Origin of the sequence: Pseudochrobactrum sp. B5 (assembly GCF_001939785.1) — a bacterium.
Taxonomy (GTDB): domain Bacteria; phylum Pseudomonadota; class Alphaproteobacteria; order Rhizobiales; family Rhizobiaceae; genus Pseudochrobactrum; species Pseudochrobactrum saccharolyticum.
On the sequence record NZ_MOYL01000005.1, the window covers coordinates 1 to 57,671 of the forward strand.

General features: G+C 51.3%; 50 protein-coding genes, 1 tRNA gene and 1 pseudogene (1 of these 52 running past the window's edge). 32 read left to right on the plus strand and 20 right to left on the minus strand.

Annotated features, from left to right (window positions below):
- Together BKD14_RS19450 and BKD14_RS14245 are read left to right on the plus strand one after the other, a co-directional pair.
- Positions 1 to 288 (plus strand): hypothetical protein (locus tag BKD14_RS19450; RefSeq protein ID WP_210215518.1); only part of this gene is annotated, 288 nt, incomplete at its 5' end.
- A gap of 29 nt (positions 289 to 317) precedes the next feature.
- Positions 318 to 731: an Rrf2 family transcriptional regulator gene (locus BKD14_RS14245; RefSeq protein WP_075656957.1), complete on the plus strand. Its 414-nt coding sequence runs from the start codon at positions 318 to 320 to the stop codon at positions 729 to 731.
- Positions 732 to 737: 6 nt separating this feature from the next.
- Here the strand turns inward: BKD14_RS14245 and BKD14_RS14250 are convergent, their stop codons facing one another.
- Positions 738 to 1,676: a zinc ABC transporter substrate-binding protein gene (locus BKD14_RS14250; protein WP_075656958.1), complete on the minus strand. Its 939-nt coding sequence runs from the start codon at positions 1,674 to 1,676 to the stop codon at positions 738 to 740.
- A 159-nt stretch (positions 1,677 to 1,835) separates the two neighbouring features.
- On the opposite strand from BKD14_RS14250, the gene BKD14_RS14255 reads away from it, so the two are divergent.
- Genes BKD14_RS14255 through BKD14_RS14265 form a run of 3 tightly spaced genes read left to right on the plus strand, consistent with a single transcriptional unit; the run spans position 1,836 to position 3,995 of the window.
- On the plus strand, positions 1,836 to 2,729 hold the full coding sequence (locus BKD14_RS14255) for a metal ABC transporter ATP-binding protein (RefSeq protein WP_022709613.1): 894 nt from the start codon (positions 1,836 to 1,838) through the stop codon (positions 2,727 to 2,729).
- Entirely contained in the window at positions 2,722 to 3,549 is an 828-nt protein-coding gene (locus tag BKD14_RS14260) for a metal ABC transporter permease (RefSeq protein ID WP_075656959.1), read from the plus strand. Before BKD14_RS14255 ends, BKD14_RS14260 begins: the two co-directional genes overlap by 8 nt.
- Entirely contained in the window at positions 3,549 to 3,995 is a 447-nt protein-coding gene (locus BKD14_RS14265; protein WP_075656960.1) for a Fur family transcriptional regulator, read from the plus strand. Before BKD14_RS14260 ends, BKD14_RS14265 begins: the two co-directional genes overlap by 1 nt.
- Before the next feature lie 49 nt (positions 3,996 to 4,044).
- On the opposite strand, the gene BKD14_RS14270 is transcribed toward BKD14_RS14265, so the two are convergent.
- On the minus strand, positions 4,045 to 4,854 hold the full coding sequence (locus BKD14_RS14270; RefSeq protein WP_075656961.1) for a LuxR family transcriptional regulator: 810 nt from the start codon (positions 4,852 to 4,854) through the stop codon (positions 4,045 to 4,047).
- A 704-nt stretch (positions 4,855 to 5,558) separates the two neighbouring features.
- On the opposite strand from BKD14_RS14270, the gene BKD14_RS14275 reads away from it, so the two are divergent.
- The 4 genes from BKD14_RS14275 (at position 5,559) to BKD14_RS14290 (ending at position 9,630) form a co-directional block, all read left to right on the plus strand.
- Complete coding sequence (locus BKD14_RS14275; protein ID WP_022709617.1) at positions 5,559 to 6,662, plus strand: ABC transporter substrate-binding protein; 1,104 nt, start codon at positions 5,559 to 5,561, stop codon at positions 6,660 to 6,662.
- Between the two features lie 200 nt (positions 6,663 to 6,862).
- Positions 6,863 to 7,765: an ABC transporter permease subunit gene (locus tag BKD14_RS14280; protein WP_075657139.1), complete on the plus strand. Its 903-nt coding sequence runs from the start codon at positions 6,863 to 6,865 to the stop codon at positions 7,763 to 7,765.
- Positions 7,762 to 8,565, plus strand: coding sequence for an ABC transporter permease (locus tag BKD14_RS14285; RefSeq protein ID WP_022709619.1), 804 nt, complete (start codon positions 7,762 to 7,764; stop codon positions 8,563 to 8,565). Before BKD14_RS14280 ends, BKD14_RS14285 begins: the two co-directional genes overlap by 4 nt.
- 3 nt (positions 8,566 to 8,568) lie before the next feature.
- Positions 8,569 to 9,630 carry an ABC transporter ATP-binding protein gene (locus tag BKD14_RS14290; RefSeq protein WP_075656962.1) on the plus strand — a complete coding sequence of 354 codons (1,062 nt, stop codon included), beginning with the start codon at positions 8,569 to 8,571 and terminating at the stop codon, positions 9,628 to 9,630.
- Positions 9,631 to 9,689: 59 nt separating this feature from the next.
- Here the strand turns inward: BKD14_RS14290 and gndA are convergent, their stop codons facing one another.
- From gndA to BKD14_RS14305, 3 genes are all read right to left on the minus strand, one after another.
- Positions 9,690 to 11,108 carry an NADP-dependent phosphogluconate dehydrogenase gene (gene gndA, locus BKD14_RS14295; protein ID WP_075656963.1) on the minus strand — a complete coding sequence of 473 codons (1,419 nt, stop codon included), beginning with the start codon at positions 11,106 to 11,108 and terminating at the stop codon, positions 9,690 to 9,692.
- A gap of 146 nt (positions 11,109 to 11,254) precedes the next feature.
- Positions 11,255 to 11,872: an N-acetyltransferase gene (locus tag BKD14_RS14300; protein ID WP_083647163.1), complete on the minus strand. Its 618-nt coding sequence runs from the start codon at positions 11,870 to 11,872 to the stop codon at positions 11,255 to 11,257.
- Positions 11,873 to 12,067: 195 nt separating this feature from the next.
- Entirely contained in the window at positions 12,068 to 13,198 is a 1,131-nt protein-coding gene (locus BKD14_RS14305) for a type III PLP-dependent enzyme (RefSeq protein WP_022709727.1), read from the minus strand.
- 772 nt (positions 13,199 to 13,970) lie between these two features.
- Between BKD14_RS14305 and BKD14_RS14315 the strand changes: the two genes are divergently transcribed.
- The 3 genes from BKD14_RS14315 (at position 13,971) to BKD14_RS14325 (ending at position 16,854) form a co-directional block, all read left to right on the plus strand.
- Positions 13,971 to 14,891: a LysR family transcriptional regulator gene (locus BKD14_RS14315; protein WP_022709725.1), complete on the plus strand. Its 921-nt coding sequence runs from the start codon at positions 13,971 to 13,973 to the stop codon at positions 14,889 to 14,891.
- 89 nt (positions 14,892 to 14,980) lie between these two features.
- Positions 14,981 to 15,658, plus strand: a complete 678-nt coding sequence (locus tag BKD14_RS14320) for a DUF1007 family protein (protein ID WP_075657141.1) — start codon at positions 14,981 to 14,983, stop codon at positions 15,656 to 15,658.
- Between the two features lie 161 nt (positions 15,659 to 15,819).
- Positions 15,820 to 16,854 carry a nickel/cobalt transporter gene (locus BKD14_RS14325; protein WP_245293654.1) on the plus strand — a complete coding sequence of 345 codons (1,035 nt, stop codon included), beginning with the start codon at positions 15,820 to 15,822 and terminating at the stop codon, positions 16,852 to 16,854.
- Here the strand turns inward: BKD14_RS14325 and BKD14_RS14330 are convergent.
- From BKD14_RS14330 to BKD14_RS14355, 6 genes are all read right to left on the minus strand, one after another.
- On the minus strand, positions 16,851 to 17,081 hold the full coding sequence (locus BKD14_RS14330; RefSeq protein WP_022709722.1) for a hypothetical protein: 231 nt from the start codon (positions 17,079 to 17,081) through the stop codon (positions 16,851 to 16,853). The two genes, BKD14_RS14325 and BKD14_RS14330, sit on opposite strands and share 4 nt — an antisense overlap.
- Positions 17,082 to 17,085: 4 nt before the next feature.
- Positions 17,086 to 17,772 (minus strand): GNAT family protein, encoded by a 687-nt coding sequence (locus BKD14_RS14335; RefSeq protein WP_075657142.1) that lies wholly within the window; start codon positions 17,770 to 17,772, stop codon positions 17,086 to 17,088.
- A gap of 38 nt (positions 17,773 to 17,810) precedes the next feature.
- On the minus strand, positions 17,811 to 18,935 hold the full coding sequence (modC, locus tag BKD14_RS14340; protein ID WP_022709720.1) for a molybdenum ABC transporter ATP-binding protein: 1,125 nt from the start codon (positions 18,933 to 18,935) through the stop codon (positions 17,811 to 17,813).
- Positions 18,932 to 19,612 (minus strand): molybdate ABC transporter permease subunit, encoded by a 681-nt coding sequence (modB, locus tag BKD14_RS14345; protein WP_022709719.1) that lies wholly within the window; start codon positions 19,610 to 19,612, stop codon positions 18,932 to 18,934. Before modB ends, modC begins: the two co-directional genes overlap by 4 nt.
- Before the next feature lie 16 nt (positions 19,613 to 19,628).
- Positions 19,629 to 20,372 (minus strand): molybdate ABC transporter substrate-binding protein, encoded by a 744-nt coding sequence (modA, locus tag BKD14_RS14350; protein ID WP_075656965.1) that lies wholly within the window; start codon positions 20,370 to 20,372, stop codon positions 19,629 to 19,631.
- 126 nt (positions 20,373 to 20,498) lie between these two features.
- The gene (locus tag BKD14_RS14355) at positions 20,499 to 21,422 is read right to left on the minus strand and encodes a rhodanese-related sulfurtransferase (RefSeq protein WP_022709717.1); all 924 of its coding nucleotides are present in this window, start codon (positions 21,420 to 21,422) and stop codon (positions 20,499 to 20,501) included.
- 236 nt (positions 21,423 to 21,658) lie between these two features.
- On the opposite strand from BKD14_RS14355, the gene BKD14_RS14360 reads away from it, so the two are divergent.
- Both BKD14_RS14360 and BKD14_RS14365 read left to right on the plus strand, forming a co-directional pair.
- Positions 21,659 to 22,282 carry an N-acetylmuramidase family protein gene (locus BKD14_RS14360; RefSeq protein ID WP_075656966.1) on the plus strand — a complete coding sequence of 208 codons (624 nt, stop codon included), beginning with the start codon at positions 21,659 to 21,661 and terminating at the stop codon, positions 22,280 to 22,282.
- A 53-nt stretch (positions 22,283 to 22,335) separates the two neighbouring features.
- Positions 22,336 to 22,974, plus strand: coding sequence for a 2-dehydro-3-deoxy-phosphogluconate aldolase (locus tag BKD14_RS14365; RefSeq protein WP_075656967.1), 639 nt, complete (start codon positions 22,336 to 22,338; stop codon positions 22,972 to 22,974).
- Positions 22,975 to 23,039: 65 nt separating this feature from the next.
- Here the strand turns inward: BKD14_RS14365 and BKD14_RS14370 are convergent, their stop codons facing one another.
- Positions 23,040 to 24,827, minus strand: coding sequence for a DUF882 domain-containing protein (locus BKD14_RS14370; protein ID WP_075657143.1), 1,788 nt, complete (start codon positions 24,825 to 24,827; stop codon positions 23,040 to 23,042).
- Between the two features lie 761 nt (positions 24,828 to 25,588).
- Here BKD14_RS14370 and BKD14_RS14375 point away from each other — a divergent pair.
- The 8 genes from BKD14_RS14375 (at position 25,589) to BKD14_RS14410 (ending at position 34,674) form a co-directional block, all read left to right on the plus strand.
- Positions 25,589 to 27,412 (plus strand): M3 family oligoendopeptidase, encoded by a 1,824-nt coding sequence (locus tag BKD14_RS14375; protein WP_075657144.1) that lies wholly within the window; start codon positions 25,589 to 25,591, stop codon positions 27,410 to 27,412.
- Positions 27,413 to 27,434: 22 nt separating this feature from the next.
- Complete coding sequence (locus BKD14_RS14380; RefSeq protein WP_075657145.1) at positions 27,435 to 28,610, plus strand: aminodeoxychorismate synthase component I; 1,176 nt, start codon at positions 27,435 to 27,437, stop codon at positions 28,608 to 28,610.
- Between the two features lie 3 nt (positions 28,611 to 28,613).
- The gene (locus tag BKD14_RS14385; RefSeq protein WP_075656968.1) at positions 28,614 to 29,255 is read left to right on the plus strand and encodes an aminotransferase class IV family protein; all 642 of its coding nucleotides are present in this window, start codon (positions 28,614 to 28,616) and stop codon (positions 29,253 to 29,255) included.
- A gap of 212 nt (positions 29,256 to 29,467) precedes the next feature.
- Positions 29,468 to 29,848, plus strand: a complete 381-nt coding sequence (omp10, locus tag BKD14_RS14390) for an outer membrane lipoprotein Omp10 (protein ID WP_075656969.1) — start codon at positions 29,468 to 29,470, stop codon at positions 29,846 to 29,848.
- Positions 29,849 to 30,096: 248 nt separating this feature from the next.
- Complete coding sequence (locus BKD14_RS14395; protein WP_075656970.1) at positions 30,097 to 31,860, plus strand: 5'-nucleotidase C-terminal domain-containing protein; 1,764 nt, start codon at positions 30,097 to 30,099, stop codon at positions 31,858 to 31,860.
- A gap of 184 nt (positions 31,861 to 32,044) precedes the next feature.
- Positions 32,045 to 33,076, plus strand: coding sequence for a ferrochelatase (gene hemH, locus BKD14_RS14400; RefSeq protein WP_075657146.1), 1,032 nt, complete (start codon positions 32,045 to 32,047; stop codon positions 33,074 to 33,076).
- 54 nt (positions 33,077 to 33,130) lie between these two features.
- The gene (locus BKD14_RS14405; RefSeq protein WP_083647170.1) at positions 33,131 to 34,219 is read left to right on the plus strand and encodes an SPFH domain-containing protein; all 1,089 of its coding nucleotides are present in this window, start codon (positions 33,131 to 33,133) and stop codon (positions 34,217 to 34,219) included.
- Positions 34,216 to 34,674 carry an NfeD family protein gene (locus tag BKD14_RS14410; protein WP_083647171.1) on the plus strand — a complete coding sequence of 153 codons (459 nt, stop codon included), beginning with the start codon at positions 34,216 to 34,218 and terminating at the stop codon, positions 34,672 to 34,674. Before BKD14_RS14405 ends, BKD14_RS14410 begins: the two co-directional genes overlap by 4 nt.
- Positions 34,675 to 34,723: 49 nt before the next feature.
- Here the strand turns inward: BKD14_RS14410 and BKD14_RS14415 are convergent, their stop codons facing one another.
- Complete coding sequence (locus BKD14_RS14415; protein WP_075656972.1) at positions 34,724 to 35,698, minus strand: KpsF/GutQ family sugar-phosphate isomerase; 975 nt, start codon at positions 35,696 to 35,698, stop codon at positions 34,724 to 34,726.
- 297 nt (positions 35,699 to 35,995) lie between these two features.
- On the opposite strand from BKD14_RS14415, the gene BKD14_RS14420 reads away from it, so the two are divergent.
- Complete coding sequence (locus BKD14_RS14420; protein WP_139316438.1) at positions 35,996 to 37,522, plus strand: outer membrane beta-barrel protein; 1,527 nt, start codon at positions 35,996 to 35,998, stop codon at positions 37,520 to 37,522.
- A gap of 53 nt (positions 37,523 to 37,575) precedes the next feature.
- Here BKD14_RS14420 and galU read toward each other — a convergent pair whose 3' ends face one another.
- The gene (galU, locus tag BKD14_RS14425; RefSeq protein ID WP_022709701.1) at positions 37,576 to 38,469 is read right to left on the minus strand and encodes a UTP--glucose-1-phosphate uridylyltransferase GalU; all 894 of its coding nucleotides are present in this window, start codon (positions 38,467 to 38,469) and stop codon (positions 37,576 to 37,578) included.
- 671 nt (positions 38,470 to 39,140) lie between these two features.
- Here galU and BKD14_RS14430 point away from each other — a divergent pair.
- Together BKD14_RS14430 and BKD14_RS14435 are read left to right on the plus strand one after the other, a co-directional pair.
- Positions 39,141 to 40,295: pseudogene (locus tag BKD14_RS14430) on the plus strand (lytic murein transglycosylase); the annotation flags it as partial.
- A 107-nt stretch (positions 40,296 to 40,402) separates the two neighbouring features.
- Positions 40,403 to 41,650: a DUF459 domain-containing protein gene (locus tag BKD14_RS14435; RefSeq protein ID WP_139316440.1), complete on the plus strand. Its 1,248-nt coding sequence runs from the start codon at positions 40,403 to 40,405 to the stop codon at positions 41,648 to 41,650.
- A 130-nt stretch (positions 41,651 to 41,780) separates the two neighbouring features.
- Here the strand turns inward: BKD14_RS14435 and BKD14_RS14440 are convergent, their stop codons facing one another.
- On the minus strand, positions 41,781 to 43,250 hold the full coding sequence (locus BKD14_RS14440) for a glutamate synthase subunit beta (RefSeq protein ID WP_075656974.1): 1,470 nt from the start codon (positions 43,248 to 43,250) through the stop codon (positions 41,781 to 41,783).
- Between the two features lie 31 nt (positions 43,251 to 43,281).
- On the minus strand, positions 43,282 to 48,027 hold the full coding sequence (gene gltB / locus BKD14_RS14445; protein WP_348625532.1) for a glutamate synthase large subunit: 4,746 nt from the start codon (positions 48,025 to 48,027) through the stop codon (positions 43,282 to 43,284).
- Between the two features lie 665 nt (positions 48,028 to 48,692).
- On the opposite strand from gltB, the gene BKD14_RS14450 reads away from it, so the two are divergent.
- A complete protein-coding gene (locus tag BKD14_RS14450; RefSeq protein ID WP_075656976.1) occupies positions 48,693 to 49,745 on the plus strand; it encodes a low specificity L-threonine aldolase in 1,053 nt (350 codons plus the stop codon).
- 53 nt (positions 49,746 to 49,798) lie between these two features.
- On the opposite strand, the gene BKD14_RS14455 is transcribed toward BKD14_RS14450, so the two are convergent.
- A complete protein-coding gene (locus tag BKD14_RS14455) occupies positions 49,799 to 50,290 on the minus strand; it encodes an Hsp20 family protein (protein WP_022709694.1) in 492 nt (163 codons plus the stop codon).
- 251 nt (positions 50,291 to 50,541) lie between these two features.
- On the opposite strand from BKD14_RS14455, the gene BKD14_RS14460 reads away from it, so the two are divergent.
- The gene (locus BKD14_RS14460; protein ID WP_075656977.1) at positions 50,542 to 51,531 is read left to right on the plus strand and encodes an alpha/beta hydrolase; all 990 of its coding nucleotides are present in this window, start codon (positions 50,542 to 50,544) and stop codon (positions 51,529 to 51,531) included.
- 10 nt (positions 51,532 to 51,541) lie between these two features.
- Here the strand turns inward: BKD14_RS14460 and hisN are convergent, their stop codons facing one another.
- Both hisN and BKD14_RS14470 read right to left on the minus strand, forming a co-directional pair.
- Entirely contained in the window at positions 51,542 to 52,327 is a 786-nt protein-coding gene (gene hisN, locus BKD14_RS14465) for a histidinol-phosphatase (protein ID WP_075656978.1), read from the minus strand.
- 312 nt (positions 52,328 to 52,639) lie between these two features.
- The gene (locus BKD14_RS14470; RefSeq protein WP_075656979.1) at positions 52,640 to 53,548 is read right to left on the minus strand and encodes an N-formylglutamate amidohydrolase; all 909 of its coding nucleotides are present in this window, start codon (positions 53,546 to 53,548) and stop codon (positions 52,640 to 52,642) included.
- 428 nt (positions 53,549 to 53,976) lie between these two features.
- Between BKD14_RS14470 and BKD14_RS14475 the strand changes: the two genes are divergently transcribed.
- Positions 53,977 to 54,339, plus strand: a complete 363-nt coding sequence (locus tag BKD14_RS14475) for a response regulator (protein ID WP_022709690.1) — start codon at positions 53,977 to 53,979, stop codon at positions 54,337 to 54,339.
- A 118-nt stretch (positions 54,340 to 54,457) separates the two neighbouring features.
- Positions 54,458 to 54,532: transfer RNA gene (locus BKD14_RS14480), tRNA-Val, on the plus strand.
- A gap of 130 nt (positions 54,533 to 54,662) precedes the next feature.
- Here BKD14_RS14480 and BKD14_RS14485 read toward each other — a convergent pair.
- Positions 54,663 to 55,553: a LysR substrate-binding domain-containing protein gene (locus BKD14_RS14485; protein ID WP_075656980.1), complete on the minus strand. Its 891-nt coding sequence runs from the start codon at positions 55,551 to 55,553 to the stop codon at positions 54,663 to 54,665.
- 151 nt (positions 55,554 to 55,704) lie between these two features.
- Between BKD14_RS14485 and BKD14_RS14490 the strand changes: the two genes are divergently transcribed.
- The 3 genes from BKD14_RS14490 to BKD14_RS14500 form a co-directional block, all read left to right on the plus strand.
- Positions 55,705 to 56,538 (plus strand): transporter substrate-binding domain-containing protein, encoded by an 834-nt coding sequence (locus tag BKD14_RS14490; RefSeq protein ID WP_075656981.1) that lies wholly within the window; start codon positions 55,705 to 55,707, stop codon positions 56,536 to 56,538.
- An 86-nt stretch (positions 56,539 to 56,624) separates the two neighbouring features.
- Positions 56,625 to 57,350 (plus strand): amino acid ABC transporter permease, encoded by a 726-nt coding sequence (locus BKD14_RS14495; protein ID WP_083647174.1) that lies wholly within the window; start codon positions 56,625 to 56,627, stop codon positions 57,348 to 57,350.
- Positions 57,347 to 57,671 carry the beginning of an ABC transporter permease subunit gene (locus tag BKD14_RS14500; protein WP_075656982.1) on the plus strand. 476 nt of this gene lie beyond the right edge of the window, so the window shows 325 of its 801 coding nt (coding positions 1–325); it begins with the start codon at positions 57,347 to 57,349; the stop codon falls past the right edge of the window. The genes BKD14_RS14495 and BKD14_RS14500 overlap by 4 nt, the downstream gene beginning before the upstream one ends.

The following is a 57,671-nucleotide window of genomic DNA, read 5'->3' on the forward strand; positions in this document are numbered from 1 at the left end:
CAACCAATCTCAGGGGCGAAGCTCTCTGCCGCTAGCAGCGCCGCCGCCCTCGTTGTGTCGCTATATAGACCCCACCAATCCAAACTGTCAACACGACTTTTCAAAAAAACTACACAAATCGCAAACTTTCTTTCCACAGGGAAAACTTTAAAAATTAAGCGAAAATTTACCCTCTTTTTCGCCCTCGGAAAACCGGATTCGGCAAATCAGCAAGCCCGCGACAGACACATAGATTATGACTTGCGTTTGATACCTGCCCTACTCTGCGCTACAGATAGAGAGCAATAACATTATATAATGCAGGGAACACCGCTTACATGCTCACTAAAAAAGGGAAATACGGCCTCAAAGCAATGGTTCATCTGGCAGAAGCCACACAGGATGACCTTATCTCTGTTGGCGAGATCGCCAAGGCACGTAACATCCCGCGCAAATTTCTGGATAATATCCTGACAGACCTGCGCGTTGCAGGCTTTGTTCAAAGCCGCAAAGGTAAAGGCGGAGGCTTTTGTCTGGCCAAACCGGCCGATCAGATTTCAATCGGCAATATTATCCGCAGCCTTGACGGCCCTCTGGCCCCCCTCCCCTGCGCGAGCAAGACAGGATATAAAGCCTGCGAGGACTGCATCGAAGAAGACTGTAAAATTCGCCGTATGATGCTGGAAGTGCGCGAAGCCATCGCCAGCGTGCTGGATAAACGCACACTGGCAGATGGCTATAGCGATTTGTAACGGGAATTACTGCAGGCAGGTCTTCAGCGATGTCGCCAGATTGCGGATCAGCTGCGGATAAAGTTCCGGCCCGTCCTGAAGATCAGCCCCAAGCGGATCAAGTACGCCTGTTTTAGCTTCCGTTCCTTCAAGCACGGTCTTTACCAAAGCGGACTCAAATTGCGGCTCAGAGAACACACAGGTCGCCCCCAAGGACTTCACTTTGGTCTGAATTTCACGAATACGCGCTGCACCCGGTGCTTTTTCCGGATTGACCGTAATTGAGCCTGCCGCTGAAAGCTCGAAACGACGTTCGAAATACTGATAGGCATCGTGGAACACAATATAAGGCTTGGTGCGCACCGGCTCCAGCTCCGCCGCCACATCTTTTTGCAGCGCATCAATCTTATCGGCATAGGCTGCCGCATTCGCCTGATATTGCTTGGCATGCTCCGGATCAGCTTTACTTAAAGCTTCCGCAATCGGCTCCAGCATCAGCTTGGCATTTTGCGGATCAAGCCAGAGATGCAAATCATCATGATGATGGTCATGCGCCTCACCGCCCTCACCATGGCTGTGCCCGCCATGATCATGCGGTTCAAAATTGCCGCTTTCACGCGCAGACAGAATTTCAAGTCCTTTTACCTGATCCAGTCGCACAACTTCAGCCTTAGAACCAAGAGTCTCTAATGGCTTTGTCAGATAAGTTTCCATTTCCGGCCCGACCCAGAAAATGACTTTTGCTTTTTCCAGTGCACCGGCATCAGACGGCTTCAGATTATAGCCATGCTCTGATGCAGCGCCTTTAACAATAAGATCCGGCTCCCCTGCCCCCTGCATAACAGCAGAAACCAGTGAATGAATTGGCTTAATCGAAACCACGACATCGCCTTTTTCCGCCGCAACAACAGCATGCGAAGAAACAGACAACAAAGCAGATGCCAGCAAAACTCGGATAACAGACATAAAACCTCACAGAAATTGCTATTAATCACTGCCAGCGATTGAAATGACAGCATATCGGAACAATATGTTATAAAGTTACATTATTGCGTAATGCTATAACGTATGAGATAACTCGTGACAAGAGCAGGATCTGCTTTTCTATCATTCCGAAAGCGTACAATGCATCATCCATTATCAGCTGCCGCCAGCGGACAGACATCTGACATTCTTCTGCGCCTTGAAAATGCAGGGATTGAGCGGAACGGTCGCTGGCTTGTCCGCAACATTGATCTCACCCTGCATAAAGGTGAAATTGTTACGCTCATCGGCCCTAACGGCTCAGGGAAAAGCACGACCGCCAAAATGGCATTGGGTATTCATAAGCCTGATGAAGGCGCGGTGAAACGCGAGAAATCCCTGACCATCGGCTATGTCCCGCAAAAAATCTCGATTGATCCGAGCCTGCCGTTAACAGTTGAGCGCATGATCCGCATGACTGCTCCTATAAAAAAAGAAGCAATCGAAGCAGCTCTGGAACTTGCAGGCATCCCGCAACTCATCAAAGCACAAGTTGTCCATCTTTCCGGCGGCGAGTTTCAGCGTGTGTTGCTTGCCCGAGCATTTGCCTGCAAACCGGATTTGCTGGTGCTGGATGAACCATTGCAGGGCGTTGATTTTGCCGGTGAAGCCGAGCTTTATGAGAAAATTGCAAAATTCCGCGATCAGACCGGTTGCGGTGTTCTGATGATCTCCCATGATCTGCATATTGTTATGGCCGCAACAGACCGCGTTGTCTGCCTGAACGGGCATATATGTTGCAGCGGCACGCCGGTTGATGTGGCGGCCAGCCCTGAATATGCCAAACTTTTCGGATTGCGCACTCCGCGCGGCATGGAAATTCCGCCCTCGCTTGCAGTCTACACGCATCATCATGACCACACCCATCTGGCTGACGGACGGGTACAACATGCAGACGGTACGATAACCGATCATTGTCACCATGATGACGGCCATCATCATGAACACTGCGAAGACCACAACCATTCCCAAAGCGGTGGACACAATCATGCTTGATGACTTCTTTATACGCGCCATGCTTGCCGGTATCGGCCTCGCTTTAATTACCGGCCCTATCGGTTGTTTTATTGTATGGCGGCGCATGGCCTATTTCGGCGACACGATGGCTCATTCGGCATTGCTTGGCGTTGGCCTTGCCATGCTGTTTGACCTGAATATTATGGTTTCCGTCTTTCTGATCGCCTTTAGCATCGCGATGCTGCTGCTCGTCCTGCAAAAACGCCACTCACTTTCAGCCGATTCATTGCTGGGCATACTCTCCCACGCCACATTGGCATTCGGTCTGGTGCTTGTCGCCTTTATGACATGGATCCGCTTTGATCTGATGTCACTGCTGTTCGGCGATATTCTCGCGGTATCCGTCTCCGATCTTATCGCCATTTACGCCGGTGGCGCATTGATCCTTGCCGGTCTGATTAAACTCTGGCGACCTTTGCTTGCAGCGACCATCAGCGAGGATATTGCACAGGCTGAAGGTCTGCAACCGGAACTGCACCGCACTTTATTTATGATTTTGCTGGCGCTGTTGATTGCCATTGCCATGAAAATCGTCGGCATTCTGCTGATTACCGCTCTGCTGATTATTCCGGCAGCCACGGCACGCCGTTTTGCATTATCGCCGGAGCAAATGGCCATCTATGCGGCTTTTATCGGTGCCTGCTCGGTTATTGCCGGTCTCTTCGGCTCATTAAATTATGACACACCGTCAGGACCATCCATAGTCGTGGCTTCTGTGGTGTTTTTTGTTATAAGCTTGCTCCCATGGCAAAAACTCAAAGCATCTTTGCCGGTTGCGCGCGATAAGGAGACTTCATAATGACCGCTCATACGCATACAGGAACTGCATCTGCGGCAGCGCGCGCTCCGAAACTCACACGTAATCAGAATCTCGTATTGGAAGCGCTTGCAAAGGCTGAGTTCCCGCTCAGCGCCTATACAATTCTCGACCAGTTGCGCGAGGAAGGCTTCCGTGCACCACTGCAAGTCTATCGTGCACTGGACAAATTACTTGAATACGGCCTGATCCATCGCCTTGAAAGCCTGAATGCTTTTATTGCCTGCGCCCATCCGCACCACCATGAGCACGGCCATCTGCATGGTATCGCAGCTTTTGCCATTTGCGATAAATGCGGTTTAGCTTCGGAATTTTCTGAGCCGGAGATTGAAGATTGCGTGCAGCACTGGACGCAGAAGAACCATTTTCATCCAACGAAAACCACTCTGGAAATTCGCGGTCTGTGCGCAAGTTGCGCGCATAACTAATCAGGAACAACAGAACACCCCGCACAAAAATGCGGGGTGTTTTTGCCAATCAGCCCTGTAAATGCGATGTATCCGGCAAAGGTATAATGCCGAGCGACATCGCCACCGCCACTGCAGATGTGCGGTTGGCACAACCCAGTTTGATCTTGGCATTTTGCAAATAGGTCACCACTGTCCAGCGGGCGATGCTGAGAATTTCAGCAATTTCACCGTCAGTTTTTCCGCGTGCTGCCCATTTGAGGCAATCAACCTCGCGTGGCGTCAGAGAAACCAGCGACTGAACTTCGTTCTTTTGTGATGAATAGTCGCTCACCGCGGATAATACAGATTCATGTAATTGCGCAGTCGCCTGTAAAAAATCCTTTTCCAGCAGACGGATCAGATCTTCGGCATTGAGGTCGTTTTTGCCCTTTTTCGTGTCAAACGCATAAATAGTATGGGCATCCCCGCTGCCATTCAGCCGCTGTGTCACCATAATAAATGTATCGCCAAAATTATGCGCTCTCAAATCATCGACATAATTCTGCAATGCCGGTGTATTTTGTTTGTGACTGTAAATCTCTGTAATGCTGACACTATGAGGCAGCTCGGGATCAGACCATTTCTGATGAAAAAGCGGATCAATATCAAAATAACTTTTTGCAGCGTAATTCACGATCCAGTCTGCCGGAAATGTCGACACCACAGTCTTGATATTATCAGCCATGCCCGCATCCGCATGCTTAGGCGTAATATGCGTAATATGCTTGCAGGAAAGTTTTTTACGAACGGCGATATATGTTTCCAGAATAGATGAACAATATTCTTTGCCAAAGAAACTGTTTTGAAATTCCGGGAAATGGATAAATTCAAATTCCATGAAAAAATTCCGTTTTAAACACCTGTAATAATCAGCGAAATGAAAACATAAAAATCAAAGCGCATAAAAACGCGCGAATATGAAAATGATTCGAAAATAAACGCACATGATTTGCGCGCCTCTTCTCAACTAAGACATGAATGCAGCAAAAATACTATTTCAACGCGATGACGCAAATAAGATAAAACAACAGTGATCCGCTGCGACGAATCTCCGGTCATCCCCTCCCTCTGGAAACCGGCCCAAAACACTCTTCTGCAGAACTTAATAATTAAAAATCAGTGCCTTAAAATTAAGATTATTTCACCGCCAAACAGAATCTCATTATCCGGCACAGTTATTTTATTAAAATGTTTTTGTCACAATGCACAATTACCAACTAATTGCCCGCTCATACTATCCGGTTAACGACATTTGCGGCTAAGCCTATGAATCCTTTCTGATATTCAGAACCACGCCGCGCAGCCGGATTATCATCCGATAAAAATCAATATATTCAAGAGATTAAGTATATTGTTGTTTTTTATTCATTTCCTTCTCTCTAAACTGCAACATTCAATTGATTGCGATAAAAAAACATGGTTCACTTCTGCCCGGATAAAGAAAAACGATAGCTGTCATGGTACTTTCATATGACGCGCCTATCGAAAAAATGCGAGGATGCCTGAAAGCAGGCCTCCCGTAGCTTTAAGGGGAGTATGTCAATGCTTAACAGAACAACACGGCTGTTGTCCCTGACAACAGCGATCGCTTTTGCCGGCACCACATTATCCGTGGCAGCTCCGTCAGAAGAACTGATCGCCGCCGCGAAAGCAGAGGGTCAGCTGACCACAATCGCCCTTCCGCATGACTGGTGCGGCTATGGTGAAATCATCAAGAGCTTCAAAGACAAATACGGCATTCAGGTCAATGAACTGAATCCGGATGCAGGCTCCGGCGATGAAATCGAAGCAATCAAAGCGAACAAAGACAATAAGGGCCCTCAGGCGCCTGACGTGATCGATGTCGGCTTTACCTTCGGCACCACTGCGAAAAAAGATGGCCTGCTCCAGCCTTATAAAGTATCGACATGGGATTCGATCCCTGATGATGCCAAGGATGCTGAAGGTTACTGGTACGGCGACTATTACGGCGTATTGGCTTTCGAAGTGAACAAAGACATCATCAAAGATGCACCGCAGGACTGGGCTGATCTGCTCAAGCCTGAATTTGCCAATGCCGTTGCGCATTCCGGCGATCCGCGTGCATCCACACAGGCAATCCTGAGTGTGTATGCTGCTGGTCTTTCCCTTGGCGGCAAGCCGGGTGAAGAAGCAGCTCAGAAGGGGCTGGAATTCTTCCGCGACGTGAATAAGGCCGGTAATTTTGTACCTGTCATCGGCAAGGCCGCTTCACTGGCACAGGGCTCGACCCCTATCGTTATCCGCTGGGACTATAATGCTCTGGCAGACCGCGATACGCTGAACGGCAATCCGGAAGTTGAAGTTATCATTCCGAAAACCGGTGTTGTAGCCGGTGTGTATGTACAGGGCATCAGCGCCTATGCACCACATCCAAATGCAGCCAAACTCTGGATGGAACATCTCTATTCCGATGAAGGCCAGATCGGTTATCTGAAAGGCTATTGCCACCCGATCCGCTTCAACGCCATGGCTAAAGAAGGCAAGATTCCTCAGGAACTGCTCGACAAGCTGCCACCGGCAGAAGCTTACCAGAAAGCTGTCTTCCCGACCTTGGAAGAACTCGACAAGTCTCAGGCTGTCATCACCAAGAACTGGGATAGCGTAGTCGGCGCGAATGTTCAGTAAGCTGAACAGCTGAATGCTGCTGTTACGGGCGGCAACACCCGCCCGTAACAGGTTTTGCAATTTGCATTTTTATACGACACATATCATCATAAAAAATAACTCAGCCGGCACCGCAATCTGAACATTGCTGTATGCCTGCAGATTTCAGCACCTCAATCTGCGAAATCTTTCAGCCGCAGACCATAAAAAGCAAAAATCATATGAGCCTGTCCAGCAATGGCATAACATCTGACACGCCCCCTGTGCGACGCGCCCAGCGCCGTCTGCCTTTAGAGTGGCTCGGTGTTGCCCCGTTTTTCGCCTTCGCAATTCTGTTTCTGCTCTGGCCGACCATGTATCTGGTTGTCGGTGCATTTCAGGATAGTCAGGGTAATTTCACCCTGCAAAATATTATAGATCTGTTTGAACCCGGCATCATGAGCGCCTATTGGGTCTCGATCAAAATCAGCTTTGCCTCCGCTTTGGGTGGCGCTGTGATCGGCTCGTTCATGGCATGGGCGATTGTACTGGGTAAACTGCCCCGTTTTCTGCGCCCGACTGTGCTCACATTCTCGGGTGTGGCATCCAACTTTGCCGGTGTGCCGCTGGCTTTCGCCTTTCTTGCCACGCTCGGCCGCACCGGTTTCGTTACGATTTTGCTGCGCGAATGGTTCGGCTTCAATCTCTATGCCACCGGTTTTAACCTGCTGAGCTTTTTCGGCCTGACACTGACCTATCTGTTCTTCCAGATTCCGCTGATGGTGCTGATCCTCACTCCTGCGCTGGATGGCCTGAAAAAAGAATGGCGTGAGGCTTCATCCATTCTCGGTGCCACGACATTCCAATATTGGCGCATGGTGGCCTTTCCGATTCTCTGGCCAAGCCTGCTCGGCACCAGCCTGTTGCTGTTCGCCAATGCCTTTGGCGCCATTGCAACAGCCTATGCGCTGACCGGTTCTTCGCTGAATATCGTACCTATCCTGCTTTACGCGCAAATTCGCGGCGATGTTCTGCACAATCAGAATCTCGGCTATGCGCTGGCACTCGGCATGATCCTGATTACCGGTATTTCCAATCTGCTTTATATCTGGCTGCGCATGCGTGCAGAACGGTGGCAGAAATGAAGCTGAAATATTTCATTCCAAAAACCCTCGGCGCATGGATCGCCTTTCTGATCGGCGCGATCTATTTCGTTGTGCCGCTGATCGGTACATTTGAATTCTCTCTGCGCATGCGTCGTGGTGAATATTCTTTTGATGCCTATCGTGTGGTGCTGACTGACCCGAATTTTCAGGCGACATTCGGCTATTCCATCATGCTGGCCATCATGACGATTATTTTCGGCGTGTTGCTGGTGGTACCGACTGCCTATTGGGTGCGTCTGCGCATGCCTTACTTGCGTCCCGTCATCGAATTTATCACGCTGATGCCACTGGTTATTCCGGCGATTGTTATCGTATTCGGCTATTTGCGGATTTATAACTCGTCCTCATGGCTGCCATTTACAGGATCAACGCGCGCAACCGATATTCTGCTGATGTTCGGCTATGTGACGCTGGCGCTGCCTTATATGTATCGCTCGATTGATACGGCCATGCGCACGATTGATGTTCGCACTTTAACAGAAGCCGCGGAAAGTTTGGGCGCAGGCTGGCCGACCATTCTGTTCAAAGTGATTTTCCCGAATGTGCTTTCCGGTGTTATGAGCGGTGCGTTCATTACCTTTGCGATCGTCATCGGCGAATTTACGCTGGCTTCGCTGCTCAATCGTCCGGCTTTCGGCCCTTATTTGCAGCTTGTCGGTGCAAACCGCGCTTATGAACCGTCAGCACTGGCAATCATTGCCTTCGGCATTACATGGCTGAGCATGATTATGCTCCAGCTTGTCACCCGCTTCTCCAAATTTAAGACAGCAGGCAATTAAGTCATGGCTTTTCTCAATATCAATAATCTCAAAAAAAGCTTCGGCGCCAATACTGTTGTCCATGATTTCAGTCTGGCGGTTGAGAAAGGTGAGTTCATCTCGTTTCTCGGACCATCGGGCTGCGGAAAAACCACCGTTCTGCGTATGATTGCCGGTTTTGAATCACCCGATCAGGGTGTGATCGAAATCAACGGTCAGGATGTGGTCGATCTCAAACCGAACAAACGCAATATCGGCATGGTGTTTCAGGCCTATGCCCTGTTTCCGAATATGACTGTCGCACAAAATGTTGCTTTTGGTCTGCGGGTTTCAGGCAAGCCTAAAGCCGAGATTGATGCAAGGGTCAAAGAGATGCTGGAACTGATCCGCCTTGAGCATCTGGCAGACCGCTTCCCCTATCAGATGTCCGGCGGCCAGCAGCAGCGTGTTGCCCTTGCCCGTGCCTTGGCGACAAAACCGCAGGTTCTGCTGCTCGATGAACCGCTCTCAGCACTGGATGCGAAAATTCGTATTTCATTGCGTGAGGAAATCCGTGCTATTCAGCGCCAACTTGGTATCACAACCGTATTTGTTACCCACGATCAGGAAGAGGCACTGTCTATTTCCGACCGGATCGTGGTCATGCATGAAGGCAAAGCCGATCAAATCGGTACGCCGTTTGATATTTACAACCGTCCGGCAACGCGCTTCGTGGCATCATTCGTTGGTACGCTGAATATGCTGGAAGCCCGTGTGGCAGATCCGCAGCAAAATACTGCGGATCTTGGCGGCACAACTATCACCGTGCCGCAATCATTGGCATCTTACAACAAAGGTGATGCTATCACTCTGGCTCTGCGGCCGGAAACCATCAGCCTTGATGCCTCCCCTGCCCGCGACAGCAGCGTTGAAGTCATTGTACAGGATGTGCACTTCTTAGGCTCGGTCATTCGTACCCGTGTAACACTGGGTGCAAATCAGCTGTCTTTCGACAGTTTCAACAATCCGGCGGTGCGCCCGCCGCAGCATGGTGACAAAATCACTGTCCATTTTGCTGCGCAGGATTTATTGGTTCTGGGCAAATAAAAATAAAGGCCGGACTTGATAAAAGTCCGGCCTTTTTCTTGTCCTGTGACAAGGTGCAATTACAGCCCATCGCCCCAAGGGCCGTGGAAATCGCCGTCTTTGTCGATTCTTTTGAAACCATGCGCCCCGAAGAAATCACGCTGTGCCTGAATAAGATTGGCTGAACCGCGTCTTTGGCGGAACCCGTCAAAATAGCTGATCGCAGAGCTCAGTGCCGGTACCGGCACACCGGCAGTCACCGCAGCTGCCACAACCTGACGAAGACTTTGGGCAGCCACGCTCATTTGCTCAACAAATGCAGGTGCCAGAAGCAGATTATCCACCTCACCCGCAGCAAAAGCCTCACCGATTTCATCCAGAAACTGTGAGCGGATAATACAACCGGCACGCCAGATCCGTGCAATCGTCGCCAGTGGCAAATTCCACTGATGCTCTTGTGAAGCCGCGGCCATCACCGCAAAGCCCTGCGCATAGGCTGCAATCTTTGCGGCCAGCAATGCTTGCTCCAATGCGTCAATAAAAGTCTGATCCGCCTTGATCGATCCTGTCTGTACCGGATCGCCATAGGCATTTGCCAGTTTTTGTCGTTGCGCAATCAGGGAAGAGATTGAGCGTGCAGCAACAGCGGCTTCAATACCTGTCGCCGGAACACCGAGAATCTGACTTTCAATTGCCGCCCAGCGTCCGGTACCCTTTTGTCCTGCAGCATCCAGAATAATATCAGGCACCGGCTTTCCGGTTTCAGGATCAAGCGCTTTCAGCACTTCTGCCGTAATCTCAATGAGATAGGAATTCAGCGCACCTGTATTCCATTTTGCAAAAATCGGCGCGATTTCTTCCGCCTTCAAACCGCAAACATCACGCAAAATGCCGTAGATTTCCGCAATCATCTGCATATCGGCATATTCAATACCGTTATGAATGGTTTTGACAAAATGCCCCGCACCATCCGGCCCCATACGGGCACTGCATGGTTCGCCTTTATAACGAGCAGCTACCGCATCCAAAATCGGCTCAATACGCGCATAGGCTTCAGGCGTACCGCCGACCATCATGGACGGGCCGTTACGCGCGCCTTCCGCACCACCGGAAATGCCCATACCGACAAAAGTCGGGTCGTTTTCGCCGAGTGAATTCAGGCGGCGCACCGTATCGCGGTAATCGGAATTGCCGGAATCAATAATGATGTCGCCTTTTTCCAGAAAGGTCTTAAGCTTGGCCATTTCCGTATCAACGGGGCTGCCTGCTTTAATCAGCATGATAATCGGGCGCGGCTTGGCAATATTCTGGCTGAGCTGCTCCATGGTTGCACAGGGAATAATGCGTTCCTGCAACTCACCGCTGGAAGCATAAAACTTTTCTAATACCGGCGCTTCACGGTCATAAACTGCAACCCGATATCCTTTTTCAGCAATATTGAGCGCCAGATTAGAACCCATGACGCCAAGCCCGATCAGTCCGATATCTGCCAGTTGCATTCTGTTTTCCCTATATGTGAACTATCCGGCAAAATAGCCGGAGCATAATTCTTCGTTCTATATAGGTATGCTATTCAAAACCGGTTTCAACTGAAAGCAGAGACTGACAGCTGAAACCGGTTATTTTTCTTTAAATTCCGCTCTATTCAAACAGCAATGGCCTGACGGTCAGCAATCAACTTGCCGGTAGCAGTCAGCACACCGGATGCACCGTCCAGATAATTTTCTTCCAGCTCCAGCGCCAGAAAACGGTGACGTTCCACAGGCCCCGGCATAGCCAGATCAGCCATTTTATTGCCGGTAAAACCGAAACGGCCATAATATTCAGGATCACCAACCAGCAAAATCGCCTTATGGCCAAGCGCCTGCGCATTGTGAATAGCCTGACGCATCAATGCAGCGCCGACACCCCGCCCCGCATAAATTGTCTCAACCGCCAAAGGCCCCAGCAGCAAAGCAGGCACAGCTTCTCCGCCGGCTTTTTTACCGGCAGAAATATGCCAGAGCCGGACACTGCCGATCATCACGCCATCCGCATCGCGGGCAATCAATGCCAGCCCATAGGCAGGCACGCGTTTACGACGCAGCTTTTCCGATGATTTGCGCTTGCGGCCCTCACCCATCACACGGTCGAGCAAAGCCTCACGTGCACTACTGTCCGCAGGCGTTTCATGAGCAATACTAAACGAGACCGGTGCCGGAGCAGTGATTTGCGCGGCTGACAATTCAGCCGTGGTTCCGGCCGCAACAGAAGAAGCAGACATCAGCGTGAACCTTAAAGCATTTGCGTGAGGCAAATGCGCTAAAACAAAGCGGTAAGGGACATTGTTTCCTCACACATATGGATGAGGATAAACACAAAGCAAAAATTTTATTTGACAAAACCGGTGGAATTCTTCCACCGGTATCATTCGCAATGTGAGGCTGAATATGCGTCCCTGACGAGACGCATATCAGTATCAGATCACATAGGAGCGCAGCGGTTCAAAACCGTTAAACGCAACAGCCGAATAGGTTGTTGTGTAAGCGCCGGTGCCTTCGATCAGCACTTCATCGCCGATGGTCAGCGAGACCGGCAGCGGATAAGGTGCCTTTTCATACATCACATCGGCGCTGTCACAGGTCGGGCCTGCCAGAACGCAAGGTTCCAGAGTATCGCCGTCACGCGGAGTCACGATCTGATAACGGATCGCTTCATCCATGGTTTCAGCCAGACCGCCGAATTTACCGATATCGAGATAGACCCAGCGATTGTCATTGTCGGCTTTGCGGGAAACCAGAACCACTTCGGTTTTGATCACACCGGCATTGCCAACCATGCCACGGCCTGGTTCGATAATGGTTTCCGGCAGACGATTGCCGAAATGACGGCTCAGCGCATCGAAAATAGCTTCGCCATAGGCCTGTGCGGTCGGGATATCTTTGAGATAACGGGTCGGAAAACCACCGCCCATATTGACCATGCGCAGGTTAATGCCTTCTTTAGCCAAAAGATCAAACACGCCTTTGGTATCGGCCAGAGCACGATCCCAAGCAGTCAGATCAGTCTGCTGTGAACCGACATGGAACGATACGCCATAGGCATCCAGACCCAGCTGATGGGCTGCACGCAGCACATCAACAGCCATTTCCGGAACGCAGCCGAATTTGCGCGACAGCGGCCATTCAGCACCTTCACCATCGGCCAGAATGCGGCAGAACACGCGGGAACCCGGAGCCGCACGGGCAACCTTTTCCACTTCTGCAACGCAATCAACAGCATAGAGGCGAATGCCATATTCATAGGCGCGTGCAATATCGCGCTCTTTCTTGATGGTGTTGCCATAAGAAATGCGGTCAGGTGTTGCACCGGCATTGAGTGCCATTTCAATTTCCGCAACCGAAGCTGTGTCGAAGTTCGAGCCCATGGAGGCGAGCAGCGACAGAATCTGCGGTGCAGGATTTGCCTTTACCGCATAGAAAATGCGCGAGGCTGGCAGAGCCTTTTCGAAATGTTCATAATTTTCACGCACAACGTCGAGGTCAACAACAAGGCAAGGGCCTTCCGGACGTCGGGTGGCGAGAAAGTCGATAATGCGCTGTGTAGCCATCCTGATCTCCTGAACTGCAATAAGCAGTAAAAAGCCGCATCTTCATATCATTTGCGATGCGAAAGCCTGCCCCCGTGCAATGACGCACAAGGTTGAGCATGGTTTCAAAGGACTGATGAGCAAATACCTGCGCATACACGCATCAAAAGCCATCAGAGGGACAAACTGCCTTACGGCAAATATGAATCAGCTCTTCGCGCAACCGGCCTTTGGAGATGCAGGAAACACGGAACAAATACATATGCAGATGGATCAACGCCCTGAATTTAGCGTTTTTCCGCTTTGTCTGCCTTGGCTTGGAATGGGAAAAACCCGGTTCCGCACTTAGGGCAATGAGGGTGTGCCTCTTTGAGTTCCCGACCTGTGGAGAGCCGGAAGACACCAGAAAGGCCCGCACCGTCGTTGCTTCAAGATGTCCTCGATCCGTGGTTGGCCATCAGATCGACTGGAGCGGTTAGGTCCAGGTTACCGTACCGGGTCATTCTCCATTAAGAATACCGGCGGACACCCACAGGCACGTGCGACTTTGGGCAAGGGCGATATAAGATGATTTATGTGTCCACACAATGACAAATTTGAGCCGATTTGATTTTTTTTGGTTAATAAATCACTTCTTTATTCAAAATACGGCGCAGTGCTTTATGTAGATGATAAAAACAGGTGTCTTATTGATTGCAATGCAGCGAATCACTTTGATATTTCTGAGACATTTTGAATATTCAGGATCGCGATATATGGTGCGGTTTAGTCGCTGATCTGGAGGGCAGAGCTTATGGACACACTCACACGGATGCGTGCTTTTATTGATGTTGTGGAGGCCGAAGGTTTCTCAGCAGCTGCGCGCAAAATTGGTCGTTCCAAAGCCCTTCTGTCCAAATATGTCCGCGAGCTGGAAGATGATCTGGGCGTGCGGCTACTGAACCGTACAACTCGGCAATTTTCGCTTACCGAAAGCGGCCACACTTATTATCACCGCGCAACGGAGATTTTGCGCGAACTGGATGATCTGCAAGACTCCATCTCCGAGAGCAGCGGCGATGTGCGCGGCAAGATCAAACTGACAGCCCCGCGCAGCTTTGCTGATGCCTCACTGGGCATGTCACTGATTGATTTTTGTGCTGACCATCCGGAGATTGCGCTCGATATCCACCTTGATGACCGGTTTGTTGATCTGGTTGAGGAAGGCTTTGACCTTGCCATCCGCATCACCCGCTTGCAGGATTCATCGCTGATCGCCAAAAGGCTGAGCGCATTTCACACTGTTGTCTGCGCCTCGCCTGATCTGATCGCACGGCTGGGTATGCCGGAAACACCGGAGCAATTGCGGGAAATGCCCTGCATTATTGATACCAACAGCCGCTCCCGCAATAATTGGCAGTTCCGCAATCAGGACGGCTCGATGATGACAGTCGCCATCCGCGGCCCACTGGAGGTCAACAGCCCGCTCACCACCATGGCAGCGACTGTCAAAGGTCTGGGCTTCAGCGTTCTGCCGCGTTTTGTCGCCGATGGTGAGTTGAATAAAGGCACACTTGTGCCGGTGCTCCTAGATTATATGCTTAATGACGGCGGCATTTATGCCGTTTACCCGCACCGTACCTATCTGCCTGCCAAAGTACGCCTGCTGGTCGATTATCTCGCCAAATGGTTCAAAGATAATCCGTGCAAAGAGCTGACCAATGACGAGGCGTAAAACCCGTAGACTGTCGTCGTAGTTTTGCCTCACTCATTCTCCAAATTCCGAACCAGCATTGACCGCTCAAAAGAGTGATTTTCGTTTCCATGACCAGCAGCAAAAACAAGTCTTTACTGAATGTCCTCGGCCTGACCTGCCTCATAACAGGGCTGGGTGTTGTCGCGGCATCAGCACATCCGCATGTTTTTGCCGAAGCCCGTCTGGAAATCACAATCACACCGGATCGCTCCGTTGAGAAACTGGCGCATGTCTGGCGCTTTGACGACCTGTTCTCGTCAACCGTATTGATGGAGTTCGACAAGAAAGGCACGATGAAACTCGACAGCGCCGAGTTGAATGAACTCAGCACAACAATCGACACTTCTATTGCCGAGTATAAATATTTTCAGACAGTTACGCAGGATGGCAAAGATATTGCCATGAACAAGCCTGAGCATCTGATTGCTGATCTGCCGGATAATCAGCTGATCGTCCTGTTTGAAAGCAAGCCGGAAAAACCGCTGAAACTGGAACCCGGCCATAAAGTCAGTTTCGGCGTCTATGACCCGACTTTCTATACGGCAATTGATTATCTGAAAGACGAAGATCTGGTGGTGAAGGGCATGCCATCCGGCTGCAGCTCTGCTGTTGTGCGCCCTGATCCCGATGAGGCGCTTGCCCAGAACCAGCAAAGTCTGACACAGGCATTCTTCGACGAAGCCGCGGCGATGACCAATGACGTGTCAAAATTCTTCGCCACCCGAATAGAGATCACCTGTAAATAACAAGTCACCGGCCAGCGCATAAGGATTGGCCAAAGCTCAAATTTGTTACGTTATATCATCAGAGGCATTCCGGCATGAATCACGCAAAGCAACACACTCTTACTCTGCCCCCGTTAAGAGCCTGTGCTTTGCTGCTGACCATATGCACCTGCCTGATATTTGTGCTTCACAGTCAGGCATGGGCGCAATCTTCATTAGGTATCGGCGCCAGTGAAGTCACATTGCAGCCAACCGGCCCTTTTGCAAAGCTGATATTGTGGATTAATGCCGAGCAAAAACGCTTCTATCTGATGATGACTACCGCCCTGAAAGCGATGAAGGATGATCCGTGGGCTGCGTGGACATTGGTCAGCCTGTCTTTTCTCTATGGTATTTTACATGCTGCCGGCCCCGGCCACGGCAAAGCGGTGATCTCATCCTATATGATTGCCAATGAAACAGCTTTGCGACGCGGAATTTTTCTTTCCTTCATCTCATCCGTTTTGCAGGCACTGTCCGCTATTTTTCTGGTCGGCATGGCATGGTTTGTGCTGCGTGGCATCGGCATTTCAATGGGAAAAGCAGGACGCGGCATGGAAATAGCCAGCTATGTGCTGGTCATTCTCTGCGGGATTTATATCATCTTCCGCAAGCTTCGCTCAAAGCCGCAACGTGCTCCTGCAATAGCGGTTGAAACAATGGCACCGGCTCCCGTCTGGCAAGGTTCACTCTCAGCCTCGGCAACACAAAAACCATCGGCATTGAACACATCCATGCGGCTTAAATATCAGCCTGCCAATGCAAAGCCGGCTGTGTTTGACCATGAGTTTTCAGGGAGTGGTGCCAATTGCACAGCCTGCGGTCACAGCCACCTTGCTGATCCGTCCACTCTGAGTGGTGATTTCAACTGGAAAACCGCATGGGCAGCGATTATCGCCGTCGGCATACGCCCCTGCTCCGGCGCGATTATTGTGCTGACATTCTCAATGCTCAACGGTCTGATGCTGGGTGGTATTCTCTCTGCCTTTGCCATGGCATTCGGTACTTTCATCACCGTCGCCTTGCTCGCAACACTGGCTGTCACCGCTAAAAATACGGCGCTGCGCCTGGTCAAAAATCCGCTGATGTCAGCACGGCTGCAAACGGCGATTGAAATCGCCGCTGCATTATTCATCATTCTGACAGGCGTGCTTCTGTTGATTGCTGCCCTGAGTTAATTCTCTTTGTGGTGTTTTCGCTGTGATTTCGCCCGCAGCCAGAACACCACAAAAAAGGCCATCACAAAGACAACCGCAATCAGTGCCGCCAGCACATGGCTGTAAGGCCCGACCGCCAGCATGATGATCGGCATGGAATAAAACAGCGCGCCGAAAACCACCATAATCAGTGCGGCGGCTATAGCGGAATTGCGCGTATCCTTCTTATTCTGCTGTGGGGATGCCATGCGCTTATCTCCGGCCTGTATCGGCGTAGAAACTTTCCAGCTTTTTGATCTGCTGCACGTTCGCGTCAAAGTTTTCAGGGGCGAGCCAGTTTTGATAAGCCTGTTTCAATGCAGGCCATTCGCTGTCGATAACCGAATACCATGCAGTGTCACGGTTTTTGCCTTTAACAATCAGATGCTGCCGGAAAATACCTTCAAACTGAAAACCGAAACGCTCCGCCGCACGCTTTGACGGCAGATTGTCATTATTGCATTTCCACTCATAACGGCGGTAACCAAGCTCATCAAAAATATATTGCATGAACAGATACTGGGCTTCGGTCGCAGCCGGCTTGCGTGAAATCAGCGGCCCCCAATAGATATTGCCGATTTCAATACTGCCATTCTCGGCATCAATGCGCATCAGCGCCTGACGACCGGCAATTTTACTTGTCGCCTTGTCAATCGTGACGAAAAACATAGTCGTCTGGCTTGCGGCGGATTTCTCCAGCCATGGCAGCATCTCTTCGAGCGTTGCAGGCACTGTATCAAACAGCCATGTGAAACGGCTGTCCGCATCGGCAACGCTGGACGCCTCAAACAGCCCCTGCCCGTGCTTTTCAACACTCAGCGGCTCCAGCCGCACAAACTGCCCTTCAAGAACTTTGCGCTCAGGAACAGGCCGCGCTGTCCACTCTGACAAGTCCTGCATAATCATTCTCCTCTTCCTCAAAAGGAAATGACCATATTTTATGCAGATTGCAAACTTATTTCACTTTGCTGCAGTCTTGCGGCACTGCGATCTATCGACACTGCTTTGATAAGTGCAAAAACCTGCTCGCCGGTTTTCAGATTGAGATCCTGCACAGATTTGCGCGAAATACGGGACAATAATTGCACATCGCCCAATTGCAGGCGCAATTCCGCAAACGGCCCGTCATCGGTTGAGATTGCAGTAATCGTTACCGGAAAAATATTGCGGATACTGATATCCACCGGCGCAAAGCGCGACAGAGATACATCGCGCGAGCGGATACGCAGACGCACTTTCATCCCCGATTGCAATGCATGGTCTGTCAGCTGAAAATTATGCCCGCCAATGGCAATGTCAGCCATGGCATAGGCATCATCACTGCGGGTGACTTCCCCTTGCAAAAGCACACTTGTCGTATCGCCCGTACCATCAATCTGGCTGAAAATATCAAACACTGAACCGCTTTCCCGTACCCGTCCCTGCTCCAGCAGCACAAGCGTATCCGCCAGCCGCGCGACTTCATCCACCTCGTGACTGACAAAGACAATCGGCAGCCCGCTCTCGTCACGCAGACGCTCCAGATAAGGTAAAATTTCCTGACGCCGCGCATGATCCAGCGATGACAGAGGCTCATCGAGCAGCAGCAGGCGCGGTACCGACAGTAATGCCCGCCCGATCGCCACACGCTGTTTCTCACCGCCGGACAATTGATGCGGCTTGCGCTGTAATAAAGCGCCGATGCCGAGCAGCTCGGTTATTTCCTCAACCTTACGCTCCGGCTCACGTTTACCTGCCCATTGCGCATAGGTCAGATTGCGCAAAACACTGAGATGCGGAAACAGACGGGCATCCTGATAGACATAGCCGATATGGCGTTCTTCAGGACGGAGATTGATGTTTCTGGCGCTGTCAAACAGCACCAGATTGCCAACGGCAATACGTCCTTCCTCAGGGCGCAGTGTTCCGGCAATCATCCGCAGCAAAGTGGTTTTACCGGCACCGGACGCACCGAATAATGCTGTAACGCCGGTCTCAGCACGAAAGGCCGCCTCAACGCGAAACCCGCCATTGCCGCCTTTTACATTGAAATCAAGGGTATTGAAGCTGATTTGATGTGTCATTTACCAGCTCCGCTCAACCGGCGCTGCAACCATTCGGACAGCACCACCGCCAACACAGACAGCACAACGGAAACCAGAATAAGCTTCAGCGCAGCGGCATCACCGCTCGGCGTTTGCATCAGCGCATAAATCGCCAGCGACAGGGTTTGCGTTTCGCCCGGAATATTCGAGACAAAAGTTATTGTAGCGCCAAACTCGCCGAGCGCTTTGGCAAATCCCAGCACACTACCGGCAATAATGCCCGGTATCAGCAAAGGCAGCGTCACAGTCATAAAGGCTTTGATGCGCCCTGCTCCCAGTGTGCGGGCAGCTTCTTCCAAGCCCCTGTCAATATTTTCAATCGCCAGCCGCATCGGGCGGATCAGCAATGGCAGTGCCATCACACCGGCAGCCAAGGCTGCTCCCGTCCAGCGGAAAGCGAAGGTAAAATCAAACCATTGCAGCAGCAAACTGCCGATAGCGCCGCGCGTGCCAAACAGCACCAGCAGAAAATATCCGGTTACTACCGGTGGCAGCACCAGCGGCATTGTCAGCACCGCCTGCAACAGGCTTTTGCCGGGGAAATTATAGCGTGCCAGTATCCACGCAAAACCAAATGCAACCGGCAAGGCTCCGAGGATAGCAAGCCCTGCTATCCTCAAAGACAAAGCGATAATTTCCATTTCCGGCATTGCCATCAGTCAGATCAGAGCCTTATTTTGCTTCTGCCGCAGGCACAAAGCCCTTATCGGCAATGATTGCCTGTCCGGCATCGCTGCGCAGAAATGCAAGAAACGCCTTGGAGTTTTCATCAGCTTGGCCTACCAGTGCCGCAGGATAAAGAATTGGCGCGTGGCTGGATGCAGGGAAACGATAAACTTCTGTCAGTTCCGGCACCTGTGCACGATCTGATGCATAAACAATACCGGCTTTCACTTCACCTCTGGAAACATATTGCAGCGCTACGCGCACATTTTCCGCGAAGACTGCATTGGCAGAAACATCACCCCAGATGCCGAGTTTTTCAAGCGCTGCCTTGGCATATTTACCCGCTGGCACATTTGACGGATCGCCCATCGAGAAACGACCGGCTTTGAGGATTTCAGCAGCTTCTGCCGGTTTTGTATCTTTGGCACCGGCGATAACCAGCGCATTACCGGCAATCACAGCACGACTGTCATTTTCGATCAGCTTACGTTCCTGCACATAATCCATCCAGTCGAGATCGGCTGAGATGAAAATGCTAGCTGGCGCACCGGCTTCGATCTGCTTCGCCAGCACAGAGGAAGATGCATAGGATGCGGTTACTTCCGCACCATTTTCAGCCTTAAATTTCTCTGCTGCCGTATCAATCACATCTTTCATGCTGGCCGCAGCAAATACGACAATCTTTTCTGCCGCTAAGGTTGGCAGGGCAGTTCCGGCAAGCAGGCCAAATGCAACAACAAATCTGATCATGATATCCCTCAATATTTTCAATCATTATATTTCATCATGCATAACGATTCCTGCCTTATGCTTCAAGCAAATAAAAAAGGCCCTCCGAAGGGAGAGCCTTTTGCAAAATAGTCAGCTGAGAAAATCTCAGTCACCGATATGCTGCTTGGCACCACGCTCTTTCGCCAGCAGAACCTGACGCTGGCGTTCCGCATAACGGGCACGGTCAGCATCGCTGCGCTCATGATAACAAGTGTCGCAGGAAATACCTTCCTGATAGAATTTCGACAGTTTGCCCTCAGGCGTTACCGGATTACGGCAAGCGCGGCACAGTTCTACATCGCCTTCCACCAAACCATGGCCAACGGAAACACGTTCGTCAAAAACAAAACATTCGCCTTCCCAGCGTGTATCTTCCGCAGGCATATCTTCGAGATATTTCAGAATGCCGCCTTTGAGGTGGAAGACATCATCAAAGCCCAGACCTTTTACAAAAGCCGTTGCCTTCTCGCAGCGGATACCGCCGGTGCAGAACATGGCAATCTTCTTGCCTTCCAGTTCATCGCGGTGGTCTTCAACCCATTGCGGAAACTCGCGGAAAGTCTTGGTTTTCGGATCAATCGCGCCTTTAAAAGTGCCGATGGCATATTCATAATCATTACGTGTATCGATGAGGATCGTGTTCTCATCGTCGATCAGCGCATTCCACTCCTGCGGCTGCACATAAGTGCCGACGCTCTGCAACGGATCAATCCCGTCCACACCCATGGTCACGATCTCTTTCTTGAGACGGACTTTCATGCGGTTAAACGGCATCTGGCTGGCTGTTGAATATTTCAGTTCGATATTCTGCTCACGCAAGGCAGGAATAGCTTCAATGAAAGCAATCAGCGCGGCAATGCCCGACTGCGTTCCGGCAACGGTGCCGTTCAGTCCTTCAGCAGCCAGCAACAAAGTGCCTTTGATACCCTGCTCATCACAAAGCTCAGTCAGCGGTGCCTGATAGGCTTCAAAATCCGGAAAACGCGCAAAACAATAAAGCGCAGCAACAGTGAAATGTGCTTCACACATAAATAAACCTCAATAGCTGGTCGCCTCGCAAAGGCGCTGCCGTGATATTCCGCCTGAGCACCCTGAGGGTCAGTCAGACAGCCGAAAACAGATTAATCTGCCTGCCAGTGCTCTAACGCCGCTGAGGGTCAATTTCAAGATCAGCATCAAATTTTGCTGCCATGAAGCGACAATCTATCCCCGCCCTCACTACGCATGACACAGTGCAAAGGGTATATCAGTCAGGAGAGAGTGCCATGTTTCGCGCAGAAATCAGAATGCTGTTTTCAGAAGCAGGACAAGCGCATCATCTCGATCCCGCAGCCCTTGCCGCTGTCGCACAGACAGAAAGCAGTGGCATTGTCACCACGCGCATCAATGGACGTGATGAACCACTGATCCGCTTTGAGGGGCATTATTTTGATAAACGCCTCAGCCCTGCCGATCAGGCAAAAGCCAGAGCGCTGAAGCTCTCCTCTCCCCGTGCCGGAGCCATTCCCAATCCGGCGGATCAGGCAGCACGCTGGCAAATGCTGGACAAAGCCTGCCGCATCAACCGCGATGCCGCTTATGAATCCACATCATGGGGTGTCGGACAGGTTATGGGTGCCCATTGGCACTGGCTCGGTTATGTGTCCGTTGCTGAAATGGTTGAAACTGTGCGCAGCGCCGTGCCGGAGCAGATTGAACTGATGAGCCGCTTTATCGTCTACAGCAATCTGCGGGATGTGTTGAACAAGCACGACTGGCAAAAATTCGCATATAGCTATAACGGCCCGCTCTATGCCAAAAACCGCTATGACCGGAAACTGGCTCAAAACTATGCGCTGTATCAACCCTTGTTTCCCGCCTTCACTCCCCCTGATCAACGAACAGCATAGACAAAATATCTTCGGAACGTTAAATCGATTATAACAATAATTCCGAGGGTGAGATGTCGCAGAAAACCGAAAGCCTGATTCCCGTCATGACGGGACAAACCGTCATCCCTGTTCTGCTGATTGATAAAGCAGCAGATGCCGTGCCACTTGCACGCGCTCTGGCAAAAGGCGGTCTGCCTGCCATCGAAATTACCCTGCGCACCAGTGCGGCACTGGATGCCATCCGTGCTGTGGCAGAAGATGTGCCGGAAGCCATTGTCGGCGCCGGAACCATCCTCAATGCCACTCATTATGAGCAGGCTGTCGCCGCCGGTTCAAAATTCATCGTCAGCCCCGGCGTAACAGATGCTATTCTGAAAGCCGCAGATAACAGCCCCGTCCCTCTGCTGCCGGGTTGCGCAACAGCAAGCGAAGTGATGAGCCTGCGTGAGCGCGGCTATACTCATGTGAAATTTTTCCCTGCGGAACAAGCAGGCGGCGCGGCCTATCTTAAAGCCCTGTCCTCCCCGCTTGCCGGTACTTTCTTCTGCCCGACAGGCGGCATCAGCCTCAGCAATGCCATGAATTATATCACCCTGCCGAATGTGCTGTGCATCGGTGGCTCATGGATTGCTCCTAAAGAGCTGGTCAATGATGGAAAATGGGATGAAATTACAGCGCTGGCAGCCGCAGCCGCCGCGCTCAAATCCTGATCAACATTAAAACTCAGGCAATAAAAAAGGGAGCTCAAAGCTCCCTTTTTTCATTCTTGTACCGATCAGTTGATCTTAGAGAATTTAGCAATCGGAATGAAAGTCACAGCATTGCCTGTAAAGCGGTTTGCATTACCGGCAGGCAGGTCTTTCTGGAAGCCGGCTGTGTAAACAACGGTTGGTGCCTGACGCATGGCATCATTCCGCAGAACCGGATTGGACACCGGTACAACTTTGGCTACAGGTTCATTCGAAATCGCAACTTCTGTCGCGGCATCGGCAGGCTGCAGCACTGCATTGGCAGCCGCTTTTGTAACTGGGCGATCTGAACGACCGGCTTTAGCGGTTGTCCGTACAGCGTCAGCACCAGTTGCTGCGGCAGTATTCTCGCCGTTTACGACCGGACGGGAGGACGGACGGCTGTTGCGTGTATCCTGTGGCATAACCATAGCCACCTGCTGTTCCTGAGCCTGCGGACGCGGAGCAGGAATAGATGCAGTGTGGTCACTATTGCTCAGCAGATCAGCAATCGCATCCTGACCGGCTTCAGCACGGGCAACGGAGACTTCCTGAGCCTGAGCCTGGGTTGGGCGCGTTGCCGGAACAGCAGCGGCCAAAACGGTATTGATCGCCTGTCCTGCGCCCTGCGGACGCTGTACCGGAACCGGCACATATCCGCTCAGCATAGCACCGGTATTTGCAGTTGTGTCAGCTGCAACCAGCGCGGCAATCTGGTCATTGGCAGGCTGGGCCGGTGCGGAAGGCGCACCTGTGGCACCCGCAAAAGCCTGCGCTTCAAGTGTATTCGGCGGTGGCGGCGCCATAGCCAGCAGCACTTCGGCTTCCGACTGCGGACGCTTCACCGGAACCGGCACAGCAAAAGCCATTGCCGCCTGTGCATCCGGTGTCATTTCCACACCGGCCGAAGGGCGCGGTGCATTCAGTGGCACCGGTGCATCGCGGGCAGGCAAAGCAGCAATCAACGCTTCCTGCGGCGCCTGAGGCTCAGGCTGTGCAGGTACAGCACGGTTCGGCACTGCCGGTACCGGAGCCTGACGGGCAGGAACTGCGGCAGCAGGTGCTGTACGTGCCGGACGGGCAGTTGCTACAGCACGGCTGGAGCTTTCACCATTATCTTCTTCTTCATCCGCACCGCCGCCAAACAACATACCGAACAGAGATTTGCTCTTCGGCTTGGCAGAAGCCATCTGGATTGTACCGCCATTGGCCTTACGGGCTTCATAGGCAGCAAGCGCCTGTTCATAACCCGGCAATGGCTTGCCATCGGTCGGAACGTGAATTGTTTTACCGTCAGGGAACACAGCCAGCAATTCGCGGCGGCTCAGGCGCGGCCAGTGACGCACACTGCCGACATCAAGATGCACAAACGGTGAACCGGAAGTCGGATAATAACCAACGCCGCCGATCTGATAGCGCAACGCGGTGTCACGCAGCTTTTTCAGCGGAACACCCGGAATGAAAAAATCCATCGCCTTGCCGAGCGTATGCTGGCTGCTTTTGGCAACGCCGCGGGTACGCGAACGCAGCATGGAGTTCGTCGCCGGTGAACGATAGGCGGAAACAACAGTAATATAATCGCGGCCACCGGCGGTCTGATAGACCTGCCAGACCAGATCGAACAAACGCGGGTCCATCTTGGTCGGCTCATTGCGGCGCCAGTCGCGCAGGAAGACATTCAGCTTCTTCAAACCATCCGGCAGATAGCGGCCGTTTTTCTTGAACGTGATTTCTGCACGTTCACCGGTATGCACAAAATGCAGCTTCAGTGTACGGGTTTCGGCTGCAGCCTGAGACGGCGCGAAAGCTGTAACAGCCGTGAAAACAAGTGCCAGCTGCGCGCTGAGTTTAAAAACCCTGCCTGCCCAGCCCGCCAGTTTAGATGTTTTGCTGTTTTCCAATTTCGAATGCCTTACCGTTTACAGTCACGCTATTCAGATGAATATCGGATTTAATGGTTAATAGACACTTATTGAACAGACAATGAGTTTTCAGCATGACAAAAAAAACGCATTCGGGAAGGACTTTCCATCATGGTAAAGAGTTTATGAACAGATTTTACAGCCTGAGGAAGCATGATTTTATCTATACACGCGCTCAGCGGTGCAAACAGTACTCTGTGGCATATATGCACCATCTGATTGAAAATATTTAATTTTCAGAACAAATACGGTGATATTTCACGATTTCCGACACCTGAAAAACAAAGAACACCAATCAGAAAATTCATATAATATTTCAGCAGTATAATAGGCCTTAAGCACATAAAATTTATCGGATTTTACTCACATTGTTTCGTCAATGTAACGCAATGTGATGGGATAAAGAGCCTCATTTCGGGAACCAAATCGGTTTTGGCTCTGCTTTTGAGTCGAAAAAACACAAAATTGCACCAGCGCCACCTGATCCGGCATGCTGATTTCACCCTTTTATATCTTAACAGCGCCTGTCAGCACCCGACTTTGATCCCGCAATTTCAATACTGCTGAAACGCATGAAATCTGCACAGGAACATCCTATATAGACTGCAGCATTAAAAAGAATCGTATGAGGTTGAACCGCAATGAATTTACGCAACCATGCAGAATTTCTCCGTATGCCTGCCGATGCCCCGCAGGCACAGGTTTCCGCAGCTTCCGAGCTGAGCAATCTGCCATGCTGGAACCTCACCGATCTTTACCCTGCACCGGACAGTGCGGAACTGACCCGCGACCTGCAGCTTTCAGCAGAGCGATCAATTGCTTTTGAGAATAAATGGAAAGGCAAGCTCGAAGCTGAAGCCTCCAAGCCTCAGGGCGGTAATTTTGCCAATGCGATTAAAGAATTCGAACAGCTTCAGGAACTGATGGGACGCATCTATTCCTATGCCGGTCTGCTCTATGCGGATGACACATCCAGCGCCGCCAACGCCAAACTCTATGGCGATGTGCAGCAGAAACTCACCGATGCAGGCAGCCATCTGATCTTCTTCTCGCTGGAACTCAACCGTATTGATGATGCCCTGCTCGACAAGGCTATCGCTGAAAATCCTGCTATCGGCCATTATAAGCCATGGCTGATCGACTTGCGTAAAGACAAGCCTTACCAGCTGGATGACCAGATTGAGACATTGTTCCATGACATCTCTGTCACCGGTTTTGTTGCCTGGAACCGTCTGTTTGACGAAACCATGAGCGGTTTGCGCTTTACCATCGACGGTCAAGAACTGCCGATTGAACCGGTGCTCACCATGTTGCAGGATGCTGATGGTGCAACCCGTAAAAAAGCCTCGGATGCATTGTCCAAAACCTTTGGTGAAAATCTGCGCCTCTTCACGCTCATCACCAATACATTGGCTAAGGATAAAGAAATCTCCGACCGCTGGCGCGGTTTTGAAGATATTGCCGACAGCCGTCACCTTGCCAACCGCGTTGAGCGTGAAGTTGTCGATGCACTGGCCAGCGCTGTGAATGATGCCTATCCGCGTATTTCCCATCGCTATTATGCGCTGAAAGCCAAATGGCTCGGCCTTGAACAACTCGATAACTGGGATCGCAATGCGCCACTGCCGGAAACCCCGCAGGTAACTATCGGCTGGGATGAGGCAAAAGCAACTGTGCTGGATGCCTATGCAGGTTTCGCACCGGAAATGGCCGATATTGCCCGCGACTTCTTTGACAAGAACTGGATTGATGCGCCGACCCGCGCAGGCAAGGCACCGGGTGCTTTTGCCCACCCGACTGTGCCTTCCGCACATCCTTATGTATTGCTCAATTATCTGGGCAAGCCGCGCGATGTTATGACCCTTGCCCATGAACTCGGCCATGGTGTGCATCAGGTTCTTGCTGCCAAACAGGGTGCGCTGATGGCTTCAACCCCGCTGACACTGGCAGAAACCGCCTCCGTCTTCGGTGAAATGCTGACCTTCCAGTCCCTGCTTGCTAAAGCAAAGGACAAGCGCGAGCGCAAAGCAATGCTGGCGCAGAAGACCGAGGATATGATCAATACGGTTGTGCGCCAGATCGCCTTCTACCAGTTTGAACGCAAAGTTCACACTGAGCGCAAAAACGGTGAACTGACAGCCGAACAGATCGGCGAAATCTGGATGGAAGTGCAGCGTTCAAGTTTAGGTCCGGCAATCCGCCTCAATCCGGGCTATGAAAGCTTCTGGACTTATATTCCGCATTTCATCCACTCGCCGTTCTATGTCTATGCCTATGCTTTCGGCGATTGCCTCGTGAATTCGCTCTATGCGGTTTACCAAAACAATCCTGAAGGTTTTCAGGACAAATATTTCGATATGCTGAAGGCTGGCGGTACCCGCCATCATAAAGAACTGCTGGCACCATTCGGTCTGGATGCTTCTGATCCGGCCTTCTGGCAGCAGGGCCTGTCAGTGATTGAAGGCATGATCGACGAACTGGAAGCGATGGAAGACTGATCGCATTATGGTTGAGCGAGCAATGCCTGCATCTTCTGAGCCTTTCATTCTGTTTCGTGACGATGTTGAACAGCAATCCATGCTGTTCAACAGGCCGGAACAACTGATTATTATTGAACAGGCTTCCGATTTTGAGGCAGGCTTTGCCGCGCTTGAAGCAGCGCACCGTCAGGGCAAATGGCTTGCAGGTTATTTCAGCTATGAGGCGGGTTTTCTGCTGGAGCCCAAACTGGCTCCCCTGCTGCCGGAGGAACGCCATGTTCCGCTGATTTGCTTTGGTGTCTTTAGTGAACCTCCGGCGGATATCCCTGCCGGAAACCGGAACAGTAGCACCAATGCGCATCTTTCTGATTTTCATGCCCATTGGTCGGAAACAGACTATCAGCAGCGTTTCGAACGCCTGCATCGTCATTTGCGTGAAGGTGATTGCTATCAGGGCAATCTGACATTTCCGATTTCAGCACGCTATCACGGTGAGCCTGAGGCGCTGTTTGCCGATCTCAGCAACCGCCAGCCTGTGCGTTACAGCGCATATGTCAATCTGACTGCGCAAGACAAGGCACCGCTTATTCTGTCGCGCTCACCGGAACTGTTTTTTCAGGTCGATAAAGACGACTGGATAGAAACCCACCCGATGAAGGGCACCACGCCGCGCGGGACAACACCACAAGAAGATGATGCCTTGCGCGATTTTCTCATCCATGACGAAAAAAGTCAGGCCGAAAATCGCATGATCGTGGATTTGCTGCGCAATGATATTTCGCTGATCAGCGAAGTCGGCAGTCTTTCTGTGCCTAAACTCTTCCATGTCGAGCGCTATCCAACTGTGCACCAGATGGTTAGTCATGTGCGGGCGAAGCTGTTGCCCGATCTTACTTTGCGGCAGATCTTTGCAGCTTTATTTCCGTGCGGCTCGGTGACCGGCGCACCGAAAATCAGCGCCATGACGATTTTGCACAAGCTTGAACAACAGGCGCGCGATATTTATTGCGGCTCCATCGGCTGGATCGCACCATCCGGTGAAATGCGTTTCAATGTCGCCATTCGCACCCTGTCGCTCTATCCTGACGGAGAAGTAGTCCTCAATGTCGGCGGCGGTGTCGTCTATGATTCAACGGCAGAAGCGGAATATGCCGAGTGCCTGCTGAAAGCCCGCTATGCGACCGGTGAGAACACAGTCTCCGGCACCCGAGAGTGAAACATGCAAGACCTGAATTTTGGCCTGATCGAAACATTGCGCTTTGAGCCTGCCAATGGTTTTCTGCGTCTTGAACAGCACTTACAGCGTCTGCAACAATCTGCGACGCAACTCGGTTTTGTTTTTGATGAAGGTGCTATCCGTGCACAATTGCAAGCTCACGCAAACAGCCCTCATGCCTTACGTGTCCGTCTTTGCCTGACGGCAGACGGTACAGCAGACATCATTACCGCAATCTTTCAGCCTTTGCCGCCGCAAATGATCTGGACACTGGCAAATGCCGAAACCCGCCTGAACAGCGCCGATGAGCTGCTGCGCCACAAAACAACACGCCGCACGGCCTATGAAGCCGCGCGGGCGGAATTTACACCTGCACAGGCTGATGAAATTCTGCTTTGTAATGAAAAAGGCGAGCTTTGCGAAGGCACGATAACTTCGCTCTTTGCGGATATGGGGGATGGTATATTGCTGACCCCGCCGCTGGAATGCGGGTTGCTGAATGGCGTCTTGCGGCAGGAACTGCTGCAACAAGGCAAAGCCAGAGCCGCCGTTCTCACGCTTCAGCACTTGCAAAAAGCGCACCGGATTTTTGTCGGCAATTCTCTGCGCGGCATGATACGAGCGCAATTAGCCGATGCATTCTGATATCAGCAGCTCTTTAAATTACACCATTATAAAATATAATGTTTTTGCTGTCTGAGACCAACAAAACCGCTCCACACACAAAGATGTGAGGTAAAAAAGCAACAGATACAAGGCTCTTCATGGTTAAGGAACCTATAAAGCTCTTGTATTTGCCCGCATTTACATACATCAAATTATTATAAAATTTTGCAGAATCCCGGGAGAGCTCGCTTATGAAAACATTCCGCACGGCCGCATCCCTTTGTCTGGCTGCCACACTCGCTGCCTGTACCACATACGGACCAGTCAATGGCGGCGGCGGCAACACCATGCCGACCCGTCCGGCTAATGCCGGTATTGATGGTGGCTGGGTTGATGCCAATGGCATTACATCGAATTTCAACGGCGGCGTTTTTGAAACCCGCACAACTGACACCAATGAAAAGCTGGCAGAAGGTAATTACCGTTACCTGTCACCGCGTCTGGTGGAAATTGACATGCGTTCGATCGTACGCGGCACCACATCCAAAGTGAATTGTGCACAGGTTACTCCGTCGCAGCTCAATTGCACCACATCAACCGGTTCGCAATTCTCGCTGACACGTAAAGCCTGAAATTAGACAAGAAAATATACAAACGCCCGCGGCTCTGCTGCGGGCGTTTTGCTATTCCTAGAGTATGTCGCAGCTAAATTGTCTCATTTAGCGTCCGCGAACATACGACAATTAAGTGAATCTAGAGCGAACGCTATGAATTCAATTAAACGCGACACGCTCTAGCTCTCTCCGAACTTGGGAGATGCAAACAGCATTCGTCATATTACTATGCTATTCTGCCCCGACAAATGTCTACGGAGAGAGCTATGTCCGGACTGTTCAAGATTCTGTTTTGCAGCGCCAGCCTCGTGAGCCTGTCACTGCCTGCCTATGCCGATTACACGCTGACAATTCTGCACACCAATGACACGCATTCCCGCATTGAAGAGGTCAATAAATATGACGCGACCTGCTCGGCTAAGGAAAGCGCAGAGCAGCAATGTTTCGGCGGTATGGCGCGGCTGAAAGCGGCTATAGATGCAGAGCGCGCCAAGGGCGGCAATATGCTGGTGCTGGATGCCGGAGATCAGTTTCAGGGTTCATTGTTTTTCACCACCTATAAAGGCACGGACAATGCCGAATTCATGAATGCCATCGGCTATGATGCGATGGCACTCGGCAATCATGAATTTGATCTTGGGCAGGAAGGGCTGGCGCCCTTTTTGGATAAAATCAAACTGCCGGTTCTGTCTGCCAATATTGAAACCGCTGCCGGTTCACCGATCCACGGCAAATTCGCACGCTATCTTGTCAAAACAATTGGCAATGAAAAGATCGGCATTGTCGGCCTGACCACACCGGACACAGTGGAAATTGCACGTCCGGGCAAGGACATCCGTTTTCTTGATGCCAAGGAAACATTGCAGCGCATGATTGCAGACCTGAAGGCAGAAGGCGTGAACAAGATCATCGCCCTCACCCATCTGGGTTATGATGCGGATCAGCAATTGGCAGCAGAACTGGATGATGTGGATGCAATTGTCGGCGGACACAGTCATACATTACTTGGCGATAATGCCTTACGCGCTTCCGGCCCCTATCCTACTCTCGTCAAAAACCCGTCCGGCAAGATGGTGCCGGTCGTCACGGCCTATGCCTATACGCAATATCTGGGCAGGCTGGTGCTGAATTTTGACGATGCGGGCAATCTCACATCAGCCTCCGGTGCACCGCTCCGGCTGGATGCCTCCATCAAGCCGGACGCAGAACTGGCCAGCCGCATTGCGGAAATGGCCAAGCCGATTGAAGAGCTGAAAAACCGCCGTGTCGCCGAGACAACCAAGCTGATTGATGGCTCCGCTGTCAGCTGCCGCACGCAGCAATGTCCTATGGGCGATCTGGTCACCACTGCCATGCTCGATCGTGTCCGCGATCAGGGTATCACTGCCGCGCTGATAAATGGCGGTGCATTGCGCGCTTCGATCAAGGCCGGTGACATCACTATGGGCGATGTACTGGTGGTGCTGCCGTTTCAGAATACGGTTGCAACATTTCAGATGAAAGGCAGCGATCTGCGATCAGCATTGGAGAATGGTGTCAGCCAGATTGAAAAGGGCAGCGGCCGCTATCCGCAGGTTGCAGGCATAAAATTCACACTGGATATGGCTAAACCTGCCGGACAGCGCATTACCGCTGTCGAAATGCAGGATGCGGAAAGCAACTGGCAGCCGCTTGATGATAATAAGCTCTATGGCATTGCCGCAACCGATTATCTGCGCACAGGTGGTGACGGCTATGACATGATCGCCCAAAAAGCTGAAAAAGCCTATGATTACGGCCCTTCACTCGATCAGGTTGTTGCTGAATATTTGCAGGAACATTCACCCTATTCAGATGCTGCACAGCCCGCAGCAAAAATGCCGGTCTCTGAGGCTTATAAAATCAAACAAGGCGACAGTTACTGGTCGATTGCAGAGAAGCTCTATGGCAATGGCACAGAATGGAAACGCCTGTTCCGTCAGAACCCGACTTACAAGCCACGGAAACTGCCGGTTGGCGCTGTTTTGAAAACCGGAGCACCTTCCCAATAAAAAACCACTTTAAATTTGAGTTTTCTCATCATGTTATGGTTATGTTCTGGTCATGCCGGACATAATACTGTTATGATAGGCAAATTTTGTTCGGCAGCTTTCGCGCACGCAGATACAGATTGTATTTGTTCGAGTGAAAGCACCGCCCCCTCAGGATAGAGACACAGACATGCATGATAATGTGATGAGCCAATCCGCGACTTCCCAGCCGGTTTCAGCAAAACCTGTTCTTGAAAAAACAGGCGTAATGCTGATCAATCTGGGAACACCTGATGGTACTGATTACACATCCATGCGCCGCTATCTGCGCGAGTTTCTGATGGATTCGCGTGTTATCGAATGGCCCAAGGCGATCTGGTATCCGATCCTGTTCGGTATTGTGCTCAATACACGCCCGAAAAAGTCCGGTGCCGCCTATGACCGCATCTGGAACCGTGAGCGCAATGAATCACCTTTGCGTACCTTCACGCGTTCCCAGAGCGATCAGCTCAGCGCCCGCCTCTCCGATCTCGGCAATGTGGTTGTGGACTGGGCAATGCGTTATGGCCAGCCATCGATTGAAGATGTGCTGACACGCCTGCGCGAACAGGGTTGCACCCGTATTGTCGCCTTCCCGCTCTATCCGCAATATTCTTCTTCCACCACCGGCAGTGTAATTGAAAAACTCAATGACGCACTGAACAAGCTGCGTTTTATGCCTGCCGTGCGTACAGTGCCGTCATACCAGCATGAGCCGGTCTATATTGATGCGCTGGCACGCTCGATTGAAGACCATATTGCCAAGCTGGATTTTGATCCGCAGGTCGTGGTTGCCTCCTATCACGGCATTCCGCAGAGCTATGCACGCCGCGGCGATCCTTATCCGCAGCAATGCCTTGAAACCACGCGCCTACTGCGCGAGCGCCTTGGCTGGGATGAAACCAAGCTGATCAGCACGTTCCAGTCGCGCTTTGGCCCTGAGGAATGGCTCCAGCCTTATACGGATAAAACCATCGAGGAAATGCCGAAACAGGGCATCAAATCCGTTGCCGTATTCAATCCGGGTTTCGTGGCCGACTGCCTTGAAACTGTTGATGAAATCGGCAATGAAGCGGCAGAATCCTTCCATGAGAATGGCGGCGAAAATTTCAGCCATATTCCGTGCCTCAATGACACAGAACTCGGTATGCGCGTGATTGAAGACCTCGTACGCCGTGAATTGCAGGGCTGGGTCTGAGACTTTTATAAAATAAGACCATCATCATTTCCGGCATTTTAAAAAGGAAACAGAATGGAATTCGGTGCCAATATCGCCCTGCTGATTTTAGCTGCAGTGGTTATTTTCACGCTTTATGCCGGTATTAAAATTGTGCCTCAGGGTTCCAATTTTACTGTCGAGCGTTTCGGCCGTTACACCCGCACTTTGTCGCCGGGTCTGAATATGATCGTCCCGTTTTTTGATCGTATCGGCGCGCGTCTCAATATGATGGAACAGGTACTGGACGTACCGACACAGGAAGTCATTACCCGTGATAATGCGACCACATCGGTTGATGCTGTCGCCTTCTTTCAGGTGCTGAATGCGGCACAGGCTGCCTATCAGGTTTCCGATCTGCAATATGCAATCCTCAACCTGACCATGACCAATATCCGTACCGTCATGGGTTCGATGGATCTGGACGAATTGCTCTCCAACCGCGACACCATCAATGATCGTCTGCTGCGCGTACTGGATCAGGCGGCGCATCCATGGGGCATCAAGATCACCCGTGTTGAGATCAAAGATATCAATCCGCCGAAAGATCTGATTGATTCCATGGCGCGCCAGATGAAAGCCGAGCGTGACAAGCGTGCACAGGTTCTGGAAGCAGAAGGTGACCGCAATGCGCAGATTCTGCGCGCTGAAGGTTTGAAACAGTCGCAAATTCTTGAAGCGGAAGGTAAGCGCGAGGCTGCCTATCGTGAAGCGGAAGCCCGTGAGCGTCTAGCAGAAGCGGAAGCCAAAGCGACAACCATGGTGTCCGAAGCGATTGCGCAGGGTGATGTGCAGGCGCTGAATTACTTCGTTGCACAGAAATATACCGATGCGCTTTCCGAAATGGCCTCTGCCAAAAATCACAAGGTCATTATGATGCCGCTGGAAGCCTCGTCGCTGATCGGCACATTGGGCGGTATTGGTGCGATTGCCAAAGAAGTCTTCGGCAATAATTCGGATTCCGGTGCGAATACTACTACCACCCAAGGCGCACAGGCCGCTCGTAAAGCACCTGCCAAACCGGCTGCCCGCAGTGAAGGTACAACCCGCAGCGGCTCTGCTGATTATGTCTCGGTTCCGAACCACATTATCGGCAATCGTGTACCGCCGACAGGATCACGCTGATGCCGGATATGCTCGCAGCATTGGGGATATGGAACTGGGTCGTCCTTGGCCTTGTTCTGCTGTTTCTGGAACTGGTGACACCGGGTGTCTTCCTGATCTGGATCGGTTTTGCTGCTCTGGTTACCAGCCTGATTGCGTTTACCGGCCTCGGCTTCATCGACAGCTGGCAAGCGCAACTGCTGCTCTTCATGGTTCTGTCCGTGATCTTTGTGCTGATCGGGCGCAAATATTTTAATCCTCGGGTGCAAAACAGCGATGAACCGCTGCTCAACCGCAGAGCCGATCAACTGATCGGCATGCGCACCACATTGGAAGAGCCGATTATCAACGGCCATGGCCGTGCACGTTTTGATGATACACTCTGGCGTGTGACCGGTCCTGATCTCCCCGCCGGTACAACAATTATCGTGCGGGAATATCACGACGGATTATTGCAAGTTGAAGCAGTGAAATAACAAAAAAGGCGGCTGATAAGCCGCCTTTTTATTATCCTGCAGAGAGCGTTTAAGCCACACCGGCACGCAGCAGATCGTGGAAATGCACCAGCCCGACAGGACGGTTATTCTCAGCCACAATCACCGCGCCGATACGCGCTTCATTCAAAAGTGCCAGTGTTGAACCGAGCAGCTGGTCAGGGCTGACAGTCTTCGGTGTACGGGTCATAATATCATCGACTTTCAGCGTCGCCATTGGCCGGTCGACATTGCGTGTCAGGTCGCCATCCGTGATGATACCGGCCAGTGTGCCGTCTTCATTCTCAACAATCACACAGCCGAAATGCTTATGCGAGTGAATGCGCATCGCTTCAGGCATTGGTGTGCCAATTTTGACCAACGGCAATTCCTCACCGCGATGCATAATATCTTTCACATGAGAAAGGCTGGCACCCAGTGAGCCACCCGGATGGAATACACGGAAATCGCTGGCGGTAAAGCCGCGTCTTTCCAGCAGAGCAAGTGCCAGTGCATCACCTACTGCCAGCTGCATCAAAGTCGAGGTGGTCGGTGCAACACCATGCGGACAAGCTTCAACTGCTTTCGGCAAGAGCAACAGCACATCGGATTCACGGCCGAGCGTGGAATGCTCACCGGAAGTCAGCGCGATCAGCGGTACTTTGAAACGGCGGGAATAGCTGACAATACCTTTCAGCTCCGCAGTCTCACCCGACCAGGACAGGGCAAGAATAACGTCATTGCTGTTAATCATGCCGAGATCGCCATGATTGGCTTCTGCCGCATGAACAAAAAACGCAGGGGTTCCGGTGGATGCAAAAGTTGCCGCCAGCTTGGAGCCGATATGGCCGCTTTTTCCGATACCGGTCACAACAACCCGTCCCTTCATAGCGGAGATAGCCTGAACTGCCTGTTCAAACGGCTCTGCAAGCCCGTTTTGCAGCGCATCTTCAAGAGCGGTCATACCGGCTTTTTCAACTGCGATTGTATTCAGGGCGGAGCGGATAGCTGGGCTGTGGCTGCTCAATGGACTTCTCTCACTTCATTCATCCGGTCAATAGTGCTTCTTCTATATAGAAACCGGAGCTGCATTCTGCAAAACGAATTATGAGGTAAAACTTTACACATTCCCTGTCCAGCCTCCCTGCTTACAGAAATACAGCACATATTTCCCTGCGATTAATAAAGCACAAGCTGAAAAGCTGAATAAAGCCAGCCCATTACAGCAAAAGAAACTTTGTATTAACCATGATCCTTTACCGTCCTGTAACAAGCCTGCTCCGTGCAGGCATTCTCAGTTGCGTGCACAACTCTTGGCAGGACAATGGAAAAAACAGCCAAACCGGCTCATTACGCCCCGCTTTCCCTGTACGGGCTGCGTCAGGCAGCTCTGCTGACGGGCGTTGTGCTGTTTTCATCCGTGCCCATATCCCAGGCTCAAACCGTGCCCTCCGGTGCTCAAAATGACGCAATTGCCGATGTTATTGCGCAGAGCGAAGGCACTGAAAATATAACTTATGATGCCAATGGCCGTATCGTTGCACAGCCTGTAATCAATCCTGCAGTTCCGGCTGCACGCCCTGCTGCCGACAGCGCTGTTCCTTTGAGCGAAGATATCAGCGGCTTGCGCACCGGCCTCGCAGATGCAGGCAGAGCCGTTCGCGAAGGACGGGAGAATATGCCGGAAGGCGCCCTTGAAGGCCGTCCGCGCGCGCCTTTTGAAGCGGATCCATTTGAACCGCAGGGCATTCGCGCCGGAAGTTTCATCTTACGTCCGTCGCTGGATCAGGGCATCCGCGCCACCAATAATGCCGATAACAGCGCAACCGGAACCAGCGGTGTCTTGTCCGAAACCGCATTGCGGCTGAATGCCCGTTCAGACTGGGCAAGCCATCTGGCCACTCTGGATGCATCCGGCATCTTCGAAAGAAATCTCTCCGGCCAGTATGTTTCCAATCCGCGCGGGCAGATTGATGCCGCATTACGGCTGGATATGAGTGATGAAACCCGTCTGAATTTCGGGCTTGGTTATTCTGTCAATCGTGAAGATGCGTCCGATCCGAACGGTATCAGCGCAGCACGAAGCCGCCCTCTGGTACAGAGCCTGAATGCGCAGGCCGGTATTGAGCGCGATATCGGCAAGATTTTTGCCAGTGCGATAGCACGGGTAAACAATACCCGTTACGGCAAAGCCAAATTATATAATGGCGACCAGCTGGATCAGAGCGACCGCAACAATACCTATGTCAGCATGACATTGCGCGGCGGTTTTGAGCTGAGCGCCGCCATCCGCCCGTTTGCGGAAGTTGAAGTGGGTCGCCGGCTTTACCAGAACGATAATGGTCTGGATCGCAATGCAACCCAGCTCGGGCTTCGTACCGGTTTGCAGATCAATACCGGTGAAAAACTGAACGGTGAGTTTTCTGTCGGTTATATAGGCGCACGCAGTGCAGATGACCGTCTGCAAGATACCGGCGGCCTGTCGGTGGATGCAGCGATGAACTGGTCACCGCAGCGCGGCACCGATGTCCGCTTTGGTCTGCGCACTTATCTCGACAGCAGCCCGGATATTGGCGGCAATTCATCCATTTTGTATCTCGCCAATATTGATGTCACCCGCATGATCCGCGCCGATCTCAGCGTGAATGCCCGCTTTGATGCTTCTATCCGTGATAATCGTGACGGCAGTGGTACCGATTATGGTATGGGCGCGGAAATCGGGGCGACTTATTGGTTCAACCGCTTCTTCGGTGTGGATGGCAAATTGCGCCATGAATTCATCAACAGCGATGTGGCCAGCCGTAAATATAGCAGTAACAGCGTCTATCTCGGCGTAAAACTGCGCCGCTGACATATTAATCCGCAACAAAAAAGCCGGTCAGTGACCGGCTTTTTTATTTAAACTTAAGAGAGTTTAATAGTTTTCAGCAGTTCATCAATGCTGACTTCGACCAGCGGGCGGATATCATGGCGCCACAGGGCAAAGGCCACATTGGCCTGAATGAAGCCCTCTTTGGAGCCGCAGTCAAAGGTACGACCCTGATAATTAAAGCCGTAGAAATCCTGATCTTTCGCCAGTTTCAGCATCGCATCAGTCAGCTGAATTTCGTTACCGGCACCCTTTTCCTGTTTGCTCAGCAGGTCGAAGATTTCCGGCTGCAGAATATAACGGCCGTTAATATAGAGATTTGACGGCGCGGTGCCTTTGGCTGGCTTTTCAACCATTTGGTTGATTTCAAAACCATTGCCGATTGCATTGCCTTTACCGACAATACCATATTTGTGCGCTTCTTCCGGATCGCATTCCTGCACAGCAATCACATTGCCGCCGGTCTGTTCGTAAAGCTCAACCATTTCCTTGAGGCAGCCTTTTTTCGACTGCATCACCATATCCGGCAGCAACAGTGCAAAAGGCTCGTCACCAACGATCTCGCGGGCACACCATACTGCATGGCCAAGGCCAAGCGGCACCTGCTGACGGGTGAAACTGGTCGTACCAGGCTGCGGTTGCAGGCTCTGCATATGGTTCAGCTCATTGAGCTTACCGCGTTCCTGCAGCGTTGTGTAAAGTTCAACCTGAGCATCAAAATAATCTTCGATCACCGCTTTATTGCGGCCGGTCACAAAAATCAGATGTTCGATACCCGCTTCGCGCGCTTCATCAACCACATATTGAATGACCGGCTTATCAACAACGGTCAGCATTTCTTTCGGAATTGATTTTGTGGCTGGTAAGAAACGTGTCCCCAGTCCGGCGACAGGAAAAACTGCTTTGCGGATTTTTTTAACTGAACTCATGTCACTTCCCGTTTTGTCCGGTTTCAACCTACATCAAACAAACCTAAGCCGCCGGTTATAATTTTTTCTATTATCAACCTGTACTCTAGTCTCTTGCTAAACCTGATCTATAAAAGCCATTACAGCCAAACTATGAAAAAAGCCTGCATTTTCTAAAAGTTACGGTCACATTTCATGTGCGATTATTAACGCAGTTGAGCGTCTCTCATGCCCGAACAGGAGTTTCTTCACGTCCGGTTCATCAATGATGCAGTAATTCAGACAAGCCGAAATTACGCATATGCAGATCATTCATTGTCTGATTATTATCTGCACTGTCTTAACAGTTTTTTGCCGGTTCTTAATTCCGGCACTGCATGGTAAACTAAATGCTAACTTCCGTGTGGCATAAACAATGAACCTAGACCATTTCCCGCAAAATTGTGAAGCGATTTTGCATCTGGATAATGCGGCTAAAACCATTACCCGAGCGTAGTGAGCACCGGCAAACTGAACGACGCTCTTGATTGATTGCATTTTCGTACCCGCAACAATGCCCATGTGCATTGTTAGAATGCGAAATGCTAAAGTTTATATTCAGGGAGAAAAGCATGCTTCGAACCCATATTTTCAAAAGCCGCTTCTGGAAGACCGTAGCAACAACAGCCTCTGCGGCTGCTTTGTCGCTTATTCTGACAACCGGCTATGCATCTGCCGATGCACAATTTCGCAAATGGGTTTCCGGTTTTCGCCCTGTAGCCCTTCAGAACGGGATTGCTCCGGCCACTTTTGACCGTGCTTTTGCCGGTGTGAATGCTATTGATCCGGAAGTGCTGCAAAAAGCGCGTTATCAGCCTGAATTCACCTCCCCTGTCTGGGAATATATCGACAACCGTGTCAACGAGCATTCTATCGGCACCGGTCAGGCCATGGCGCGCAAATGGGGCAAAGCCCTCAATGCGATTGAAAAACAATATGGCGTAGACAAAAATGTGCTTCTGGCTATCTGGTCGATGGAAACCGGCTATGGCGAGATGATGCAGCGCCCCGATGTGATGCGCGATGCGATCCGCTCGCTGGCCACACTGGCCTATGCCGACCAGCGCCGCGCCAAATATGCCCGCACGCAGCTGATTTCAGCGATGAAGATTCTCCAGACCGGTGATATTGACCGCGGACATCTGAGCGGATCATGGGCCGGTGCAATGGGGCACACCCAGTTTATCCCGACCAGCTATCAGGCCTATGCGGTAGATTTTGACGGTAACGGCAAACGCGACATCTGGAATTCCGTGCCGGATGCACTGGCAACAGCTGCCAATCTTCTGCGTAAAAACGGCTGGGAGCCGGGCCGCACATGGGGTTACGAAGTGGTTCTGCCTGCTTCGGGTAAGTTCCCGTCCGGCAGCCTGAGCATTGCTGAATGGCGCCGTCTGGGACTGATGCGCGCCAATGGCCGTCCGTTCCCGAGTGATGCTGAAAAAGCCACGCTGAAAGTCATGGATGGCCGCAGTGGCCCTGCCTTCCTGATGACCAAGAACTTCTTCGTTATCAAGCGCTATAATAATGCGGATAAATACGCTCTAGGCGTGGGTCTTCTAGCTGACCGCGTTGCCGGTTATCAAGGTTTGGTGCAGGACTGGAACCGTCCTTTCACACCAATCTCCATGAAAGAACGTGAAGAACTGCAAACGCATCTGCGTGCACTCGGCTATTATGACGGCAATATTGACGGCAAAATCGGCTCAAGTTCACGTAAGGCGATTGAGGCCTTCCAGCAGCGCAACGGACTGTCACCCGACGGCCATCCGAGCAAAGAAGTGCTCAGCGTTCTGCGTCGCCGCTAAATACGACTTATTGTCAGGCCGGTTGATCCGGCCTGATCCTTTATACTGCCGCATATATGCGTTTTAAACGGCAGATGCAGCAGAGGGCTTAAGGGTTGAAACCCGTTATGAAAGATCAAACAGTCACACAGAACAAGATCAGAGCGGGCTTGCTCAGCCTGCAATCCTTAACTGTGGCTTTCGGCCTGACCGCATTGCTGGCAACTCCCGCCACTGCACAGACACAAATGGCAGAGCCGGACAGTGCCCCTGCTCTCATTGCCCAGCAATATCCGCAGCAACAAAAACGCCGTACATTGCTGGATATATTATTCGGAAATCCCGCACAGCCCAGACAGCAGGAAGTCACCCGTCCTCCGGTTCAGCAGCCGCAGCGGCGCTCGGCACCGGTGAAGAAAAAGCCCGTTGTCACCAAGCCTAAACCAGCCATTATTACACCGCCGCAACCGGAAGCCGTCGCAAAGAATCCCGATGCGCGGAAGATTATGGTTATTGGTGATTTTATCGCCGGTGGTCTTGCAGAAGGGCTGACAGAGACCTTTTCCCAAACCGCAGATTTGCAGGTTATCAACCGGACCAATGGCTCATCAGGCTTTGTTCGTCAGGATTATTATAACTGGAGCAAAGAACTTCCGGCCATTTTGACTGAGCAGAAACCTGCCGTCGTCGTTATGATGATCGGGGCGAATGACCGCCAGCCACTCACGCAGAAAAGCGTCAGTGTTGCAGCCGATACGGATGAGTGGAAGAAACTGTATCAGTCGCGGGTTGATGAATTTCTGCAGGTCACAGCGAAATCCGGTGTGCCTGTTGTCTGGATCGGCCAGCCGCCCTATCAATCTTCTTCACTGTCTCAGACCATGTTGTCGCTGAACAAGATTTATAAGACTGCGGCAGAACAAGCCGTCACAACGGAAGATACAACACCTCAGGTTGTTTTCGCCGATGTATGGGACGGTTTTGTCGATGATAAAGGCAGCTTTACTCAGACCGGTGTTGATGTGAACGGTCAGACGGTACGCCTGCGCGGCAATGACGGAATTAATATGACCGCAGCCGGCAAGCGAAAACTGGCTTTCTATGCGGAAAAACCATTGCGTCAATTGCTGAAACTCTCATCACCGGATGCTCCTGTTTCACCTGACAGTAAAAGCAATGAACCTATGGCTTTGCCGGTGCAGAAAGAAATCACCCGTATCGGGCCAATGAAACTCAATGATCTGGATCAGTCCGGTGATGATACATTGCTGGGTGATACAACAGTGATCAGCAAAACCGCTGCTGCAGCGAACAAGCCTGCTATGAAAGCAGCTCCGCATGGCCGTGCGGATGATTTCAGCTGGCCACGCCCTTAAAAAAAGCCTCAAGAGCGGCTCCGGTTAAGATTAAATAGCTGGAGCCGCTCTATCTTTTAGTTTACGCATTATCCTACGCAAAACCGCTTCACACTTTTGCTGGAAATGCTTTAGCGAGGCCTTTCTTCATTCACGCAGGCAACAGACTTGCGCCCATCAATTGCAGATCAATAGCTCTTGCAGCCTGCCGCCCTTCACGGATTGCCCAGACGACCAGTGACTGACCGCGACGCACATCACCCGCTGCAAAGAGTTTTGGTATAGATGTGTGATAATCCGTCTCATTGGCCATCACGCTCTCACCGCCACGGGCATCTTTTTTCAGCTTCAGTCTGTCACCGAGTTCCGGCAACACGCCTTGCTTGGCAGGGCCGCTGAAACCAAGGGCAATGAATGCCAGATCAGCCTGCAAAATGAATTCAGAACCGGCAATTGGCTTGCGCCGTTCATCCACTGCACTGCAAAGCACATGGGTCAGTTGACCGTCTTCGCCGCCAAAGCCAAGTGTTGCCACCTGAAACTCACGCATAGCGCCTTCCGCCTGACTGGACGAAATACGGATCTTTGTCGCCCAATAAGGCCACACGCCGAGCTTATCTTCCCGTGCCGGTGGTTCAGGACGAATATCCAGCTGCGTGACCTGCACTGCGCCCTGCCGGAACGCCGTACCCACACAGTCAGAAGCCGTATCGCCACCGCCGACAACCACAACCCGTTTGCCTGCTGCCGAAATACTGTCTTCCAATGCCCAAGCACGCGACTGTTCATCTTCCCCTGCAACGCGGCGGTTCTGCTGCACCAGATAAGGCATGGCATCATAAACGCCGTTTAAATCAGAACCGGGCAAAGCCGGATCGCGTGGTGTTTCCGCCCCGCCGCAATAGAGCACGGCATCATAATCTTTGAGCAATTGCTTGACCGCAATATCCTTGCCGATTTCCACACCGCAATGGAAAGTCACGCCCTCGCCTTCCATCTGGGCGATACGACGGTCAATCAACTGCTTTTCCATTTTGAAGTCAGGAATACCATAGCGCAGCAAACCACCCGCACGGCTTTCCCGCTCATAAACATCCACACCGTGACCAGCCCGTGCGAGCTGTTGTGCAGCGGCCAGACCTGCAGGACCCGAGCCAATAATCGCGACACGTTTTCCGGTCTTAACAGCCGCGATTTGCGGTTGTATCAGACCCAGTTCGAAAGCCTTGTCAGCCAGTGCCTGCTCAACGGTTTTGATCGCCACCGGCATATCTTCCAGATTAAGCGTGCAGGATTCCTCGCACGGTGCAGGGCAAATCCGCCCTGTAAATTCCGGAAAATTATTGGTGGAATGGAGATTGGCAATCGCCTCTTCCCACTGCCCCGCATAGACCAGATCATTCCAGTCCGGAATCTGGTTATTCACCGGACAACCGCTGTCACCGCTTTTATCGCCATGGCAGAACGGCACACCGCAATCCATGCAGCGTGCTGCCTGTTTCTGCACTTCCGGTTCACTCATCGGCAGAGTGAATTCACGAAAATGCCTGATGCGATCCGATGCCGGCTGATATTGCGCAACCTGCCGGTCGATCTCCAGAAAACCTGTAACTTTACCCATTTTAAAAACCTGTTCTTTTCTGAAGTGCGGATTATTCTGCGGCAACCGGATTGCGCAGAAGTTCCATCTCTTCCAAAGCACGGCGATATTCGACCGGCATGACTTTGACGAATTTCGGACGATACTGTTCCCAGTTATCAAGGATCATCCGTGCCTGTTGCGACCCCGTATAATGATGATGATTGGCCAGCAACTGTGCCAGACGTTCCTCATCGTGACGGGTCATATTGCCGGAAACATCCACGCGGCCTTTATGCATCAGATCACCGCCGTGATGATGCAGCTTTTCGAGAATGTCGTCCTCTTCAGGCACCGGCTCCAGTTCGACCATTGCCATATTGCAACGCTGGGCAAAATCACCGGCTTCATCCAGCACATAGGCCACGCCGCCGGACATACCAGCCGCGAAATTGCGACCTGTTTCGCCGATCACAACCACCACACCGCCGGTCATATATTCGCAGCCGTGGTCGCCCACGCCTTCAACAACCGCAACGGCACCGGAATTACGCACAGCGAAACGCTCGCCCGCCTGTCCGCGAATATAACATTCGCCTTCAATCGCGCCGTAGAGCACAGTATTGCCCGCAATAATCGCCTCATCGGCCTTGAGCCGGCTGTCTTCACTCGGACGGATAATAATCCGCCCGCCGCTTAGGCCCTTGCCGATATAGTCATTGCCTTCGCCATGGAGTTCAAAACTGATGCCATGTGCCAGAAAGGCTGCGAAAGACTGCCCCGCAGTACCGTTGAAACGCACCTGAATCGTATCTTCCGGCAGACCTTTGTGGCGGTAACGGCTGACCAGCGCACCGGACAACATCGCCCCTGCCGAGCGATCCGTGTTTTTAATGCTGCGGGTAATCGTAACCTTCTCACGATTTTCCAGTGCCGGTGCGGCAGCTGCAATCAAATCACGATCCAGCACATCATCAATCGGATGCTGCTGCAATTGTGTATGGCGCAGCTGTGCCTCATCGCCAGCAATTGCCGCATAAGGGCGATAGAAAATACGGCTGAAATCCAGACCCTGTGCCTTCCAGTGATTAATCGCTGCCTGTTTTTCCAACAGGTCAGATCGACCGATAATTTGCTCCAGTCTGGTAAAGCCAAGCTCGGCCAGCAGCACGCGCACCTCTTCGGCCAGATAGAAGAAGAAGTTGATCACATGCTCCGGTGTGCCTTTGAAACGCTGACGCAGCACAGGATCTTGGGTCGCCACACCAACCGGACAAGTATTGAGATGGCATTTGCGCATCATGATACAACCGGCAGCAATCAGCGGCGCGGTGGAGAAACCGAATTCATCCGCACCCAGCAAAGCACCGATAATCACATCACGACCGGTACGCAAACCACCATCGACCTGCAATGCAATGCGCGAGCGCAAACCATTGAGAACCAATGTCTGATGCGTTTCCGCCAGTCCTGTTTCCCAAGGGGAACCGGCATGTTTCAGCGAAGTCAGCGGCGATGCACCGGTACCGCCGTCATAACCGGAAACGGTGATATGATCGGCACGTGCCTTGGCAACACCGGCAGCAACCGTACCGACGCCGACTTCCGACACCAGCTTGACCGAAATATCGGCTTGCGGATTGACATTTTTCAGGTCGAAAATCAGCTGTGCCAGATCTTCAATGGAATAGATATCATGATGCGGCGGCGGTGAGATCAAGCCGACACGCGGGGTGGAATGACGTGTCTTGGCAATTGTCGCATCCACTTTATGCCCCGGCAACTGACCGCCTTCACCGGGCTTGGCACCCTGCGCCACCTTGATCTGGATCATATCAGCATTGACCAGATATTCCGTGGTCACACCAAAACGTCCCGATGCCACCTGTTTGATCGCCGAGCGCTGCGGGTTTGGTGAACCGTCACGCAGCGGGTAGAGACGATCCGGCTCTTCACCACCCTCACCGGTATTCGACTTGGCACCCATCCGGTTCATGGCAACGGCCAGTGTTGTATGTGCTTCACGCGAGATCGAACCGAAGGACATGGCACCGGTTGAAAAGCGCTTCACGATTTCAGCCGCAGGCTCAACTTCAGCCAGATCAACCGGCCTCTTTCCGCGTTCACCCGCGCGTTTTAAGTGAAACAGGCTGCGGATGGTTTTGGCTGCCGCAGAACGGCTATTGAGCATTTCGGAATATTCCGCAAAGCTCTTCGGATTGTCATTGCGCACAGCATGTTGCAGCTTGGCCACCGCATCCGGCGACCACATATGCGCCTCACCGCGGATACGGTAAGCATATTCACCACCCGCAGGCAGCGCGCCGGTACCGCCGATTTCTTTCACAAAGGCTGTGTTGTGCCGCAACACAGTTTCCTGTGCCACTTCATTTAAGCCCACACCTTCAATCATCGAAGCTGTGCCGAAGAAATACCGGTCAACAAAATCCTGTTTTAAGCCGATGGCATCAAAAATCTGCGCACCACAATAGGACTGATAGGTGGAGATGCCCATTTTTGACATCACCTTCAGCATGCCTTTGCCGATCGACTTGATATAACGGCTGACAATCTCACTGCTATCCACCTCCGGTGGAAAATCGCCACGCTGATGCATGTCGGTCAGCGTATCAAAAGCGAGATACGGATTGATCGCCTCGGCACCATAACCGGCCAGGCAGCAGAAATGATGGACTTCGCGCGGCTCACCGCTCTCGACCACCAGCCCCACAGATGTACGCAGCCCCTTGCGGATCAGATGATGGTGTACGGCAGCCGTTGCCAGCAAAGCCGGAATAGCGATACGATCTGCTCCGACCTGCCGGTCAGACAGAATGATGATATTATAGCCGCCATGCACCGCCGCTTCCGCACGGTCGCACAGACGTGCCAATGTGCCATCCATACCCGCCGCGCCTTCATTCACCGGATAGGTAATATCCAATGTTTTGGTATCAAAACGGTCTTCCGAATGGCCAATGGAGCGGATTTTTTCCAGATCAGCATTGGTCAGGATTGGCTGGCGCACTTCCATACGCTTGCGCCGTGATGTGCCGACCAGATCAAACAGGTTTGGCCGCGGCCCGATGAAAGATACGAGGCTCATCACCAGTTCTTCTCGGATCGGATCAATCGGCGGATTGGTGACCTGCGCAAAATTCTGCTTGAAATAGGTATAAAGCAGTTTGGCTTTGTCCGAGAGCGCGGAAATCGGCGTATCCGTACCCATCGAACCAACCGCTTCCTGCCCCGTTGTCGCCATCGGTGCCATCAGCAGTTTGGTGTCTTCCTGTGTGTAACCAAAGCTGCGCTGACGCTCGATCAGACTGACATCACGGCGCAGAGCGCGTGGCTCCACCGGTGCCAGATCTTCCAGCACCAGCTGCGTGTTTTTCAACCATTGGCGATAAGGGTGAGCGCTGGCGATCTGGGATTTCAGCTCGTCATCACTGACAATGCGCCCCTCTTCCAGATCAATCAGCAGCATACGCCCCGGTTGCAATCGCCATTTTTTGACAATCCGACTTTCATCCACCGGCAGCACACCCGCTTCCGATGCCAGAATGATCCGGTCATCATCCGTCACGAGATAACGCGCAGGGCGCAGACCGTTACGATCCAGCGTCGCGCCAATCTGGCGGCCGTCGGTGAAAGCAACGGCGGCAGGGCCATCCCAAGGTTCCATCAAGGCGGCATGATATTCGTAAAATGCCTTACGCTCATCCGCCATCAGCTTGTTATTGCCCCAGGCTTCAGGGATCAGCATCATCATCGCATGACTCAGGCGATAACCGCCCTGCACCAGAAATTCGAGTGCATTGTCAAAACAAGCCGTGTCCGACTGGCCTTCATAGGAGATCGGCCAGAGCTTGGAAATATCATTGCCGAACAGCTCGCTATCAACCGAAGCCTGACGCGCAGCCATCCAGTTCACATTGCCGCGCAGCGTGTTGATCTCGCCATTATGGGCAACCATACGATACGGATGCGCCAGTTTCCACGACGGGAAAGTATTGGTTGAAAAGCGCTGATGCACCAGTGCAATCGCACTCTCAAAACGCGGATCGGCCAAGTCTTTGTAATAGGCACCGACCTGATAGGCCAGAAACATGCCTTTATAAACAACGGTACGGGCAGACATGGAGACAATATAGAAACCGTTGTCACGGCCTTCTGTCTCGTGGAAAATCCGGTTAGAAATCACCTTACGCAGCACGAACAAACGGCGCTCGAAATCATCATCACTGGCAATATTCGGATTGCGGCCGATAAAGACCTGACGATGCACCGGCTCGGTTGCGGCAATATCTGCGGCTTTGGACAGTGAACTATTATCCACCGGCACGGTGCGGAAACCGAGCAATGTCTGGCCTTCTGCGGCGATCACTTCCGTAATCACCCGCTCCAGATGCGCACGCAGCTTCACATCCTGCGGCATGAAAATCTGGCCGACAGCATAATGTCCGGCATCCGGCAGATGAATACCGGCTTTTGCCATTTCTTGTGCAAAAAACTGGTGCGGAATCTGCACCAGAATACCGGCACCATCGCCCATCAGCGGGTCGGCACCCACGGCACCGCGATGCGTGAGATTTTCAAGCATCTGCAAGCCGTCCAGCACAATCTGGTGCGACGGCACATTTTTCATCTGCGCAATAAAGCCGACACCACAGGCATCATGCTCATGTCGCGGATCATAGAGCCCTTGTTTCTTGGGCATAGTTCGGGATGTTTTGGCGGTTTTAGTCGATGTTGTGGTTTTGCCGCCTTTTTCTGTATGCGTATGAGCCTGAAATGCCCCAACAGAATGCGACTTGATCAACATCGAAACCTCCTTAGACCCGGTACAGGGCCATGTGCCGGCTCAGGCGTGCGGCACCAACCCGTCCTCCAGACGGGATAAAGACCGGAGCTGAAACAGCAGAATTGTTAAATGAGTTTGTGAAAATGCCTGTCCGTGCAGCGCACCAAAGGAAGCAGACAGCATAATACATCAGATTAATCATTGACCGGCCTCCCTAGTTGCTAAGCACGCTATGGCGTGCGCATGAACGGAATGCTCTCACCGGTTATCGCAACGGCTGTTTTGATTGCCATCGCGGAAAACAGATGAAATCATAGCATGAATTGCAGCAAAATTCGCCGGATTTTCCTTAGACCGAACCCTGCTCAATAGGTCAGCATTGCTGCCCTATCATTTTATTGCAGAATATTTTTTGCTCTACAAGCACGAAATATTCAATTTTAAATCGATTTTTTGTAATTTTATTGCGCAATCAATTTCATCATATGAAAAAACAAGGATTTAGCTGGCAGCACCAGACGCAAATCAGAAAAACTGCGTCAATGTGACCACACCGAAACTTGATATCAGGTTTCATTCGTGTGTCAGAAAAAACCAGCTATAAACACGCATCACATTAAACTGCCCCCTCTAAACGATTTGCAGTTTAGTTCTTAGTCCTGACGCATACGGAGCTCTTGATGTTCTTCGCTTCCGATAACTGGGCCGGTGCCCATCCTGATATTAATGCCAATATTACTGCTCATGCCGGTGGTTTTGCTGCTTCCTATGGTGCCAGCGAAATCGACAAAAAGGTCGAGCAGCGCTTCAACGAATTATTCGAGCGTGAAGTTGCGGTTTATTTTGTCGGCACAGGTACAGCCGCCAATTCTCTGGCGCTGGCCAGCGTTAACCGTCCGGGCGGTGTATCGCTTTGCCATCGTGAAGCCCATGTGATCGAAGATGAATGCGGCGCACCGGAATATTTCACCGGCGGCGCCCGCCTGCATCCGGTAGACGGCGCTCTGGGCAAAATGGATCCGGCAAATCTGCGCAAGGAGCTGAAACGCTTCAACCCTGCCTTCATCCATGCCGGTCAGCCAATGGCTGTGACCATTACGCAAGCTACCGAAATCGGCACGCTATATTCGCTTGATGAAATTGCCACGATTTCGGCGATCTGCCGTGAGCATGATCTGCCGCTGCATCTTGATGGCGCACGCTTTGCCAATGCTCTGGTGACGCTGGATGTTACACCGGCAGAAATGACCTGGAAACAGGGCGTGGATATTGTTTCTTTCGGCGGCACCAAAAACGGTTGCTGGTGTGCGGAAGCTCTGGTGTTCATGAACCCGCAACAGGCGAAAGACCTGCCTTTCATCCGCAAACGCGCAGCACAGTTATTCTCCAAAACCCGTTTCATTGCTGCACAGTTTGATGCTTATCTCAAAGATGATCTGTGGCTCAATCTTGCCCGTCATTCCAATGCCATGACAACCAGAATGGCAGATGCCATCAAAACTTCCGACAAAGTGAAGCTGGCATGGCAGCCGCAGGCCAATGAGATTTTCGCCATTCTGAAAAAGTCAGACAGTGAAAAACTACTGGCACAGGGCGCAGTATTCCATGACTGGAACCCGCCACACAGCGCTGATCCTATTGCTGAGGACGAAACTTTCATTCGTCTTGTTACCAGCTTCGCCACTACGGAAGCCGAGACAGATAAATTCGTCAGCCTGATCAAAGCTCTTTAAACAAAAAAGGGCAGGAAATTTCCTGCCCTTTCTTCATTCAGTCTATAAGCAATTTAGTTGCTGCTGATCGCCTTTGCATCAACGGTTTTAGCATCGATGCTTTGCGAAGTATCACCCGAAACACTCGTCACATTAATCTTGCGTGGCTTCAGTTCTTCCGGAATCTCACGCTTGAGATCAATATGCAGAAGGCCGTTTTTCAGGCTCGCACCGGCGACCTCAACATGGTCAGCCAGATGGAAGCGACGTTCAAACGCACGCGATGCAATCCCGCGATAGAGGAATTCTTTTTCACTGTCCGCTTCATCGGCAATCTTGGTGCCTTTGATGGTCAGCTGATTGCGGTGCGCTTCAATTTCAATCTCATTCTGATCGAAACCGGCCACAGCCATGGTAATACGGTAGGAGCTTTCACCGGTGCGCTCGATATTATAAGGCGGATAAGCCTGCGCACTTTCCGGCTGGCCGAGACTGTCCAGCATCGTGAACAAACGGTCGAAACCAACGGTTGAACGGTAAAGCGGAGAAAAATCAAAATGACGCATAAAATGCCCTCCTTCAGAGCGACGTTGCGTTAAAAGACTGTCTGAAAAACTCCCGTTATCGGCGAGCCTTTCTCGTTTGCGCAGCCCCTTATCAGGCGGCTACACCAATGATCTGGTATTACAGAAAACATATTTCAAGGGGGCAATTCCGGCATTTACAATTTGTCTTCCGCCCGCCATGATCCCGCTATATGCAGACCATATAAGAAGCATCGAAGCTTCACCGGCACGCAATGACAAGAGTAGCAGTAATGACAAATCCGTATTTTGAGACAGAAAATAACAAGGTCCCCACAGGATTGCAGGCAGGCTATTTTCAGTCAGCCGACGGGTTTGAGCTGCGCTATGCTTTTTGCCCCTATGCGGAAGATACACCGCGCAACGGCACTGTCATTTTGCTCCATGGGCGCAATGAAGCCTTTGAAAAATATTATGAAACGATCAGTGATCTGAACCGGCGCGGTTTTTGTGTTGCGACAATGGACTGGCGTGGTCAGGGCGGTTCTTTTCGCATTCTCAAAGATGCCGCGCGTGGCTATGTCCGAAAATTTTCCGATTACCGCAGTGATTTCGAGATTTTTCTCAAAACCATCATCATGCCGGACTGCCCGCCGCCCTATTATATTCTGGCACATTCAACCGGCGCATTAATCGCCTTGCAATCGCATGAAATGCTGCAATCGCGTATCCGCCGCATGGTGCTGGTTTCCCCTTTTCTCGGGCTGGCGCGCAGCATCTTTTCAGACCGTCAGCTTAGGCCGCTTGCCACATTGCTGGCATCATCCGGTTTTGGCAGCCGCTATGCTGGTAAAGTCCCTTTGCAACTGCCGCCGGAGAGTTTTGACGGCAACCCGCTTACGCATGATCAAACCCGCTATCTGCGCAATGCCGCAATCACCCGCGACCACCCGCAACTGGGTATCGCAGGGCCGACAATCCGCTGGCTGGCGCAAACACTCAATGCCATTCACAGTATCAACAATCAGCAATTTTACGAGAATTTTGCGATCCCAACGCTGTTTATCGTTCCCGGTGCCGACCGTGTTGTCGATGGCAAGGCAGCAATGCGTCTTGCTGAAAAACTACGCAGTGCCTCTCTGATTACCATTGACGGTGCGCGACATGAATTATTGCAGGAAAGCGATTTCTATCGGGAGCAGGTCTGGGCAGCGTTTGATGCATTTATACCAGGATCAAACGCGCCGGAACAAAATACTGAACCGGCGCTGATTGAAGCATAGGTCGCTATAGTCAGGCGTTCAGTAGTTTCAGAGCCTGTTCATGTAGAGCTGCTGAAGAAGCAGCAACAATATAGCCCCCCTTCTCCGCAGGTCCGCCGTCGGCCTGCGTAATAACACCGCCTGCCTGTTCAATCACCGGAATTAAGCCCATAACATCATAGGGCTGCAAACCGCTTTCAATCACCAGATCGGCAAAACCGGAAGCCAGCATTGCATAGGCATAGCAATCCACACCATAACGGGACAAACGCACCTGTGCTTCCAAACGATCAAACGCTTCACGCTGTCCGTCTTTGAACAAAGCGGGTGACGTTGTGAAAACCGTTGCTTCCGACAAATCTGTGGTCTGGCGGGTTTTCAGCTGCACATGCCCGCCATTGCCTGCATATTCCGGCCCGCTCCAGAACGCACCATCGCCCAGCGCATAAAACATCTCATTGGTGAACGGCTGAGACATCATGCCGATACGGGCATCGCCATCAACCATCAGGCCGACCAACGTACCCCAAACAGGCAGTCCGGAAATAAAAGCACGGGTGCCGTCAATCGGATCAATTACCCAGATATGGCTGCTGTCGAGATTTTCGCCGCCAAACTCTTCGCCCAGAATTCCGTGATCGGGAAAATGCTGATTGATCACTTTGCGAATGGCTTTTTCAGCTTCGCGATCCGCTTCGGTTACCGGATCAAAACCGACAGTATATTTATTATCGATTGCGATTTTTTGCCGGAATCGCGGCAGGGTTTGTTCGGACGCTGCCTGTGCAACCTCTTTTAAAAACGACGAATTCACCACGAAAATTCACTCCATTTCACAGCAGGATTTTAGCATTTCGACGAAATTTCGGCGATATCTCTCATCAAAATGCTTGAGCTATAGCTTTTAGCCAAAGTATTTTGATGAAATATATCAATAAGTTAATTTGATTGTAACTTCAGAAAATTCAGAATTTTCATAAAAATGTCTGATTTTTCCGAATTCCGAATTGACCGTAACTCACCGGCAAAATAAAATAGTTAACGGACAATATGTCTGTTTTCGCCCGCAAGGGCGTTTCCTCCCTAGATTTTGGACCGCACTTTTGTGCGGTCTTTTTTTATGCGCGTTTCATTCTGCGGCCTGCGGTTTCTGTAAAAATACATAATCCGGCAAGGCCGTCAGATCTGCCATAAATTGCGTCAGATCACGGCAAAGCCCCGTAAATGACGGCAGGCACTCAAGGCTGTTTTCGTCGACATAGAGTGCGCGGTTCACTTCAATCTGCAAAGCATGGAAATCACGATGCGGGCGTCCGTAATGTTCGGTAATATAACCGCCGGCATAAGGCTTATTATGCGCAACATTATAGCCCATATTTTGCAGCAGCTCGATTGCCGCCCATGACAGGGCATCAGAACAGGACCGTCCGAAACGGTCACCGATAATGAAATCCGGCCGCCCTGCAATCCCGTTCTGACCCGCATTATCAGCCATATCCATTCCGCTCGGCATCGAGTGGCAATCCACCAGAACAGCATAGCCAAATTGTGCCCGCGTATCGCTCAGCAACTGTCCGAGCACATGATGATATGGCTTGTAGATGGTTTCGATCCGGTCGAGCGCCTCACATAATGGCAGTCTGGATTTATAAATATCCTGACCTTCGCCAACGATTTTAGCGATTGTGCCTAAACCGCCTGCAACCCGTGTCGACCTGATATTCGCATAAGACGGCACAGGCTCGTTAAACATTTTCGGGTCGAGCTCATAGGGCTCACGGTTCACATCCAGATAGGCACGCGGGAAATGCGCACGCAGCAAAGGCGCGCCCAGCGGCACGGCCATGGCGAATAACTCATCCACATAGCAGTCTTCCGACTGACGGATATCATGGGGGCTGAGACGGGATTGCTGCAAAAATGCCGGCGGATAATAATTGCCGCTATGCGGCGAATTAAAAACGAACGGGATGCGCTGTTGCGCCGGAGCACAGACTTCAAAAGGAGTGATTGTCTGAAAATCCCGTTGCAGGCTCATTCTTCACTTTCATATACTGCAAAGGCATATGCCCGGATTATTTGGCCGGATAGCCGGTTCATTTCTCAAGCCTAACTGATAATCCGGAAAAGCAAAGCCGGAATTGTCATATTTTGCCAGAAAATACCGGCAGCAGGCATTCAGTTTATTATTTAAGAACAATTTCACACCATGACACATGACATTTTCTTGAACTGCCCTATATGGTATTTTTAACGTCGTTCTTGCCTGTCAAAATGCATAGGCAATAAAACGCTTTTGCCCTGCCGGTCGCAGTGACGGGGCAGATTAATGGGAATGATTCATCCGATATTTACCAAAGCAGCGTCTTATAGGATCAGATTGAATCGCTTTTCTTGCCATTTTGTCACCGCAATATCATGCTGGGGACACGCAGATAAAAAGCGTACAGACATTCGGACGGACCAATGAAAAGAATTCTGCTTGCTGAAGATGATAATGATATGCGCCGTTTTCTGGTGAAAGCACTGGAAAAAGCCGGTTATCATGTCACCCATTTCGACAATGGAGCCAGCGCCTATGAGCGTCTGCGCGAAGAGCCTTTCTCTTTGCTGCTGACGGATATTGTTATGCCTGAAATGGACGGAATTGAACTGGCACGTCGTGCAACCGAAATTGATCCTGACCTCAAAGTCATGTTCATCACCGGTTTTGCTGCTGTTGCCCTCAATCCTGATTCAAACGCACCGCGTGAAGCCAAGGTATTGTCCAAGCCGTTTCACCTGCGTGATCTCGTGAATGAGATCGAGAAAATGTTGCTGGCAGCCTGATTTCAGGTATCGGGATAAGCCTGTTGAAAAACAACAGGTAAAACAAAGTTTTTTCTCTTTATTCTTCAAAAGGGCATTGACGCGCGCGAGCCAATATGGTGTATGCGCGTCATCGGATGGGCGTATAGCTCAGCGGGAGAGCACTACATTGACATTGTAGGGGTCACAGGTTCAATCCCTGTTACGCCCACCATCCGAATTCATTGATTTTACTTTTGTATTTCATGCCTCAAGCTAAACTACAATTGCACTCATTTTTCCAACAAGTTACAGATTAGGGGCATTTACTGCACCTTTCCATAGCAGCTGTAAGATGCACTTTTTCATAGAGTTGAAGCAGACAAGCTGTCACTCATAAACTGGATAAAATTATCAAGCACACTGGATTGAACCTGCATACGCGGACGTATCAACCAGATATTAAACTTAATCTCAGGTTCAAATTTTTTGACAACCAGCTCTCCATCCCGATAACCGGCTGCACTTATCGGGTCAACCACAGATACGCCCGCCCCTAACGCCACAAATGAACAGGCGGTTTCTGATTGACCTGTCTCAATCTGCATTTTGCGCGGTATCTGTAAATCATCAAAAATTTTATCAATCAGCATACGTGACTGATCCTGTGGTCCCAAAGATACAAAAGGCTGACCGGCAAGATCCTGTGCTTTGATGCTTTGTTTTTCTGATAATGGGTGCCCGACCGGCAGAATGCATACTGCTTTTAATGTCTGCAGCGGTATGCTTTCAATTTCATCCCTGTCCCCCGGAATAAAACTGATCCCGAAATCCAGCTGATGGCTTGCAACAGCATCAATCAAACTGCGTGAGCGCATGCTCTGCAAATGAAAAACTATATTGGGTCTTTCAGCAGCATAATCTGCAACAATTTCAGGCAGGACACGGCGAGCGATTGCCGGAAAGGCACCCAATGTAAGCGCTCCCCATTTCTGTTCTCTCAGAGCAGTAGCAACGCGCGAAACACGGTTCACGCCGGCAAACATTGCCTCAACCTCTACCAACAGCGCTTCCGCCTCTCTGGTCGGGTGCAAACGCTTTCCTTTGCGTTCAAAAAGGGAAAAACCGCAATAAAACTCCAGCTGATTGATCAGCTGACTGACTGCCGGCTGAGAAATACAAAGTAATTCTGCGGCCCTGCTGACACTCCCCATCGACATAACCGCTTTAAACGCCTCAAGCTGCCTGATATACACCGCCCCTCCTTATTAGATTTCCTTATAATTATCTTAGAAAATAGTATTATTAATTATATGATATTGTCGATAGGCTTTGAAGAAAGCATTTCGTGGTCATCCGATTTTGTGATGCCAATAATGAAAATGCACATACCAAAAGGGGATTTTCATGCGTGCTAACTTACTTGCCAAACTTTCATTGACAACCGTTCTTTCCGGACTGGCATTGTGCATGGCAGCTCAAGCGGATCAGCTCGATGACGTAAAAGCCAGAGGGAAGTTAATCGTCGGCATTAAGAACGATTATGTACCTTTCGGATTTTTAACCAAAGAGGATGAGTTGAAAGGTTTTGAAATCGACCTGGCGAAATATGTCGCCGGAAAGATTGTCGGTTCTGAAACAGAAATTGAACTTGTGCCGGTGGTGGCTTCCAACCGTATCGAGCTTTTAAATGCCGGTCGTATTGACCTGATTTTGGCAACGCTCGGCGTTAATAAAGAGCGCGCAAAAGTTATCGATTTTACCGAAGAATATTACAATATGGCGGGCATTGTACTGCTTACCCCCAAAGAAAGCACAATCGCCAAATGGGAAGATGTGCGCGGGCAGAAACTCTGCGGCATGCAAGGCAATCTTTACAATCGTACCCTGACCGGAACTTACGGCGCACAAACTGTTCTACTCACCGGTACCGCGGACATGTTCAAGGCATTTCAGAACGGCCGCTGCAGCGCCGTTGCCTTTGATGGTCCTATCCTCCAGCAAAAATTGTCAGATCCTGAATGGGGCGCAAAGTACAAAATCGCGCTGGATACATTTGATTACATTCCGATTGCGGGCGGCGTACGTAAAAACGAACCGCGCTTTCTGGAAGAGGTCAACAAAGCCATTCTCTCTGCAGAAGCAGCAGGCCTGCTCGTTAAAGCAGAAGAAACCTACGATATGGGTTCCAGCGAATACGTGATCAAACGCGCAGCAGACGCCAAAGCTGCCGGTCATTGATCTGCACTGAGAACAAAACCGGTTATCACTCGCGAACATATCTGTGTAGCCAAACTGATAACCGGTAAATTCATCGGAAATAATTCATGATATTCGGTCTCGATTTTGAATGGCTGGCAGATCCGCTCTATCAGAGCTGGTTGTTTGAGGGCTTGAAAACCACGCTCGCAATCACTGCTCTGGGCACTATATTAATGCTGATTATCGGCATTGCCGGAGCAGCGATCACTCATTTTAATGTCCCTGTTGCCCGATCTCTGACCATTATCATGATCGACTTGTTCAGAAACACGCCGCCTCTGGTGCAGTTGTTTTTTCTGTATTTCATGCTGTCTGATTTAGGCATGACCTATACAGATGCAACGACAGGAGAACGGGTGCCTCTCTTATCCGGTTTTGCCTGTGTGGTCATTTCACTGGCTTTGTATAATGGATCAATTGCTATTGAGATTATACGCTCAGGCATCAATTCCGTACCACGTCAGACAGTCGAGGGCGGGCGGAGCATGGGCTATAGCCGATTGCAGATTTTTCGCTGGATTGAACTGCCGATCGCACTGCGCATGACCATTCCCAATATGACCAGCAATGTTGTGAGCCTGATCAAGACATCTGCGCAGGCAGCGCTCGTTGCTGTAACTGATATTATGTTTTTTTCCACTCAGATTGCATTGGAAACCTTTCTCAACCTCGAAGTGATGATCGTGCTGTGGCTGATCTATCTGACCATAACCACTGCGGTCGTTCTGCTCGCCAAACAAATCGCAAAAGTCTTTGCAATTCCGGGGTTTGGTGCAGGAGAAGTACAATGAACAGAGACGCAATCTCCGCTATTCTTGGTTTTTTCGGGGTTATCATCACGCTGCTGGCTATTCTGTTTATAAGTTACGGACAGGCAAGCGGTGCTGCTATCGGCGTTCTTATCGACCGCTCATCACAGCTACTCACCGGTAGTGCTGGTTTCACCGGTTTTGGCGGCGGCTTCTCCGCAAATGTGATTATCAGCATTTTTTCGATGATGATCGCTCTCGTGGCAGGGTTTTTCCTTGGCGGCGCGATGGTGTCGCCTAACCGGCTGGTCAGAACCACTGCCATATTGATCATGAATCTGCTGCGCTCCTCACCGTGGCTGG

Coding starts and splice junctions, on each gene's coding strand:
- BKD14_RS14285 (WP_022709619.1), top strand. CDS start 7,762: ATGAAGCTGAAATATTTCATTCCAAAAACCCTCGGCGCATGGATCGCC.
- BKD14_RS14315 (WP_022709725.1), top strand. CDS start 13,971: ATGGACACACTCACACGGATGCGTGCTTTTATTGATGTTGTGGAGGCC.
- modA (WP_075656965.1), bottom strand. CDS start 20,372: ATGATCAGATTTGTTGTTGCATTTGGCCTGCTTGCCGGAACTGCCCTG.
- BKD14_RS14330 (WP_022709722.1), bottom strand. CDS start 17,081: ATGGCATCCCCACAGCAGAATAAGAAGGATACGCGCAATTCCGCTATA.
- BKD14_RS14290 (WP_075656962.1), top strand. CDS start 8,569: ATGGCTTTTCTCAATATCAATAATCTCAAAAAAAGCTTCGGCGCCAAT.
- modB (WP_022709719.1), bottom strand. CDS start 19,612: ATGGCAATGCCGGAAATGGAAATTATCGCTTTGTCTTTGAGGATAGCA.
- BKD14_RS14405 (WP_083647170.1), top strand. CDS start 33,131: ATGGAATTCGGTGCCAATATCGCCCTGCTGATTTTAGCTGCAGTGGTT.
- BKD14_RS14250 (WP_075656958.1), bottom strand. CDS start 1,676: ATGTCTGTTATCCGAGTTTTGCTGGCATCTGCTTTGTTGTCTGTTTCT.
- galU (WP_022709701.1), bottom strand. CDS start 38,469: ATGAGTTCAGTTAAAAAAATCCGCAAAGCAGTTTTTCCTGTCGCCGGA.
- BKD14_RS14450 (WP_075656976.1), top strand. CDS start 48,693: ATGTTCTTCGCTTCCGATAACTGGGCCGGTGCCCATCCTGATATTAAT.
- BKD14_RS14490 (WP_075656981.1), top strand. CDS start 55,705: ATGCGTGCTAACTTACTTGCCAAACTTTCATTGACAACCGTTCTTTCC.
- hemH (WP_075657146.1), top strand. CDS start 32,045: ATGAGCCAATCCGCGACTTCCCAGCCGGTTTCAGCAAAACCTGTTCTT.
- BKD14_RS14300 (WP_083647163.1), bottom strand. CDS start 11,872: ATGTCTGCTTCTTCTGTTGCGGCCGGAACCACGGCTGAATTGTCAGCC.
- BKD14_RS14320 (WP_075657141.1), top strand. CDS start 14,981: ATGACCAGCAGCAAAAACAAGTCTTTACTGAATGTCCTCGGCCTGACC.
- BKD14_RS14280 (WP_075657139.1), top strand. CDS start 6,863: ATGAGCCTGTCCAGCAATGGCATAACATCTGACACGCCCCCTGTGCGA.
- BKD14_RS14395 (WP_075656970.1), top strand. CDS start 30,097: ATGTCCGGACTGTTCAAGATTCTGTTTTGCAGCGCCAGCCTCGTGAGC.
- BKD14_RS14275 (WP_022709617.1), top strand. CDS start 5,559: ATGCTTAACAGAACAACACGGCTGTTGTCCCTGACAACAGCGATCGCT.
- BKD14_RS14385 (WP_075656968.1), top strand. CDS start 28,614: ATGCAAGACCTGAATTTTGGCCTGATCGAAACATTGCGCTTTGAGCCT.
- BKD14_RS14460 (WP_075656977.1), top strand. CDS start 50,542: ATGACAAATCCGTATTTTGAGACAGAAAATAACAAGGTCCCCACAGGA.
- BKD14_RS14360 (WP_075656966.1), top strand. CDS start 21,659: ATGTTTCGCGCAGAAATCAGAATGCTGTTTTCAGAAGCAGGACAAGCG.
- BKD14_RS14375 (WP_075657144.1), top strand. CDS start 25,589: ATGCCTGCCGATGCCCCGCAGGCACAGGTTTCCGCAGCTTCCGAGCTG.
- BKD14_RS14475 (WP_022709690.1), top strand. CDS start 53,977: ATGAAAAGAATTCTGCTTGCTGAAGATGATAATGATATGCGCCGTTTT.
- BKD14_RS14355 (WP_022709717.1), bottom strand. CDS start 21,422: ATGTGTGAAGCACATTTCACTGTTGCTGCGCTTTATTGTTTTGCGCGT.
- BKD14_RS14255 (WP_022709613.1), top strand. CDS start 1,836: ATGCATCATCCATTATCAGCTGCCGCCAGCGGACAGACATCTGACATT.
- BKD14_RS14420 (WP_139316438.1), top strand. CDS start 35,996: ATGGAAAAAACAGCCAAACCGGCTCATTACGCCCCGCTTTCCCTGTAC.
- omp10 (WP_075656969.1), top strand. CDS start 29,468: ATGAAAACATTCCGCACGGCCGCATCCCTTTGTCTGGCTGCCACACTC.
- BKD14_RS14470 (WP_075656979.1), bottom strand. CDS start 53,548: ATGAGCCTGCAACGGGATTTTCAGACAATCACTCCTTTTGAAGTCTGT.
- BKD14_RS14265 (WP_075656960.1), top strand. CDS start 3,549: ATGACCGCTCATACGCATACAGGAACTGCATCTGCGGCAGCGCGCGCT.
- BKD14_RS14270 (WP_075656961.1), bottom strand. CDS start 4,854: ATGGAATTTGAATTTATCCATTTCCCGGAATTTCAAAACAGTTTCTTT.
- BKD14_RS14305 (WP_022709727.1), bottom strand. CDS start 13,198: ATGGCTACACAGCGCATTATCGACTTTCTCGCCACCCGACGTCCGGAA.
- BKD14_RS14245 (WP_075656957.1), top strand. CDS start 318: ATGCTCACTAAAAAAGGGAAATACGGCCTCAAAGCAATGGTTCATCTG.
- BKD14_RS14440 (WP_075656974.1), bottom strand. CDS start 43,250: ATGGGTAAAGTTACAGGTTTTCTGGAGATCGACCGGCAGGTTGCGCAA.
- gndA (WP_075656963.1), bottom strand. CDS start 11,108: ATGCAACTGGCAGATATCGGACTGATCGGGCTTGGCGTCATGGGTTCT.
- BKD14_RS14455 (WP_022709694.1), bottom strand. CDS start 50,290: ATGCGTCATTTTGATTTTTCTCCGCTTTACCGTTCAACCGTTGGTTTC.
- BKD14_RS14380 (WP_075657145.1), top strand. CDS start 27,435: ATGCCTGCATCTTCTGAGCCTTTCATTCTGTTTCGTGACGATGTTGAA.
- BKD14_RS14495 (WP_083647174.1), top strand. CDS start 56,625: ATGATATTCGGTCTCGATTTTGAATGGCTGGCAGATCCGCTCTATCAG.
- BKD14_RS14365 (WP_075656967.1), top strand. CDS start 22,336: ATGTCGCAGAAAACCGAAAGCCTGATTCCCGTCATGACGGGACAAACC.
- BKD14_RS14260 (WP_075656959.1), top strand. CDS start 2,722: ATGCTTGATGACTTCTTTATACGCGCCATGCTTGCCGGTATCGGCCTC.
- BKD14_RS14335 (WP_075657142.1), bottom strand. CDS start 17,772: ATGCAGGACTTGTCAGAGTGGACAGCGCGGCCTGTTCCTGAGCGCAAA.
- modC (WP_022709720.1), bottom strand. CDS start 18,935: ATGACACATCAAATCAGCTTCAATACCCTTGATTTCAATGTAAAAGGC.
- BKD14_RS14435 (WP_139316440.1), top strand. CDS start 40,403: ATGAAAGATCAAACAGTCACACAGAACAAGATCAGAGCGGGCTTGCTC.